The sequence below is a fragment of the Mesorhizobium sp. M0189 genome, from assembly GCF_040322135.1.
In the GTDB taxonomy this organism is placed as follows: Bacteria; Pseudomonadota; Alphaproteobacteria; order Rhizobiales; family Rhizobiaceae; genus Mesorhizobium.
Genome location: NZ_JAMYSW010000003.1, coordinates 279104 through 333182, shown reverse-complemented (window position 1 = coordinate 333182; position 54079 = coordinate 279104). Strand labels below are relative to the sequence as shown.

Sequence of the window (54079 nt, the reverse complement as noted above, 5' to 3'; positions counted from 1 at the left end):
GCGGGCGTGAAGGCGAAATCCTCATCCTTGAAGCTCTTCTGCACCAGATAGGAGACATCGCCGCGCAGATACCATCCCGAGCCAACCTCGACCGGTACATAGTCGGGCGCCTGGTCGACATAGACCGGCGGATCGTAATCGGCGCCAAGCGCCGGCGTGAGCGGCATCAGGACGACTGCTGCAAGCGCCAGCACTACAGGCGATTTGAATGTCATGGTCCCCGGCTCCCGACTTGGCGCATTCGCGATCGCGCGCGCCGTTTCAGAGAGCATTGTTAACCATAGTGGTTAAGTGCGGGTTAAGGATAACAAGGCGTTAGCAATTGATTTGATCCGTTTTCGCTCCTCGAGCTGGACGGTATTACAGAGCAACGCAGCATCTTTAGGCAGCCAAACGAAACCGCCCGGCAGAAGCCGGGCGGTCGAAAAATTCCTCGATTTCGAAGTGACTACTTGGTGTAGACGGGCTCGGGTTCCGGAACATAAGGTTCCGGTTCAACGCAGTCCGATCTGCCGAACTGATAGCGCAGGCCGCCGCGCACCTCATGAACATTGATGCCGTCGTCATAGCCGGGGCCGACGCCGCTGCCGAAGTCGAACATCTTCCCACCGTTTATATGGCTGTAGCGGTAGCCGACGTCGAGCTTGACGCGATCGGTCAAACAGTAGGATGCGCCAACCATGGCAGCATAGGCAAAACGCCAGCCCTTGCCGCCGCGGTGGAAGAATTCACCGTCTTCATCGCTGTTGTGGAGTGTATCCCACTTAACCCAGGCACCGCCGATGCCGGCACCGACATAGGGCGTGATACCGTGCCATGTGCCGATATCGACATAGGCGTTGGCGAGCAGCAGCAGCGCCGTATAGGACGAGGTATCGACGGAAGTACAGGGATCTCCATCGAGGCAGATGCCGCTGGTCGAGCCGCGGAAGGTGGATTTGCTCATCCAGTCCGCGGTCAAGTCGGTGCGGAAGTGCCGGTCGATTTGATAGCCGACGCCGGCACCGGCCGAGAAGGCACTCTTCAGCTTGCCGCTGTCAAAAGTGCCGGTTCCGGGAGGCGGTCCATAGGTGATGTAGTCGCCGCCACGAAACTTCGACCAGTGATAGTCGATATCGCCGCGGATATACCAGCCGCCATACTCGGCCGGCGGCTCGTAGGCGATCGGTGGCGGCGCCTCCTCGACCACCGGCGGCTCGACGAAATCGGCGGCGAATGCCGGCCCGACGCCGGCAAACAGCGCGGCCAGGAGAGCCATTCTTGCTGTGTTGAACATGCTTATCACCCCTGAGAACCCTCGAACGGCGAACGCGCCCGAAATATGATTGACCTCAGTTGTGGATAATGAATCGGAAAGGTTAAAAGGCGTTTAACCGTATCGATTAACCACGAATCTCTAAAATCCGAGGATTCTGGCGGCCGTTGCTGTTGCAGGACTGACAGGCGATCCAACAAAAAGCCCGCCGGCAAGGCGGGCTTTTTGAACTGATATTGGAGGGGGATCAGGCGGCGCTGCGCGTTTCCGAAATGACCTCGACGATGTCGTTGACCACGGACTCGACAAGCTGCGGGTCGTCGCCCTCCGCCATGACACGGATGAGCGGCTCCGTGCCGGATGGCCGGATGACCAAGCGCCCGGCCTTGCCGAGGCGATGGCGCGCATCTTCGATCGCTGCCTTGACCGGCGCCTCCTCCAGCGGCTTGCCGCCGGAAATATGCACGTTCTTCAACAGCTGCGGCACCGGCTCGAACTTCTTCGACAATTCGCTGACCGGCCGGTTCTGCCGCTTGATGCAGGCGAGCACCTGGAGCGCCGAGACGAGGCCGTCGCCGGTGGTCGAGAAATCGGACAGCACGATGTGGCCCGACTGTTCGCCGCCGACATTGAGCCCATGGGCACGCATGTGCTCGACGACATAGCGGTCGCCGACCTTGGTGCGATGCAACTGCAGGTTCATGTCGCCGAGGAAGCGTTCGAGGCCGAGATTGGACATCACCGTCGAGACGACCCCGCCGCCGGCCAGCCGCCCGCTCTGGTGCCAGGATTCGGCGATCAGCGCCATGATCTGGTCGCCATCGACGATCGCGCCGTTCTCGTCGACAATGACGACGCGGTCGGCATCGCCGTCGAGCGCTATGCCGATATCGGCGCGCACCTCGTGCACCTTCTTTTGCAGGCCGGCCGGATGGGTCGAGCCGCATTCCTTGTTGATGTTGAAGCCGTTGGGCTCGACATTGATGGCAACGACCTCGGCGCCGAGTTCCCATAGCGCGTCGGGCGCCACCTTGTAGGCGGCGCCATTGGCGCAATCGACGACGATGCGCAGGCCCGACAGCGACATCGAGCGCGGCAGCGTGCGCTTGGCGAATTCAATATAGCGGTCATGCACGCCGTCGACGCGTTTGGCGCGGCCGAGCCCATCAGAATCGGCAAGCGCCAGTTCGATATCCTTGTCGAGCATCCCCTCGATACGCTCCTCGATCTCATCGGACAGCTTGTAGCCATCGGGGCCGAACAGCTTGATGCCATTGTCGTAATAGGGGTTGTGCGAGGCAGAGATCATCACCCCTATATCAGCGCGCAGCGAGCGCACCAGCATTGCAACCGCTGGCGTCGGGATCGGGCCGAGCAGGAAGACATCCATGCCGGCGGCGCACAGGCCCGACACCATCGCGTTCTCGATCATGTAGCCGGAAAGCCTGGTATCCTTGCCGAGCACGACGCGGTGGCGGTGGCTGCCGCGCTGGAACGAGAGGCCGGCGGCCATGCCGACCCTCATGGCGACCTCCGCCGTCATTGGAAACTTGTTGGCGCGCCCACGAATACCGTCCGTACCGAAATAATGTCCTGCCATGCTAGCCAGCTTCCCGATGGTTCTTTCCGAGCATCTCATGCCATAAAATCGGCCGAGCTCTGTCATCACATTGTATGATTATGGACGACCAATCCTTAGAAAATTGTTGTCTTGTGTGTTTTGCGTCACGCTAATGTGTTGATTTTCAAGTTTCGAGCCCTTGTTGCGGCAGCAGCATCAGAAACGTCAACCTCAAACCTCATCTGGATCCTTTGGTTTGTGACAGTGTGGCCTTGAACCCGAATCCGCATCGCGCTGCTTCAGACAGAGATAGGCTCAGGTCCGTCGCACCCGCCGATTTGACTGGCTGTCATGCGACGCAGTGTACTCGCTGGGAACGAGCCATATGCGCGCTCTCCGTGCAATGCACCCGGACGAACTTGGCTGGGAAACAGTCCCGGCAACGAATTCATCACCTTAAAGAAAAGAATGCACTTCTAAATTGTCTCTACGCTACTTAGCATCTGGCGCAACCAGCCGTTGAGCGCTATTGCTGCACTGGGACATATCATGAACCGCCATAGGGAGAAAACGCATGCTCATCCATCGACTTGCCACTTTGACGGGCCTTGCCGTCGCGACCTTATTCCTGGCGGCGCCTGCCAATGCGCTGACCATGGCCGAGTGCAGCACCAAGTATAACGCGGCCAAGGATGCGGGAACGCTTGGCGGGCAGAACTGGAACCAGTTCCGCAAGGCCCAATGCGGCACCGATGCCACCGCCGCTACGACCGATCCCGCCCCAGCCAAAGCCACGGCCAAGGCCGCCGACACCACCAAGGCAGCCGCCGGCGACGATGCGGCGCCTGGGCTGACGGCGAAGGAGTGCAGCACCAAGTACCAAGCGGCAAAAGCCGCCGGCACGCTGAACGGCATGAAGTGGAACGATTTCCGCAAGACCCAGTGCGCCGCCGACGCGACGGCAGCCGCACAACCCGCCGCCACGACCAAGGCTGCGGCAGCCACCGCCGACGACGCTGCGCCGGGCCTGACGGCCAAGGAATGCAGCACCAAATACCAGGCCGCCAAGGCTGCCGGCACGCTCAACGGCATGAAATGGAACGATTTCCGCAAGAGTGAATGCGCCGCCGGCGCAACTGCAGCGGCACAACCTGCCGCGGCACCTGCCAAGGCGACGACAGCTGCCGCGACCGATACCGGCAAAGGCCTCAGCATGGCTGATTGCAGCGCCAAATATCAGGCCGCCAAGTCCGGCAATACTTTGAACGGCATGAAGTGGAACGACTTCCGCAAGAGCCAATGCGGCGCCGGCGCAGCCGACGACGACGACACCCTGCCGGCTCCCGATGCGAAGTACACCGGCGATCCGCAAGCGCCGACCATCACCGCCCCCCAGGGCGTGAAATTCCCGACGGCGATCTCCAAGAAATACGCTACCGAGACCCCGGCCAAGGGCCGCATGCACACCTGCCTCGACCTGTATTACGCCAACAAGGACGCCAACACGCTGGGCGGCCTCAGGTGGATCCAGAAGGGCGGCGGCTTCTACAGCCTCTGCAACGCCAAGCTGAAGAGCTGACCAGCGCCATCATCCGACGACATGAGCCCGCGAGCCGCAAGGTTCGCGGGCTTTTTTGTTGCTGCATGCTGCCGCGCGTTCCGAAGAGGCGGCATCCGCGCGCAGTCGGCCGCCGCTCTAGCGATCTCCCCCCTCGTGGGGGAGATGTCCGGCAGGACCCGGCAGGACAGAGAGGGGCGCTGTCCCGCCGACATCGATGGTCGGCAGCACGCGCCACGTTTGGTCGAAGGAGCCTGAAACAAAAAACCCGCCTCGGCGGGCGGGTCGTTGGAGCCAATTGGCACCATACGCAAATTAGTAGCATAGCTGCCGGCACAAAGCAAGAACAAAATGTGGCGCCGTCGGCAAAAAACTGCGAATTTCCTTCACCGGCGCGCCTTGTCGATCTTCCCGAAGTCGTCAACGAGGACGATAGAAGGCCGCGTTCCTTCGCGCCCCTCTCTGTCCTGCCGGACATCTCCCCCGCGAGGGGGGAGATTGGCCGTCATCGTCACTTTCGGCAATTTCCAGCGATGCAGGAAGGGTCGCATTCCCCAAAGAAAAACGCCGCGGTCAGAGCCGCGGCGTTTCGAAGTCGATCTCTCCTGGGCCGGAGCCTAGCTTGACGGCTGGGGTTCCATACCGCCTTCGGGCTCGGGGCCCTTCTTGCGGCGGCCGGACTTCGGCACGGCCGAGCCGCGGCTCGGCGGTGTGTCGTCGCCGAGGTCGCGTGCGGGCTTATTGCCGGCGATCAGCTGCTTGATCTCCTCGCCGGACAGCGTCTCGTATTCGAGCAGGCCTTGCGCCAGCGCGATCCATTCCTTCTTCTTCTTGGTCAGGATGGACCTTGCCGTCGAATAGGCCTCGTCGATCAGCCGGCGCACTTCGGCGTCGATGATCTGCGCCGTCTCTTCCGAGATATTCTGCGTGCGCGCCACCGAATGGCCGAGGAACACCTCCTCCTGGTTGTCGCCATAGGCGACATGGCCGAGCTTGTCGGAGAAGCCCCAGCGCGTCACCATGGCGCGCGCCAGCTTGGTCGCCTGCTCGATATCGGAAGAGGCGCCTGAGGTGATGTTCTCCTTGCCGAACTTGAACTCCTCGGCGACACGGCCGCCCATCATGATGGCGAGGCGCGAGATCATGTATTTGTAGCTCATCGAATAGCGGTCGCCTTCCGGCAGCTGCATGACCATGCCGAGTGCCCGGCCGCGCGGGATGATGGTCGCCTTGTGCAGCGGATCGGCCGACGGCACATTGAGCGCCAGGATGGCGTGGCCGGCCTCGTGATAGGCTGTCAGCTCCTTCTCAGCCTGCGTCATCGCCGACGAGCGGCGCTCGGCGCCCATCATGATCTTGTCCTTGGCGTCCTCGAATTCGGCCATGGTGACGAGGCGTTTGTTGCGCCGCGCCGCCATCAGGGCGGACTCGTTGACCAGGTTCATCAGGTCGGCGCCGGAAAAGCCCGGCGTGCCGCGTGCGATCACCTTGAGGTCGACATTGGGCGCCAGCGGCACGTTGCGCACATGCACCTTCAGGATCTTCTCGCGGCCGACGATGTCGGGATTCGGCACCACCACCTGGCGATCGAAGCGGCCCGGCCTGAGCAGCGCCGGATCGAGCACGTCGGGCCGGTTGGTGGCGGCGATCAGGATGATGCTTTCGTTGGATTCGAAGCCATCCATCTCGACCAGCAGCTGGTTCAGCGTCTGCTCGCGCTCGTCATTGCCGCCGCCGAGGCCGGCACCGCGATGGCGGCCGACGGCGTCGATTTCGTCGATGAAGATGATGCAAGGGGCGTTCTTCTTGGCCTGGTCGAACATGTCGCGGACGCGGCTTGCGCCGACGCCGACGAACATCTCGACGAAGTCCGAGCCGGAAATGGTGAAGAACGGCACGTTGGCTTCACCGGCGACCGAGCGGGCGAGCAGCGTCTTGCCGGTTCCGGGAGGACCGACGAGCAGCACGCCGCGCGGGATCTTGCCGCCGAGCCGCTGGAATTTCTGCGGGTCGCGCAGGAACTCGACGATCTCTTCCAGATCTTCCTTGGCTTCGTCGACGCCGGCGACGTCCTGGAAGGTGACGCGGCCATGCGCTTCGGTCAACAGCTTCGCCTTCGACTTGCCGAAGCCCATGGCGCGGCCGGAACCGGACTGCATCTGGCGCATGAAGAATATCCAGACGCCGAGGATGAGGATCATCGGCAGCCAGGAGATCAGGGTGCCGAACAGCGAATTGGAGCCGTCGGATTCAGGACGCGCATTAATGGTGACGTTCTTGTCCTGCAACCGCGAAACCAGCGACGGGTCCCCAGGCGAATAGGTCTGGAAGCCGTTGGAGCTGTCCGTGTAGTTGCCGGAGATACGGGCGCCGGCGATGGTCACCGACTTGATCCGTCCCGCCGCGACCTCCTGTAGGAACTGCGAATAGGGGACATCGCTCGAGGCTCCACGCGTCTGCGGCGTCTGGAAAAGATTGAAGAGAGCGATGAGCAGGACCGCTATGATCGCCCAGAGCGCGAGGTTGCGATAATTTGGATTCATCAATTGTCCCGTTGGCGCCCGCTGGGCGGACGCACGTCGTGAGAGGAAACTTGGCCCTAACATAGGGAGAGCGTCTCCCCTTGCCAAGCATAACAGCAGGTCTCGGTTAAGCTTTCGCCCGTGGTAGGCCGGCACTGTGGCCGCCGAATGGCGCGGCTGGAACCGGCGCCGCGCCAAGCAACGCGGCGACGGCATCGGCCGGCGCCAGATCGAAGGACGGCAGGAAACGGGCGAAGGGCGCGACTGCCGGATATGCGGCGACCGCCGCCGGCATCGGGCTTTCCTCAGGCAAACCCGGGCCTTGCCCAGGCAGACCAAGGCACTCGCCATCCCGCCATAGCGCTGGTTCGGCGGCCAAGGCGGCACGCACAAGGCTTGCCGGCGTGCCATGCCCGGCAATTGCCCGCTTTGCGGCAAGAGCCACCCCGAGCGGGGCAACCAACAGCGGCGCGATCAACAATGCACCTGAACTGTCGCTCAATGTGATCCGTCTGCGGCCGTCCCAAAGGGCATTGTCGGAAACCGCAACAGCGGGCGGCAGATCGCGCAACTCACGATGCAGAAAGATGCCGGTACGCCGGGCATCGACCACGCTCCGCGACAATGTGGCACAAAGCGGCCCGGCCCGGAGCCGGCCGAAAAGGGCTTCGCCGCGGGCCTGGTCGGGAAGGAAGGCGGTACCGCCGGTCGCCGCCAGCAGGATGCGCAGCGCATAAATAGCCGCCCGGCGGTCGGCGACCGTCGCAAAATCCTGATCGAGGCGGACGAGGCCGGCGGCCGGCCTGGAGGCCAAGCCGCGGATCAGCATGGCCGCGCGCTGTCCTAACTGCTCACGCTCGACCGCCGCCTTTCTGGCCAGCGCCATCGTTTCAGCCATGCGAAGCGCATCGTCGCCTTCAACAAGTGCTGCGCGGACGCGCGGGCGCTCGAAAGCAGTGTCGGCATTGGTCGGGTCCTCGACCCAAGCGACCTGTTCGCGCCGGAGGAATTCGCGCAGCGCCGCACGCCGCACGCCGAGCAGCGGCCGCACGATCCAGTACCGCCAGTCGTAGAGGGTTGCCGGCGCCATGCCGGCAAGGCCCCGCGGCCTCTCCTCACTTGGCACCTCGTCACGCGCTTGCCTCATCAGCACGGTCTCGGCCTGGTCGTCGGCGGTGTGGCCGGTCAGGATCAGCCCGACGCCTGCCGCTTCGGCGGCCTCGGCGAGCAGCCGGTATCGGGCTTCGCGCGCGGCGGCGGGCAGGCCGGTCGCTGGTTTGTGCCCCGACCAGACGACGATGCGATGGGCAATGCCGCGCGCCGCGCACAGCCTGGCCACGGCTTGCGCTTCCGCTGCCGCTTGCGGCCGCAATTGGTGATCGATCGTCACCGCCAGCAATTTCGTTGCCGGTGCGGTACGGTCGAGATGGGCTTTGAGGAGGAGGAGAAGGGCGGTCGAGTCGCTGCCGCCGGACACGGCCACAACAGCGCCGTTGGAAAAGTCGATCCGCGAAAAATCCGAAAGATCAGGCTCGGTGTCGAGCGTCATGCATGTCGCCCAAAAGTGGGCCCGGTTTTGGGGCAACGACGTGCAACAGAAAAACTAGCACGCCGCGAGTGCCCTTTCCTGCTTGACCCGCTCCTTGAGCGCGCCGGAAATATCGGGGTAGCGCTTGCCGATCTCGCTGAAGGTGGCACAGGCCACGTCGCGCTGCTTCAGCCCGACCAGTGAGACGCCGAGCTTCAGCAGCATGTCTGGCGCTTTCTTGGCCTTGGGATAGTCCTTGCTGGCTGCGAGGAAAGTCTCGGCCGCATCGCGGTATTTCTGCTGGCCGAGCAGCGATTCACCGAGCCAGTAATGCGCGTCCGCCGCTTTGGCGTCCCGGGGAAACCGAGCGATATGGTCGCGGAAGCCCTGTTCGGCGGTGCTGTAGTCGCCCGACAGGATGAACTGGTAAGAGTTGCGGTAAAGCTCCTCCGGGTCGTTGGTCGAGGGGAGTGCCGCGACCACCGTATCGTCGGATTTGCCGGCCTTGTTGCCGGCTGCGTTGGCGCCGTTGGCTGGGGCCGTATTCTGCTCCGGCGCGTTCGCCTGCGCATTGCCATCGGCTTCGACGACATTGCCGTTTTTGTCGACGGTGATGGTGCCGAACGTCTTGGGCGGCGCGCCGGGGATCAGCTTGCCGGGATCGCCGTTGGGCGATTCGACGATGACGTCCTCGACGCTCTTGTCGCCGGCTGGCGGCGTGTCGGCAGCGGCCGGAGCCTGCGTTGCAGGCGCCTCCGCCACGTTACTGTCGCCGTTGGGGTTGTCGCTGTTGGGCGCCGCCTCGGACTTCTTCTGCTCGGCCGGCTGCTGCGCGCCTTGCGGACCGCCTTCCAACTGCTGGAAGCGGAATTCGTTGTCTTCCTGCTGCTTGCGGATCTGCTCCTGCATCTGCAGGACCTGGAAGTTGAGTTCCTCGATCTTGCCGTTCATCTGCCGGAGCTGTTCCTCCAGCGCCGGAGTGCCGGTGCCATCCTGTTGCGCGAGTTGAACCTGATCCGGCTTTTTCTTTTCACCGAAAATGCCGGGCAGTTTGATCGTCGGCAGATGGAAGGAAAAGCCGCTTTCCGATGACTGCTCGGTGCCGCTTGCCCCGTCAGCAAGTGCCGCGATACTTGATACGAGCAGCAGCGCAAGCGTGCCGCTCAAGACCGATCTGAAATGCATGTGCCTCTCGCCGTGAAACCGTTGTTGCGCGCCTCTCACTCGAAGTAGACCAGCCAACTGGGACTAGCCAGACGCTCTCGGCTCTTAACAGGACGTGAGACTTCGGCCAAATTTTGTTTGGAGCGGGCAGATATGAAAAAGGCGGCCCTTTGGCCGCCTTTCGCACCAAGTGTTGCATTTATGCCGATCAGGAGCCGGCGCCGCCCAGGGTGGTTACGGCGCGGCGGTTCTGCGACCAGCAGGAGATGTCGTCGCAAACCGCGACCGGACGCTCCTTGCCATAGGAAATGGTCTTCAGGCGCTGCGCCGAAACGCCCTTGGCGACCAGGAAGTCGCGGGTGGCGGCAGCACGGCGGGCGCCGAGCGCCAGATTGTATTCGCGCGTGCCGCGCTCGTCGGCATGGCCTTCGATGACGATGGCATACTGCTTGTACTGGTTCAGCCACTGTGCCTGGCGCGACAGTGTCGTCTGCGCATCAGCGCGGATCGAGGATGAATCGGTGTCGAAGAAGATGCGGTCGCCGATGTTGACGGTGAAGTCCTGGGCCGACCCGGGCGTTGCCGCGCCGGCGCCGTTGAGGCCGAGATCGGCGGCGCTGTTCGGCGTCTTCTTCGAGGCGCAACCGGTAATCGCGAGCATCGCGACCAGCGCGATCATGACCGGGTTTGTGGTAAGTGCTGCGATACGGCCCATGCCGCCTCTCCTTCGCAATTCGAGTGATTTCATTGATCGTCCAGTAACCACGTTTGGGTTAACCGGCGCTCAAGAAACACGGTTAAAATTTGGTTTCGGCTGCCGTCCACAACCGTTCTGCCGAGGGCTACTCAAGGGCGACAATGAGCGCGGACCGTAGGCGGAAATGCGGCCAAAACATGAAAAAGAGGGAATTGAAGAATTGAAGAGTTGAGGAATTGAGGAAAGAGATCACCTCAGCTTCTCTCTGAGATTGACCAGCATTCCGTAGATGCGGGCATAGGATTGCAACCAGTCGTCGCGTTGCACCTGTGTGATATACTCGAGGTCGAACGCATACGAAATCCACGTCTCCACTTCACTGCATGACCCTATGGCCATCGAAATGACGCGTGCGAATTCGGGCTTGGAGCGGGTCTGTTTGGCAAAACCCTCAGCCAAATTGGCGCAGATCGCCTTGCTGGAACGACGTAGTTGATCGGCGAGCGCGTATTGCTCCATTTTCGGAAAAGCAAGCGTGGCTCTGTGTACCCCAAGGGAAACCGCATAGGCGCGCTTATAGACTTCCAAATCCCTCGCGTGCTCGATGTAGGCCCCTGGCTTCTCCATTCTTCAGTTCTTCAACTCGTCAGTTCGTCAATTCCTCAGTTCCTCTATTCGAGCAGCGGCGACCAGGCCGGATCCGAGGCGAAGTTCGCTGTCGGGATCGACTGTTCATTGCGGCCGGTGAGGTCGACCGACACAAGTTTTGGTCCGCCATTGGAATCGCGGAAGAACATCAGCACCCGGCCGTTGGGTGCCCAGGTCGGCCCTTCCTGCTGAAAGCCGGTGGACAGGATGCGCTCACCCGAACCGTCGGTGCGCATGACGCCGATCTGGAATTCGCCGCCGGTCTGCTTGGTGAAGGCGATGAGATCGCCGCGCGGCGACCACACCGGCGTCGAATAGACGCCGTCGCCGAACGAGATGCGGGTCTGGCCCGAGCCGTCGGCGCCCATCACATAGATCTGCGCCCGGCCGCCGCGGTCCGAGGTGAACACCACCTTGCTGCCGTCGGGCGAGTAGGACGGTGAGGTATCGATGGCGGTCGAATTGGTAAGCCTGGTCGTCGAGCGGCTTCTCAGGTCCATGGCGAAGATGTTGGAATTTCCGTCGTCGCGCAGAAGGCTCATGATTACTTTCTGGCCGTCCGGCGAAAAGCGCGGCGCAAACGTCATGCCGGGGAAATTGCCGACCAGCTCGCGCTGCCCCGTCTCGATCTGCAGCAGGTACACCCGCGGCTGACCGCTCTCGTAGGACATATAGGTGATTTCCTGCCGGTTGGGCGAGAAGCGCGGCGTCAGCACAATCGACTTGCCGTTCGAGAGATAGCGGACGTTGGCGCCGTCCTGGTCCATGATCGCAAGCCGCTTCTTGCGCGCATTCTTGGCACCGGACTCGTCGATGAAGACGACGCGCGTGTCGAAATAGCCCTTCTCGCCGGTCAGCCGCTCATAGATGGCGTCGGCGATGATGTGGGCGACGCGCCTTGTATTGGCGTCGTTGGCGAAGAACTGTTCGCCCGACATCTGCTGCCCGGCGAAGGTGTCCCACAGCCGGTACTGGGCGCGGACACGGCCGTCAGCCTCCTTGCCGACACTGCCGGTAACCAGCGCCTGCGCATTGATCACCTTCCAGTCTTCGAAGCGCGGCGTCGCATCAGGGTTCGAGATCTTTTCGATGAAGGCGCTTTTGTCGATCGGCGCGAACAGGCCGGAGCGTTTCAGGTCGGCACTGACGATGTCGGAAATCTCGGCGCCGAGCGCATCGCCGCCCTGGAAATCGGTGATGGCGATCGGCAACGGCTCGACATTGCCCTTGTTGACGTTGAGCTCAACGAGCGCCCGCGCCGGCAGGGTGGCAGCAACGGTCATGCCCAGCGCCATCGCTGCGATCGCCAGGAGCGGCTTGAGAATGGATTTCATGTCTTCTCGCTTCTCTTCAAGGATTCTATGGGGGCGCCGGCCTAGAGGCCCAGCATCTCCCTCGGATCGAAAGTGACCTGGATGTCGGACCAGATGTCCTGCTTGCCTGCGGGAACCTGCAAGCCAGCCATGTCGCATTTCTGAACCGCGCGAACGGCACTTTCGTCAAACGGGCGGTTTCCGCTCGACTTTTCGACAGTAGGCCGGCCATCCAGCTTGCCCGACGCGTCAAGATTGAAGCGGACCACGGCGACGAGATCCTCCGCGCCTTCCACTCCGACTGGCAGGGTCCAGCATCCTTGAAGCTGATTTTCCAGGGTTCCCATCTCCGATTTGGAGAGCTTCTGGCCCTGATCCTTGTCGCCGCCGAGCGAAGACTGTTGGGTCGAGCGCTTGGCGCCGCCACCGGCCGGCTTCCGCTTGTCGAGCAGAGCCGAAATCTCGTCGGCGTTGAATTGCTTGTCGTCCGATTTCGGCTTGGATGAGGCTTCCTTGACCGGCTTGTCGGCATCCTTGCGCTCCGGCGCCTTGGCGCTTTCGGCCTGGACCGGCTGCGGCTTCGGCCGAGCCTCAGGCGCGGGGGCCGAGTCGGGAAGCTGCGCCTCCTCGGTTGGCGGTTCCTTGGCAATCGCCTCGGCGACGGCGTCCGGCTTGACCTCGGGCTGTGGATCGATCGCGGCGGTCTTGTCCTGCGGCGGCGTGGGCGTCGGCTCCTTGGCCGGCGTCGGCTTGGGCTCGGTCTGCTTGACCGGTTCTGGCTTGACCTCTTCCTTCGGCTGCGGCACCGGCGCTACCTCCGTAGCGGGAATTGGCTTCGGCTCTTCCTTCGGCTTCGGCACGTCCTCGGGCTTGGGCTTTTCGACCGGCGTCGGCGCGGGTGGCGGGGCCGCCGTCATGTCGACTGGCTGGGGCTTGGGCTCAGGTGTCGGCGGCTTGTCGGTGTCGACGCTGTTATCGCCGACTTTCTGGGCGTCGGGAACGATGTCGGGACGCTGCGTCGGCACCGGCGCCGGCTTGTCGTGCATCACAGCCTTCTTGTCGCCTTGCAGGATCTGTGCCGTCGCTTCCATCGGCACGATCTCGACCGACACCGATTCCGCATCAGACGCGGGCATCGCGGGCGGCGAGGACAACGTGAACAGGCCGAAGGCCAGCGCCACCGTATGCAAGATCACCGATGTGGTGAGGCCGGTCCGCATGTTCTTGTCTACTGATCCTGTTCCTGCAGTGACAGGAGACTCATGTTCTTGTAGCCAGCGGCTTGGACATAGCCCATGACCTTCAGAGCCGCTCCATAATTGGTTGCCTTGTCGGCGCGAACGAAAATGCGCTCGTCATAGCCGGTCTTCGAAATCGCCTGCAGCTTTGCCACCAGTTCCTCGATCGGGATCTCGGTTTCCTGAATGAAAATCTGGCCGGCGGCATTGATTGATAGGGTAATCGGTTGCGTGTCGGCCGCAATCGGCTTGGCCTGAGTTTCCGGCAGATCGACCGGAACGCCGACCGTCAGCAACGGCGCCGCGACCATGAAGATGATCAGCAGCACCAGCATCACGTCGACCATCGGCGTGACGTTGATCTCCGATATCAGGGCGTGATGGCGGCCGCGCCGCCTGTGGCCGCGCCCGCCGCGTCCTCCGCCACCTGCGCTTACGGACATTCCCATGATCGTTCCTCAGGCCTTCTGCGCGACTTTTTCATCGATTTGGCGCGAGAGTATGGCGGAGAACTCATCCGCGAACCCTTCCATGCGGACCGCGATCTTGCTCGCGTCCGACGACAGCTTGTTGTAGGCGATGACGGCGGGGATGGCGGCGAGCAGGCCGATGGCCGTCGCCAGCAGCGCCTCAGCGATACCGGGCGCGACCACCGACAGGCTGGTGTTCTTCGAGGCGGCGATCGCCTGGAACGAAGTCATGATGCCGATAACCGTGCCGAACAGGCCGATGAAGGGCGCCGCCGAGCCGGTGGTGGCGAGAAAGCCGAGCCGCCCTTCCAGCTTTTCCATCTCCCGGGTCAGCGCCAGATCCATCGCCTTGTCGATGCGGGTCTGCAGGCCGAGCGGCGATTTCGCGCCCTTCTCGAAGCTCTTCTTCCATTCGCGCATGGCGGCGACGAAGATCGCGCTCATGCCGGTCGTCTTGCGGTCGGCGAGCGTGCGGTAAAGTTCTTCCAGCGACTGTCCCGACCAGAACACCTGTTCGAAGCGATTGAGCGCCAGCCGCATGCGGGCATAGGCGACGAGCTTGTCGACGATGATCGCCCAGGTCCAGATCGAGGCGCAGAGCAGCCCGATCATGACCAGCTTGACCACCCAACCGGCCTGCATGAACAAGGCCCAAATCGATAAATGCGCGCCCGGTTCGGCGAGAGCGATGTTTTCCATGTTACGTCCTTAAAGATTTTCCGGGCGTGGCTGGCGGCTGGCCCATGGGCATCCCTTGTGGTCCGTTCGCGTTAAGCTGGCGGAATAACCCCAAATGCACCATTGGCGGCCTTTTCGGGGCAAATATTGGTGAAAGGAAGGCGCTTGGATTCTCCCAATCTTAACCAATCCCTTCATGGACCGTTATGGTTAAGGATGGGTTAGGACGTACAGCGCGGCGCATTGCCGCGCCCCGACGAGCCGCCGGCGGTCCTGGCCCCCTAACCGAGAGCTCCGGGATCGTCCGCCTCTGAACCCTTATTTGCGCGTTCTGGGCATGAAGGCTGCGATCCACTCCTTGGGAAAGCGCCGCGGCCGTCCGTTGTCGCCGACGATCGCCGCTTCGACCCGCGCCTCGACCAGCACTTCGCTGCCGCGCTTCAACTGTTGCGCCATGACGATCCGCGCACCGGAAATCTCGTCGGTGCGCGTATCGATGGTCAGGATGTCGTCCATGCGCGCCGAACCGCGGAAATCGATTTCCATGCGCCGCACCACCCAGACTATTTTCTCGCCATGTTCGCCCTCGGCAAGCTCGGTGTGGTGGACGCCGGCCAAGCGCAGATAATCGGAACGGCCGCGCTCGAAGAACTCGAGATAGCGCGCGTGGTAGACGACGCCGGAAAAATCGGTGTCTGCATAATAGACCCGCGCCATCAATCGATGGCCGAATTCCGTCAGCGCGCCGGAAAGCCCGGCGGACAATGCCGATTCACGGTGATCGTCCATTGCTGTCCTTTTGGCCCGACGGGCCCTGTTTTAAGCAACACCTGTTTTGCGCATAGACCGGCGATGATCAAGACCTGGAGGGCGGGGCCGGGAACTGCCAGCACCGAAGCCATAAGCAGCGGAACTTACGGCTCTTCCTGGAACAGGCTGATCTGCTGCTGCGCCAGGTCCTTCGGCGCGTCGAGGCCGAGATGCCGCCAGGCATTGGCCGCCAGCACGCGGCCGCGCGGCGTGCGCATGATAAAGCCTTGCTGGATCAGAAAGGGTTCGATGATGTCCTCGATGGCATCGCGCGGCTCGGAAAGCCCAGCGGCGATGGTTTCAATGCCGACTGGCCCGCCGCCGAAATTCCGGGCGATCATCGACAAATAGCGGCGGTCGAGCGCGTCGAGGCCGAGCCCGTCGACCTCCAGCCGCGTCAGCGCCTCGTCGGCGATCCTGCGGTCGACATGGCCGTCGCCGGCAACGCTGGCGAAGTCGCGCACCCGGCGCAACAGCCGGCCCGCGATGCGCGGCGTGCCGCGCGCCCGCCGGGCGATCTCCAAAGCACCGTCGTCACCGAGCGGCATGGCAAGGATGCGGGCGCCGCGCCGCACGATCTGCTCGAGTTCCTCGACGGAATAGAAATTGAGCCTGACCGGGATGCCAAAGCGGTCGCGCAGCGGGTTGGTCAACAGGCCGAGCCGGGTGGTGGCGGCGACGAGGGTGAAGCGGGCCAGGTCGATCTTGACCGAGCGCGCCGCCGGCCCCTCGCCGATGATCAGGTCGAGCTGGAAATCCTCCATCGCCGGATAGAGGATTTCCTCGACCGCCGGGTTGAGCCGGTGGATCTCGTCGATGAACAGCACGTCGCGGTCTTCGAGGTTGGTGAGCAGCGCCGCGAGATCGCCGGCCTTGGCGATGACCGGACCGGAGGTCGAGCGGAAATTGACGCCGAGCTCGCGCGCCATGATCTGCGCCAGCGTCGTCTTGCCGAGGCCGGGCGGGCCGACGAACAGCACATGATCGAGCGCTTCGCTGCGGCCCTTGGCGGCCTCGATGAAGACTTTGAGATTGGCCCGCACCGCCGCCTGGCCGACGAAGTCGCCGAGCGTCTGCGGCCGCAAGGTCTGCTCGGCATCCTCGCCGCGTTTGTCGGGAGCAATGAGGCGTGGCGAAAGGCTCATGCGAGCAGTTCCATACCGGGAATGGCCTTGGCAGCGCGCTGATCGAAGGTGACCGTGTGCGTGCAACCTAATTTTCGATTGTGCTCCGCAATCAACGCGTCGGCAAAGTCGACCTGCACTGAATTCGATCGTTCGAGCGCGATGACGATGGCATCGAAGTCTTCGAACTCCAGCGTCTTGATCTTGAGCAGCCTCTGGATCGCGGCCAGCACCTGTTCCTTGGGCTGCCTGTAGCGCGAAGCCAACGACCAGCTGAATTCGACCAGCACGATCAAGCTCACGAAGCCGGGCATTTCCAGACTGAGGCCGCGGCCGAACGCAAGCGCCTTCGCCCGCTGCTCCGGATCATCGTTGAGCACCATGCGAAGCAGAACGTTGGTATCGATGCCGATCGACGTCAAGCGGCACCCTCTTGTCCGTCATTTGGTCTATCCCCGACAACATGCCGGCCGACCGCATCCCGCACAGCGGCGTCGATTTCCTCCAGCGTAGCGGGACCGCCAGGCGGATCTCCCAAGAACCCGGCGAGGTCGGCAAATCCGAGGTTGCGCGGCGTTCCGATCAGGTAACCATCCATGACTGTCCAGGCGATCGTGTCGCCTGTCTTGAGCGACAAGGCGTCGCGGACGTCCTTTGGGATCGTAAGCTGTCCCTTGGAGGTCAGACTGGCATATGCGCCCATATTCTTACTCCTGGAGAAAATTCTTACCGATCACATAGTAGTCGGAATTTCACTTTCCAGCAACGTCTCACCGTGCCAACTCCTTCAGCCCGAAGCGGATCAGCTTCGATGCGTCCGCTTCCTCGCCTGCCGTCTTCAGCGCCGCCGCCACCGCATTGGCGGCGGTGTCGCGCGAATAGCCGAGATTGACCAGCGCCGAGACGGCGTCTGTAATCGGCGCCGAAGCAACGCCCTCGCCGAGCTCCTGCCTCAGGCCGATGGTGCCGGAGGCAGTGCCCGCATAGGCCGGCGCCTTGTTCTTCAACTCGGTGACGATGCGCTCCGCCACCTTCTTGCCGACACCCGGCGCGCGGCTGACCATGGCGATATCGCGCAACGCAATCGCATTGGCGAGGTCGGCCGGCGCCAGCGTCGACAGGATTGCCAGCGCCACCTTGGCGCCGACGCCCTGCACATTGTTCATCAACAACCGGAACCATTCGCGCTCCAGCACCGACTGGAACCCATAGAGCCGCAGCATATCCTCGCGCACATAGGTCTCGATGAACAATATCACCGCCTCGCCGGGCGGCGGCAATGCGGCAAGCGTGCGCGCCGAGCAATAGGCGACATAGCCGACGCCATGCACGTCGACGATGCAGAAATCCTCGTCGATCTCGTCCAACGTGCCTTTCAGCTTGCCGATCATTTGAGCGTGCCGATCATGCCGGGTGGGTTTCCGGAGAGATGATATCGAGGTCCGGGAAATAGCTGCGATAGCGCGCGGCATCGCGCGTCAGCAGGCGATGCCCAGCGACAACCGCATGGGCTCCAATAAAGAAATCCGGCAGCGCTCGTTCGCGGAGGCCGCCGGCGCGGCGATAGCGGGAGTGCGTGACACCAGCGAGGAAGGCCGCTTCCCACGGCAGGAGTTCACGCTCGATCTTGAGCATGTCGGCTGCTTGGCGAAGGGCCTGCTCCGTTGCAATCAGCGGCGCGAGTTCGGACCAGACGATTGCGTTGATGACAAGCGCGCCGTCGCGCCGGCATGCGGTGATCGCCGACGCCGACCATTTCCTCTCCTGTCCGGCAGGACCCCAAACGTCGATCAGGACATTTGTGTCAATCAATGTCGAGGTCTTCACGCGGGCCCCTCAGCCATTCCACATATTCGTCCGCCGTCATGCCCCCCAGATCCAGCGTACCAGCCATACGGCCGAGCATCTGGCTGAATCTGCGCGAGGCTTCCTCCTTCGACATGTTTTCGTCGACCGCAATGACACGAGCACCGTCCTCGGTGGGGACGAACTCCACCTCCGAGCCCGGGCCGATACCCAGATGATCCCGTATTTCCTTCGGGATGGTCACTTGGCCCTTGGTGGTAACGCGCATGGTAATACCTCGTTGGTATTACTTATTGTTCACTGGAGAACAAGTCAAGAACAAACTTATTCGGCCAGCATCGCCATCCTGTAGGCGATGCTCTGCCTGTGATGCGCGTGACAGATGGCGATGGCCAGCGCATCGGCGGCGTCGTCGGTGTCGAAAGTCGCCTTCGGCATCAGCACCTTGACCATCATATGGATCTGCTTCTTGTCGCCATGGCCGACACCGATCACGGCCTTCTTGACGGCGTTGGGCGCATATTCGGCAACGGCAAGGCCGGCGCGCGCCGGCACCAGCATGGCGATGCCGCGTGCCTGGCCGAGTTTCAGCGTCGCCGCGGCATCCTTGTTGACGAAGGTCTGCTCGACCGCCGCCTCGTGCGGCATCGTGGCATGCAGGATCTCGGCAAGCCCGTCATGCAATTGGCAAAGACGCACCGCCAGCGCCGCCTTGTCGTCGGACCGTACTGTGCCGGAAGCGACGAAGCGCAGCGAATTGCCAAGGCTTTCGACGATGCCCCAGCCGGTGCGCCTAAGCCCCGGATCGATGCCGATGATGCGAATCGCTTCCCCCATCCGCCAAGTCTACCTTCGGCGGGCAGCGATGCCAGCGAAATGTGAACAAACCAGAAACGGGGCTCGTGATGTCCACAAAGCCTCTGAGATCGTTTCGAAAGTCGCTCCGGCGAGTCATATGGTGGTGGTTTCGAGAACCGGAGCGCAGCGGACATTTGGTCCGTGCCCACGCGTGATCCCGAGGGGATCATGCGCAATCAAAGTGCTGCAGCGTCCTTTGCGCGTCCAAAAGGACGCGGCGCTGCAGGTAAGCGGAGAAAACGCCGCCAGATGGCCGCTGGAGTAGAGTTTCCAAACGGTCTCTCAGCCGCGGGCGAAAGCCGTGTTGAGCAACGTGATCTGGTCGGAGACCGGATTGAGGCGACGGCTCGACTGAGGCACCTCGGCGAGGCCGCCATAGATCTCCTCGTCCATGCGGCGCACCAGCGCCTGCAGGCGCAGCGAGCGGTTGACGAGGTCGACGAAATCCGTCGGCAGCTCGGCCCAGCCGGGCGCCTCGTCATGCGCGGAGGCGGTGTCGAGACGCACCTTGGATTTTTCGGAAGCCACCTGATCGCGGGTCATCTCGCCGGAATTCGCCGCCCGCTGCAAAAGCAGCCACGAGGCGACCTGCATCAGCCTGGTGGTCAGCCGCATCGACTCGGCCGCATAAAGCGTCGCCGCCAGCCTCGACAGCTTCTTGGCCTCGGCGCGGCCCTTGCCGTCGAGATATTCGGCCGCCTGCTCGACCAAGCCCATGCCTTCCTGATAGAGCGGCTTGAAGGATTGGGAGAAAACCCGGCGCTCCGCCAGCTTGATGGTGTTCGCGCTCGCCTTCGAAGGCTCGTTCATCGCTGCGCCCCTGCACTTGCCTGACAGCCGGCCGATTCGGCTCTTGGCCGCCATATCCGGCAGCCTAAACGACTGAAGCTTGAAAATGCGCTTCGCTGCCGGCGAAGGCAAGCACATGTTTAACAAACGGTTAACGGCCGCATTTGGCCCAAGGGGCTCCATGCCGGCGAACAAAAAAAGAGCCGCGGATAAGGCGGCTCTCAGGAGTTTAACAGGGAGGCGTCAAACAAAGTGGCTCCAACCACTCGGTAAGAATCCAGATCACTGGATGGACATAGTAAACGCCTGTAAAGCTTAACAAAGCCTTAACGCAGGGCATATTTTTCGATCAAGCGCCCAGCATCTGTGCCGTAACAGCACAGATGGCCGGCTAAGCCGCCGCTCTCACCACCGGCTGGAAAGTGGGGGCGACGCGCTTGCGCCACGGTTCCTCCAGATCGTGACCGACATACCGAAACAGATCCGCTCGCCGCGCGACATCGTTCCGAAACAGGCGCCGCGCTAAACGCCCGCTCATCGCAACGAGGCGGAGCAAAATTGCGCTCCGGCAATCATGAAAATTTCTCGAACAATGGACTGGTACTCGGCCGTTAAATTTCTGCACATCGTCTCGGCGATCCTCTGGGTCGGCGGCGGCTTCACCCTGATGCTGCTTGCGGTACGCGCCGACCGCGCTGGAAACGTCGAAGGCATGTTGCAGGCGATGCGCGCCACTGGCGAGCTCGGTAACCGGTTCTTCGCGCCGATATCGATGCTGACATTGCTCTTCGGCCTCATCATGTGCGGCTTCTGGGTCGGCTTTTCCGATTTGTGGGTGCTGATCGGCCTTGCCGGTTATGCGACGACCTTCTGCATCGGCATGTTCGTCTTCAAGCCGACTGCCGACCGCATGGCAGGCATGATCGCCAAGGATGGCGTGACGCCGGCGGTGCTTGCCCAGGGCCAGCGCGTCCTCAATGCCGCGCGCTTCGACTATTCGGTGATGCTGATGATCATCGCGGACATGGTGCTGAAGCCGACACTGCACGACATCACCATTCTTGGCTGCATGGCGTTCGTGCTGGCAACCGGCGCTGCTCTCGCGCTTGGCAGGACGCGGCCGCTGCTGCCGAGTGCCGCCTGAGGTTTAAGGAATCCGGCGGCGGCCGCCTGGGGCCGCCGTCTTACAGAAGGCCGGCGATGCCGTCCCACAGAAGCTTGACCGCGACGACCGCCACGGTCGCATAGGTGAAGGGATAGAACAGCTCCGGCCGCATCCGCCGCACCAGCCAGGCGCCGGCGATTGTCGACAGCGGCGCCAGCGGCATCAGCACCGCCGACGCGGTCAAATTGGTGGTGTCGAACTGGCCGAGCGCGAAATAGGGGATGAGCTTCAGTGCATTGGTGACGGCGAAGAAGATCGCCGCGGTGCCGGACAGCACCTTCGGATCCAGCCTGATCGGCAACGCATAGACCTGAAAAGGCGGGCCGCCGACATGGGCGACGAAGCTGGTGAACCCGGCAACGGTACCCCAGAAGCCGGCGGCAACGCGGTTGGGCTCCGCCGCGTGGCCGGCACCGTGGCGGAGTTGCAAATAGAGCCAGCGCAGCACGAAGATCAGGGCGACCGCGCCGACGATCAGCCGGACCATCTCTTCGGTTACAAGTGCCGCCGTCAGCCAGCCAAGGGCAATGCCGATCACGGCACCCGGCATCATGTCGGCCAGCATCTTGCGGTCGAAGATACCCCACCATGTCCACACCGAGACAATGTCCATCAGGCACAGAATTGGCAGAAGAATTGCGGCAGCCTGAACCGGCGGCATGGTCAGCGCCATCAATGGCACGCCGACAAAGCCGACGGCGCCGCCGAAGCCGCCTTTCGACAGGCCGACGAGGATGACGGCCGGCATGGCCGCGGCATAGAACCAGGGATCGATGAGCAGGCCTGACATGGGGAAAGGAGGCCGGAGGGAAAGTTGAACTCTGGAATAGACCAGAAATGGCCAGACCGCGACCGCAAATACGTGGGCCACGCCACCGGAGCCCGTCACATATTTGGCATGTCGAGCGGCGGCGGGCGTCTCCGGATCGGCTGCGCCTTGATGATGGCGGTGCTGGTTTCGGCCTTGTCGGCGATGCGGTCGAGAATCCCGTCGAGCTCGCCGATCGAGCGGACGAACAGCCGGGCGACGAAGCAGTCATCGCCCGTCACCTTGTCGCATTCGCCGAATTCCGGGATTTCCTCGATCAGCTTCTGGACGATGTGCAGCTTACCGGGCAACGGCCGGATGCGAACGATCGCCTGCAAGGCGTAGCCGAGCGCCTGCGGATCGATGTCGATGGTGAATGCGCGAATGACGCCGCGATCCTCAAGCCGCCGAAGCCGCTCCGAAACGCTTGGCGACGACAACCCGACCTGCAGCGCCAGTTCCTTCAGCGAGGTCCGTGAATCCCTGACCAGGATATCGAGGAGCTTTCTATCGAGCTCGTCCAGCATTTTACAATTCCAAGAAAAAGCCGATGTTTACCTAATTAAATTAGGTTCGTTCTGCATATCACCAGCTACAAGTCATGGAAAGGCCCATATCTGCCGTGGGATTATAGAATCTCAACGGGTTTCGGGAGCATCCATGGACAACACGGTACGCGGCACGATCGAAATGACTGCGGCGATGGCGATCCTCGGCACGATCGGCTGGTTCGTCGTCCTGTCCGGCCAACCCATCATGGACGTGGTGTTCTGGCGCTGCGCCTTCGGTGCGGTAACGCTGCTGGTTATCTGCACGGCGCTGGGACTGCTGCGCGGCAGGCTGTCGCTTCGCATTGTCGCGATCGCGGCTCTCGGCGGTGCTGCCATCGTTATCAACTGGCTGCTGCTGTTCAGCGCGTTTTCCCGCGCGTCGATCTCGATCGCCACGGCTGTCTACAATACGCAACCCTTCATGCTGGTCGGTTTTGGCGCGCTCTTCTTCTCCGAACGGCTGACGGTGACCAAGCTGACCTGGCTCGGCATCGCCTTCGCCGGCATGCTGCTGATCGTGCAGGCCGCGCCCGATGCAGGCGATCATGGTACGGATTACTTTACCGGCATTGCGATGGCGCTGGCCGCGGCTTTCTTCTGGGCCGTTGCGGCTATCGTCACCAAGAAGCTCAAAGGCACGCCGCCGCACCTGATCGCCCTGATCCAGGTCTGCGTCGGCGTTCTCATGCTGGCACCTTTCGCCAATCTCACCCACCTTCCCGCCGATGCGCGGAGCTGGGTCATGCTGGCGACGCTCGGCATCGTCCATACCGGCCTGATGTACATCCTCATGTACGGCGCCATCCAGAAACTGCCGACGCATCTGCAGGGGTCGCTGTCCTTCATCTATCCAGTCGTCGCCATCCTCGTCGACGTCGTCGCCTTCGGCCACCGGCTGCATCCGGCGCAGATCGCCGGCGCCGCCGCCATCCTGGTCGCCGCCGCCGGCATGAACCTCGGCTGGTCGCTTTGGAAATCGAAAGTGCCTGCGTAGAGCCCGCAAGCGACCAGGCGAGGAGAATTTCGGCCAACGGTAGTCATGCGCCGAGCCCCGATAGATCTAGCCGGCAATCGTGATCCCCCTGCCGCCTGTTCAATCCCCGCACTTTGCTCTATGCCGCAATGCAACCATCTTCGCCCGGCATAGGCGATAACCGGGACCGAACACCAATGAATGACGCAACGCCCCCCAACCGCTGCCGTATCGTGTTGATCGCGCCGCCGAACGTGCCGGCCGAGCGCATCGCCGCAGCCTTCGACGGCGGTGACGTCGCCTCGCTGATCCTGCCGGAAAACGGCATGGACGAGGCCGCCTTCCAGGCCTTTGCCGAGCAGATCGTGCCGGTGGCGCAAGCGGCCGGCATTGCCGTCATCATTGCTGGCGACACCCGCATCGCCGGCCGCGTCCAGGCCGACGGCATCCATGTCGAGGTCGGCAAGGACGAGCTCGCCGAAACGATCGAACACTTCCAGGCCAGGATGATGGTCGGCACCGGCGGCGCCAAGACCCGCGACGACGCGCTGGAACTTGGCGAGGTCAGGCCCGATTATATTTTCTTCGGTCGCTTCGGCTACGACAACAAGCCGGAGCCGCATCCCCGCAACCTGTCGCTCGGGCAATGGTGGGCGGACGTGATCCAGATCCCTTGCATCGTCATGGCCGGATCCGATCTTGCCTCGGTGGAAGCTGTCGCCGCCACCGGTGCCGAATTCGTGGCGCTTTCCAGCGCGGTTTTCGCCGGCGACGTCGATCCGAAGACGGCGGTTGCCACCGCCAACGCGCTGCTCGACGAAACCGCACCGCGCTTCGAGGACTGACGTGCTCTCTCGGACGATCCTTTTCAGCGCTTTTCTCGCAACGGCCGTAACCCAGGCGATAGCGGCGGAACCCGTTCCGCTGCCGCAGCCGAGGCCGGATTCCAGCGAGCCTGCCGACAAGCCGTTTCTCCCACCATTGCCGCAGCCCGCCACCACGGCCCCTTTGCCGTCGGCCGATACCATCAACCCCGACCGCTTCGGCGCAAAACCGTCCGACGCCGCCTACGGCGCCTTTCAGCGCGGCCTCTACAAGACGGCCTACAACCTTGCGATTTCCCGTGCTCAAAACGGCGATCCGGCGGCACAGACGCTGGTGGCCGAGATATTGTCGCGCGGCCTCGGCGTGCCGGTCGACGCGGCAGGGGCGGCGAAGTGGTATGCGCTTGCCGCCGAGCAGGGCATCCCGGAATCGCAATTCCAGTATGCGCTGATGCTGCTCGATGGCCGCTACGTCAAAAAGGACGAGAAGGAGGCCTATGCGCTGATGCAGGCCGCCGCCGAAGCCGGCAACCGCCTGGCGCAGTTTAATTTTGCCCAGATGATGGTCGAACAGGAGCCCGGCGATGCCGGTATTGCCAAAGCCGTATCCTATTACGAGCGCGCCGCCGCGACCGGGCTTGCCGACGCACAATATGCGATGGCACAGGTCTACGCCAATGGCGCCGGCGGCAAGCCGCGCGACGATGTCCGCGCCCGCGGCCTGCTGGCACAGGCTGCGCGGCAGAACTACGACACGGCGCAGATCGATCTCGCCACCTGGATGATCGAGGGGCGCGGCGGCGCCCGCGACCTGAAATCGGGCTTTAACTGGATGAAGCAGGCCGCAGAAGGCGGCAACGTCGCCGCCCAGAACCGTCTCGCCAAGCTCTACATGAACGGCATCGGCACCGATCCGGATCTGATCCTCGCCGGCGCCTGGTATGTTGTCGCCCGCCGCGCTGGGCTCATCGACCAAGAGATGGACGATTTCCTGCAGGGCCTGACCGACGAGCAGACGCAGCAGGCGCTGCAACGGGCCAATCGCCTGCCCTGACTGTGATCTCGCGACTCATTGCACCCGGACTCGCAAGCGCGAGGCTCATTGCGTATGATCGAGCACGACCTTGCCGAAGGGCGAGCCGTGTTCAAGGTACCGAAAGGCTTCGGCGGCCTGGGTCCACGGTACGACCCGGTCGATCACCGGTCTCAATCGGTTGACGACAATGGCGCGGTTCATCGCCTCGAAGGATTCGCGTGAGCCCACCGGTATGCCTCGCGCCCTGACCTGCCGGCGGAAGATGTCGAGCGGGTTGATGGCGCCGTCACTGCCGCCGAGATAGCCGATGACGTTGATCTGGGCGCCGCGCGCCGCTGCCCTCAGCGATTGTGTAAAACTCTGCGGTCCGCCAACCTCGATGATATGGTCGGCGCCGCGCCCATCCGTCAATCCCAACACGGCCGATGCCCAGTCGGGGACGCTGCGATAGTTCACGCCATCATGCGCGCCCAGTTGCTTTGCCCGTGCAAGTTTCTCGTCGCTGCTCGACGTCACGATGACGCGCGCCCCGGCAGCGGCGGCGAATTGCATCGCAAACAAGGAAACGCCGCCGGTGCCGAGACAAAGTACGGTATCGCCGGGCTTGACGCTGCCCTCTGTAAACAGCGCGTGCCATGCCGTCACGCCGGCGCAGGGCAGCGTCGCCGCCTCGAAGTCGCTCAGATTGGCCGGCGCCAGCACCGCCGCCTGTTCATCGAGCCGAGCAAATTCGCTGAGCAGCCCGTCGATCGGGCCGCCACGTTGATAGGAGGGCTCGGCCATCGCGAAACTGCCGCCGACCCAGCGCTGCCAGAACGTGCCGCAGACCCGGTCGCCGATCTGGAACCTGCTGACCTCGGCGCCGACGGCTACGACTTCGCCGACGCCGTCCGACAGCGGCACCAGCGGCAATGCAAACTTCGTGTGATAGCTGCCGCGGACGATCTCGGCATCGCGGTAGTTCAGCGCCGTCGCCTTCACCTTCACAATCATCTCTTGGCGCCCTGGTTCAGGCATCGGCCGCTCGACCATTCTGAGATTCTCGAGGCCGCCCGGGCTCTGCAATTCGATCGCTTTCATCGTGTTCCTTCTCTGCTGGTCCTGCCGGAGGAAAATCGCTTGCCATCCATCGGATTTCAAATTCATAATGTTCAGCATAATTATGCCTCTCTGACATGTTCAGGTGTCTCGTGCTCGAAGAACTGAAAACACTGGCCCTCTTTGCCGAGGAGGGTTCGATTCAGAAGGTGGCTCGACGCCTGCCGTTGACGCAGCCGGCCGTCACCCGCCAGATCCAGCGGCTGGAGGAGATGCTCGGCACGGAATTGCTCGACCGCCGGCTAAAGCCGTCGCGACTGACCCCGGCCGGCGTAGAGGTGCTGGCACGCGGCAAGGACATTCTCGCCGCCGTCGACGCGCTGCGATCATTCGCCAGGGGCAACGAGCCGGAGGGTCTGCTGCGGCTCGGCCTCGCCCATGGACTTTGCGACAAAGCCGTGGCCGCCGCCATCGCTGATGCCGTGGCGCGGTTTCCGAAGGTTTCGCTGCGTCTGAAGAGCGGTTGGAGCCTTGAGCTGGCCGACCAGCACAAGCGCGGACAGCTCGACCTCGCCTTCATCCTGGACGGCGGCAATTCCAAAACTGGCGACGGCGTTGTCGGAACCGAGCCCCTCGCCATCATCGCCGCCGAAAACACCGGCCGGCAAGCCGACGTCAAGACCATGCCCTGGGTTCTCAGTCCTGAACCGTGCGACGCGCGCCGGCGGCTGGCGGCTGCCCTTGCCGAGGGCGGCCACAGGTTGATGGTCGGCGCCGAGATTCAGGACAGCGCGCTGCAGATCGACTGGGTTCGTCGAGGCCAAGGCCTTGGCCTGCTGCCCAAGCGGCTGCTGCAGGAAAAGCTGCCGGAGGGCATTGCCCTGGTCGACGCTCCCGGCCTCGAGCTGTCGCTGCGAATTGTCGTCTTGCGTTCGCCGCACCTGCATCTTTTAACAGAGGTAGCCGACGCCATGAGCGCGGCCGTAACCGCCATCGTCAGGACGGACTGAGGCTGCCGCGCCGCGCTGCCGGGCGAGCTTCGTTCCCGCTTCATCGGAAGGCGCTCCTTGCCTCTGCTAGCGATTTGTGGTCTTGGAGGCGCCAAATTGCCCTTTGCGGCGATCATCTCATTTCCGGATCACCTCACCATGGCCAAGATCAATGGCAACGAAATCCGTCCCGGCAACGTCATCGAGCATGATGGCGGCCTTTGGGTGGCGGTCAGGACCAACACCGTCAAGCCCGGCAAGGGCGGCGCCTACAACCAGGTCGAACTCAAGAACCTGATCAACGGCACCAAGCTCAACGAGCGCTTCCGTTCGGCCGAGACGGTCGAGCAGATCCGGCTCGATCTGAAGGATTTTTCCTTCCTCTACGAGCAGGGCGACGCGCTGGTGTTCATGGACACCGAAAGCTACGAGCAGCTCGAATTGCAAAAGGAGTTCGTCGGCGATCGCGCCGCCTTCCTGCAGGACGGCATGATGGTGACGGTCCAGCTCTATGACGAAAGGCCGATCGGCATTTCGCTGCCCGACCAGGTGACGCTAACCATCACCGAGGCCGACCCGGTGGTGAGGGGCCAGACGGCAGCCTCGTCCTACAAGCCGGCGATACTCGAAAACGGCATCCGTGTGCTGGTGCCGCCGTTCATCGGCTCGGGCGAGCGTATCATCGTCGATACCAACGAAATCACTTACGTACGCCGCGCCGACTAAGGCGTGATCCCGAAAAGTGGCAGACTTTTTGGATAGGATCACGCGTCAAAGCAGATAGGCGCAGCGACAGGAAGAAGAGCAATGGCGCGTTCCGCGATCCTCAATGTCATGGTCCAGGCCGCAATGAAGGCCGGCCGCTCGCTGTCGCGCGACTTCGGCGAAGTGCAGAACCTGCAGGTCTCGATGAAGGGGCCGGGCGACTATGTCAGCCAGGCCGACCGCAAGGCCGAAGACATCGTCTTTGCCGAACTGTCCAAGGCGCGGCCCGGCTACGCCTTCCTGATGGAGGAACGCGGCGTGATCGAGGGCGACGACGGCCAGCACCGCTGGATCGTCGATCCGCTCGACGGCACCACCAATTTCCTGCACGGCATCCCGCTGTTCGCGATCTCGATCGCGCTGGAGCGCCAAGGCCAGATCGTCGCCGGCGTCATCTACAATCCGGCGATGGACGAGCTCTACACCGCCGAGCGTGGCGGCGGCGCCTTCATGAACGATCGACGGTTGCGCGTCGCCGGCCGCACCAAGCTGGTCGATGCGGTGATCGGCTGCGGCGTGCCGCATCTCGGGCGTGGCCAGCACGGCAATTTCCTTGTCGAGTTGCGCAATGTCATGGCCGAGGTCTCGGGCGTGCGCAGCCTCGGCTCCGCCTCGCTCGATCTCGCCTACGTCGCCGCCGGCCGCATGGACGGTTTTTGGGAAATCGGCCTGTCGGCCTGGGATATTGCCGCCGGCATGTTGCTGATCCGCGAGGCGGGCGGCTTCGTCTCCGATTTTGCCGGCGGCCAGGACATGCTGACCGCCGGTTCGGTCGTTGCCGGCAACGAACTCATGCAACGCGCGCTGTTGAAGACGGTGAAGAAGCCGCTCCCAGCGCGCTGATGTAGTCGCGCCGCGCTGAAGCGCCGCAGTCGCAAAACCGCAACCAAAGCTTGAAATACTGTCCCGCGGCCGCCCAGATAAGGCGACGCAGGATCATCGATGACGAACAGCCGGCCCACATCCCAGAGCGAATTATCCCAGCTCGACATCCCCTTCATGGGGCGCTGGCATTACTCGCGCGCCGAGATCATCGCCGACGGTATCGTCCACGCCGTGGGCATCGTGCTGGCGATCGCTGCCGGCTCGACGTTGCTGGCACTGGCCGCCTATCGAACCGGCCCCGGCGAATATGTCGCCGCCGCCTTCTATGTGGTCTCGCTGCTCACCGTGCTGTCGGTTTCGCTGGCCTATAATCTGTGGCCGGTATCGTCGCCGGCGAAATGGATATTGCGGCGCTTCGACCATGCGGCGATCTACCTGCTGATCGCTGCGACCTACACGCCGTTCCTTGCCCAGCTCGGCGGCTCGCCGCTGGCTGTTTCGATGATCGTCCTGGTCTGGATCGCCGCGACGGTCGGCATCGCCATCAAGGTCTTTCTCCCCGGCCGTTTCGACCGGCTGGCAATCGTGTTCTATCTCGCCATCGGCTGGAGCGGCATCGTTCTGGTGGAGCCGCTCCTACGGACGCTGCCGGCGACATCGATCGCCCTCATCGTTGCCGGCGGCATCGTCTATTCCTGTGGCGTGATCTTCTTCGCCTGGAAAGGCCTGCGCTTCCACAATGCGCTGTGGCACGGCTTTGTCGTCACCGGCGCCGGCCTGCATCTGGCCGCCATGGTCGACTGCCTGGTCATCAACCGGCTTTGACCTCCGGTCGCGGACAGTGGCAATATTGCCAAGCGCCATTCAATTTCGTCACAATTCCGTTTAGAGTCGCAAACACAATGTGATCGGCGGCGATGGCATCGGAAACGGGGCACGGATGACTTTACTCAGATCCTTCGGCATGGGCAGGCGCTCCGACGTTCTGATCTACGACCCGCACAAATTGTCGAGCCCGCAGGTCTTTCTGCTGACCATGGTGATCTTTCTGTTCATCGTGGCCTTTATCGCCGCCATCCTGACCCGCCAGATCTCGACCGCCTTCGTCACCAATCCCGGCCTCAACGGCCTGATCATCGGCGTGCTGGCGGTCGGCATCCTGCTGGCCTTCGTCCAGGTCGGCCGGTTGTTCCGCGAGGTGCGCTGGGTCAATTCGTTCCGCGCCGGTTCCGAAACCACCGAACCCGTGCTGCTGGCGCCGATGAAGGCGATGATCGGCCGCTCCTCGACGATTGCCTTCTCGACCAGTTCGATGCGCACCATGCTGGATTCGATCGCCACCCGCCTCGACGAAAGCCGCGACACCTCGCGCTACCTTGTCGGGCTGCTGGTGTTCCTCGGCCTGCTCGGCACCTTCTGGGGCCTGCTCAACACGATCGGCTCGATCCGCGAAACCATCGAGTCGCTCGATCCCGGCACCGGCGACGCAGCGGCCGTGCTCGAATCCCTGAAGCAGGGGCTTTCCGCCCCTTTGGCCGGCATGGGCACCGCTTTCTCGTCGTCTCTGTTCGGCCTGTCCGGCTCGCTGGTGCTCGGCTTCCTCGACCTGCAGGCCGGCCGCGCCCAGACGCGCTTCTATACCGAGCTCGAGAACTGGCTGTCCTCGGTCACCGACCTGTCCTCCGACATCGTCGTTGCCGACGCGGCCAAGAGCGAACCCTCCGATGAAATCCGTCTGTTGTCGGAAAAGCTGCGCACCCTGCAGGAGAATGGCGGCGGCTCCAATCCGCGCGTCGCCACCGCCATGGCCAATCTCGCCGACGGCATTTCTGGCCTGGTCAAGAACATGCGCTCGGAACAGCAGATCATGCGCGACTGGGTCGAGGCCCAGTCCGACGAGCAGAAGGCGATGCGCAACACCCTGGAGAAGATCGCCGACGCCTTGAAGAAACCTGGAGTGCATTGACGTGGCGTTGGCACGAGGCCGGCGCTCCGACCGCCGCATCGATTACTGGCCTGGCTTCGTCGATGCGCTGTCGACGCTGCTGTTGGCGATCATGTTCCTGCTCACGGTTTTCGTGCTGGCGCAGTTCCTGCTCGGCCGCGAGATCTCCGGCAAGGACACGGTGCTCAACCGCCTCAACTCCCAGATCAATGAGTTGACCCAGCTTCTGGCGCTGGAGCGCTCGACGACGCAGGACAAGGAGGACACCCTTGCCAATTTGCAGGCCTCGCTGTCTGCATCGGAGGCGGAAAAGAGCCGGCTCGAACAATTGCTGGCGCAAGGCGCTGGCGCCGGCGACGCCGCCAACCAGCGCGCAACGGCACTTTCCGGCGAGCTCGACAGCCAGCGCCAGATCAGTCAACAGGCACTGAGCCAGGTTGAAATCCTCAACCAGCAGATCGCGGCGCTACGCAGGCAAATCGGAGCACTCGAAGAAGCGCTCAACGTGTCCGAAACGCGCGATCGCGAGTCCAACACCAAGATTGCCGATCTCGGCCGCCGCCTCAACGTCGCGCTGGCGCAACGCGTGCAGGAACTGAACCGCTACCGCTCCGATTTCTTCGGCCGCTTACGTGAAATTCTCGCCGACCGCGAGAACATCCGCATCGTCGGCGACCGCTTCGTCTTCCAGTCGGAAGTGCTTTTCCCGACCGGCTCCGAAGTGATCAACGATGCCGGCAAGGTCGAAATGAAGAAGCTCGCCGATGCCATCATCGAATTGCAGAAGGAGATCCCGCCGGAGATCAACTGGGTGCTGCGCGTCGACGGCCACACCGACAACAAGCCGCTCTCCGGCACCGGCCGCTACCGCGACAATTGGGAATTGTCGACGGCGCGCTCGACGTCGGTGGTCAAGTTCCTGATCGAGAACGGCGTCCCGGCCAACCGGCTGGTCGCCGCCGGCTTCGGCGAATTCCAGCCGCTCGACCCCGCCGATACCGAAGAGGCGCGCAACAAGAACCGCCGCATCGAGCTGAAGCTGACCGAGCGGTGATCTGCAAGCCTTTGGCTCGTTACATGCACCGGATCGAGCCGGCTCAAGTCGGCGGCATCTAGGGCACTGGTGCGGCAGCGGCAAGAGCTGAAAAAATTACCTTTTTTTAATTACACTTTGCCACCACCACCTTTTAGCCTTGGTCATGGGCCGAGAACCGCCGGCGGTGGAACCGCTCATCGCGACCCGACGGAACCTGACGGCCCGCGGCCGGAAGGCGGGCCCCTCCCAACCACCGCCTTCCCCAGTAAAGGAGACGCAACCATGCGCTTCTTCGCTCCCAGGAACCTCAGGACTGCTACGCTCGCCACACTTCTCCTCGCCGTTCCGTTTGCTGGCGCTTACGCCGGCCCGCGTGTGACGGCCTTGATCAATCAGATCCAGAGCGTGGAGACGGGTATCCAGGGCGCCATCCGGGCGAACAAGCTCGAGCCGGGCGAGGCGCGTGACTTGCGCACGCAGGTCGCTCAACTCGATCGGGCCGCCCAGAGGGCCGCGCGCGATGGAACGATGCCGAGCACGCAATATCAGCAGTTGCTGGCGCAGCTCGACGATGTCAGCCAAAAGCTACGCGCTGATACCGGCAGTGCCTTCCTCATCGGCAACGGCGGCGATGGCGGATACTATCCTAACGGCTACGGCCCAAACTATCCAGGCGGCTGAGATCGGCCGCAGCGCCCGGCGCTGTGGCAATTGATTTTGCGTATGATCCTTTTCCAGTTTTCGGTTCAGGGATCATGCGCTAGCCCAACGCCAGCGCAATCAGCGCCAGCATTGCCGGCACTGTCTGGATGAACAGGATTTTACGGCCCACCGTCGCCGCGCCGTAGAGACCGGCGACGGCGACGCAGAGCAGGAAGAAGACTTTGAACTGGAAACCGGCTTCGCCGAGGTAAAGCCCCCAGATCAGCCCGGCTGCGAGAAAACCGTTGTAAAGTCCCTGATTGGCCGCAAGCACTTTCGAGGCACTGGCGAATTCCGGCGTCAGCTTGAATACCATGTGGCCGCGCGGCGTGTCCCACAGCACCGTCTCCAGATAGACGATGCAGAGGTGGATCACGGCCACCAGCCCGACCAGCACATTGGCGATCATATCTCGTCTCCCCCATTGCGGTCTGCCGCCGCCGACGACATTGATCACGCACGCCACGCTTCCGCAAGATGCCGTTCGGCCGTTGCGGCCGGCAGTCAATGCATCGGTCGCAGACGGTCTTCAGGGGTTGCCAACACTTTTGCGTTGGTATCTTTTCCCGCCGTCAAATCAGCGGAACCCACCATGTCCTTTCAAAAACTCGACGACCTCGGCCACAAGCTCGAAGCGCTGGAACATGCCCTCGCCATTCTCGGCGCCGACGAGGCGACCCATATGGCGGTCGGCGGCGGCGAGAAGCGCGCCGAGGCGATGTCGGCGCTTGCCGGCATGCACCACACCCAGGCGACTGCGCCGGAGATTGCCGACTGGATCGCGGCGGCCGAGCAGGAGGCGTTGAACGAAGAGCAGCAGGCCGCGGTCAGGGAATTCCGCCGGCAGTACACCAACCTGACCTGCCTGCCGGTCGAGTTCGTCGAGCGCCAGACGACTGTACGCATGCGCTCCGAGCAGCTCTGGCGCGACCTGCGCGCCAAGAACGACTGGGCCGGCTTCCTGCCGGCACTCGAAGGCGTCGTGGCGCTGGTCCGCGAGGAGGCGACACTTCGCGCCGAGGTGCTCGGGCTCGAGCCTTACGACGCGCTGATGGAGCAATATGACCCGGGCAATCGCACCGCCGACATCACGCCGGTGTTTGCCGAGTTGAAGGCCTTCCTGAAAGGCTTCGTACCGGAGGCACTGGCCGTGCAGGAAGAGCGGCTGGCGAAACATCCGCTAAAGCCGCTTTCCGGCAGCTACCCCTTGGACAAGCAGCGCGAGCTTGGCCTCGCCATGATGGCGGCAGTCGGCTTCGACCTCACCCACGGCTCGCTGTCGGTTTCGCACCATCCCTTCTGCGGCGGCGTGCCGAGCGACGTGCGCATCACCACCCGCTACAAGACCTCGGATTTCCTGTCGGCGTTGATGGGCGTGCTGCACGAGACCGGCCATGCGCTGTACGAGCAGAACCTGCCGAAGGCGTGGGCACACTGGCCGCTCGGCAGAGCGCGCGGCATGGCGGTGCATGAAAGCCAGAGCCTGTTCGTCGAAAAGCAGATCGGCCGCAATCCAGAATTCTGGCGCTGGGCGCTGCCGGTGGTCGAAAGGCACCTCGGCGAGAGCTGGACGATCGACGACATCCTGCCGCATGTGCACCGGGTCGAGCGCGGCCTGATCCGCGTCGATGCCGACGAGGTCACCTATCCGCTGCACATCATCCTGCGCTACGAGCTGGAGCAGGAGCTTGTCTCGGGGCGGCTTGAGGCAGCCGACCTGCCCGAGGCCTGGGATGCCAAGATGCGCGATTATCTCGGCCTGTCGACATCAGACAATCCGGCTGATGGTCCGATGCAGGACGTCCACTGGCCGGGCGCCGCCTTTGGCTATTTCCCTTCCTATACGCTGGGCGCCATGATGGCGGCGCAGCAATGGGCGGCACTGACCAGAGATCATCCTTCAGCCGACGAAGACCTCGCCAAGGGAGATTTCGCCGCGATCAACGACTGGCGCCGCAAAAGGATCTGGTCGCAAGGCTCGCGCTGGTCGACGCCGGAACTGCTCGAACGCGCCACGGGCGAAAAGCTCAATGCCGTGCATTTCACCGATCATCTGAAGAAGCGGTACGGTAACTGAGTCGCTTCGTCTGTTCCTGGTTCTTGCTGCGGTGACTGCAGAAATCCGCGAAACTGGCCTTTACTTTGGCAGGAAAGCCTCTGAAAAAGGAGTTCTTCCAAGTTGGGCGAGCGTAGATGTCTGCCTGTTACAGTTTTCGTAGGATGAAGTCTTTCTGGCCCCGCTTGGTATTTTTCATCTTGTTGATCGGCCTGAGTTCTCCGGCCATGTCCGACGACATGGTTCTCAAGGGCCCCGCGGAAAGCTGGGTAATGCAGGTTGATATTCCGGCTGCCGATCCCACCCGATCGGATCAAATCAAGAATGGCGTTTCATGGCTGCTCTCGGACGACCAGATCAAGCATCGCGCCGGCGGCTATGTCGAGTACTCGCGCACAGTCTATAAAATCGTTGACCGTCCCGGGCTGGATCGGGGCGCGAGTATCGATCTGCAATTCGATCCGTCCCGGCACAAGGTCACGCTCAACCATCTTCACATCATCCGCGACGGCGCCGTTTTGGACCGGCTGGAAGACGTCGAATTCGACATCTTCCGCAGGGAAAGAGATGCCGAGAAAGGCGTCTTCGACGGCTGGCTGACAGCACATGTCAACATCGATGACGTGCGCGCCGGCGACATCGTTGATTACGGATCGACCTATGAGATAACGCCGCTCGTTGGCAAGGATCTCTTCTTCAAGAATTTCTCCACCGAATGGGAAGAGCCGGTAGCGCTTATCCGCACGAGCATCATTTGGCCTTCGGGCCAGCCGCTCGAGACCAAGACAAGGGGGACCCAACTCAAGCCTTCGATCTCGTCGACAGGGCCGGACACGACCTATCTGTGGGAAATTCCAAACCCGAAACCGGTCAATGTCGAGGACAACCTGCCCGTGACATATCCAGGCTGGGGCTCTATCGATGTCGCATCGACCGCGAATTGGCAAAGTGTGGTCGATGCTGTTGCGCCCTATTACAAGCCAGCGACCGTTTTTCCCTCGGCTTTTGCCGCAAAGCTCGACGACATCGCACTGCGGCATCCAGTGCCCGAAGACCGGATGGTCGAGGCAATGCGGTTGGTGCAGGACCAGATCCGCTATGTAAGCCTGTCGATGGGTGCCGGTTCCTACATTCCGCGTGATCCCGCGACCGTCATCCTGAGCGGGTTTGGTGACTGCAAGGACAAGGCACTGCTGCTGGTTTCTTCGCTTGTGCGGCTTGGCATTGCTGCCGAGGTTGCCCTGGCCGATCTCGACGAAGGGCGGGCCCTGGACCAGCATCTGCCGGCGCTTCGCGATTTCGACCATGCCATCGTCAAGGCGAGGATCGGAACAAAGACATATTGGCTGGATGCTACCGACTATCTTCAGGGCGGCAAGGCGCCCAATCTCGCACAGTCGGACTACGGCTTCGCGCTGCCGCTTTCCAGCACCGGCGGATTGGAGAAGATGCCGAGTCCTGTGCTTACCAGCCCATCGATCCAGATCGCCGAGGACTTCGATTTTCCGCGGAAACCGGGCGATCCCCTCGTGCTGACGGTCTTCTCGACATATCAGGACGCCGATGCCGATTGGATGCGCGGCAATTTGGCCAGCCGGTCGCTGAGCGAGGTGTCGGACGCCTACCTGAAATACTACAACAAGCAATATCCGGGCATCCAAACCGTCGCCAAGCCGGAAATCGTGGATCGCCGCGACGACAACATAGTGAGCGTGAAGGAAAGTTATCGCTTGCCGGCAGAGGCGCTGGCGGCCAACGATCTGGCAAAGAATTTCCCGATCCGCGCGGCCGATCTCGGCAACAACTCTCTTCCAACCCCGACAATCGTCGACCGAACCGGGCCCGTCTCCATCGGCCCCCAGTTCTACCGGCGTCACAAGATAACGGTGCGCAACCTCAAGGCGAGGTTTTCCGGCGAGTCGATGAAAAACGTCGTGACGCCCTATCTGTCTCTCAAGGCGTCCTGGTCCAACACGCCCACCGAATTTCAAGTCGAATGGAACTTTCAGAGCCTGGCAACTGAAGTGCCGGCCAAGGCGATTGCCGACTATCTGAAAACCGTCGATGACGTCGCGGACGAAATCCGGTGGCAGTACGATTTTACCTATGAAGAGCCGCCTGCCGATGTGCAGCTCAGCGATCCGGCAAAGGAGCAGCGCCAGACCGTCGCCAGCATGCTTTTGTTGTCGTTGCTTGTCGGCGTTCCCCTGTTCATCGCCTATCGACGCGGCAAACGCCGAGCTTTCGGTAGCTGAAGAATCCCAGCGGTCGCTGGGGGACCTACTCGGCCGCGCCCCTGAAGGCATTCGCCCCGGTTTCGAACTGCAGCTTGGCCAGCCGCGCATAGATGCCGCCCTTGGCGACCAGGCTCTGATGCGTGCCTTCCTCGACGATGCGGCCGCCATCCATGACCAGGATGCGATCGGCCTTCAGCACGGTTGCCAGCCGATGGGCGATGACGATCGTGGTACGCCCCTGCATCAGCCGGTCGAGCGCCGTCTGCACCAGCGTCTCGCTTTCGGCATCGAGTGCCGAGGTCGCCTCGTCGAGCAGAAGGATCGGCGCATCGCGCAAAATGGCGCGGGCGATCGCCACGCGCTGGCGCTGGCCGCCCGACAGCGTCACCCCGCGCTCGCCGACCTGGCTGTCATAGCCCTTTTCGAGTTTCAGGATGAACTCGTCGGCAAGCGCGTCTTTCGCCGCCGCCTCGATCTCGGCCTGGCTGGCGCCAGGCCGGCCAAAGCCGATATTGTCGCGCGCGCTTGCGGCAAAGATGGTGACATCCTGCGGCACGATGGCTATGCGCGCGCGGATCGCGGCCGGATCGGCCTCGCGCAGATCGACTCCGTCGATGACGATCCTGCCGGCTTCCGGATCGTAGAAGCGCAGAAGCAGCGAAAACACGGTGCTCTTGCCGGCGCCGGATGGTCCGACGATCGCCACCGTCTCGCCGGGTTTGACCTGAAAGCTGAGGCCATGGACGGCGGCGCGGTCGGGCCGGGCCGGATAGGAGAAGGAGACATCGTCGAAGCTGATCGCGCCTCTCGCCTTTGCCGGCAGCGGCTTCGGATCGGCGGGCGCCTGGATCGCGGGTTTCTCGGCCAGGATCTCGGTCAGCCGTTCGGCAGCGCCTGCTGCCTGGGACAGTTCGCCCCAGACCTCCGACAAGGCGCCGAGCGCGCCAGCAGCGAACACCGAATAGAGCAGGAATTGGCCAAGCGTACCTGGCGACAGCGTGCCGTCGAGCACGTCGCGCGAACCGAACCACAGCACCGCCACCACCGAGGAAAAGATCATGAAGATGGCGAAGAAGGTGAGAAAGGAGCGGGCAAAGATCGAGGCCCGCGCCGCTTCGAACGCTGCTTCCACGGCGGATGAAAAATACCCGGTGACAAGCTTCTCGTTGGTGAAGGCCTGCAGGGTGCGGACCGCGCCGATCTGCTCGCTGGCATAGGCGGTGGCATTGGCCAGAGTATCCTGCGCCAGCCGTGACTTGCGCCGCACCGAGCGGCCGAAGGCGACCAGCGGCAGCACGATTAACGGAATGGCCGCGATGACCAGGCCGGACAGTTTTGGGCTGGTGAAGACCATCATCGCCACGGCGCCAAGGCCGAGGATGACGTTGCGCAAAGCCACCGAGGCGGTAGCACCCACGGCCGATTTGACCTGTGTCGTGTCGGCGGCGAGCCGCGAGACGATCTCGCCCGACTGGGCCGTGTCGAAGAAGGAGGGCGACAGCGTCGTGACGTGGGCAAAGACATCGCGGCGGATATCGGCAACGACGCGCTCGCCCAGCGTGATGACGAAATAGTAGCGGCTGGCAGACGCCGCCGCCAGCACGGCGGCCATCACCACCAGCATGGCGAAATATTCGGCAATGAAGCTGGAATCGGAAGCGGAAAAGCCGTGATCGATCATCCGCCGCACGGCCAGTGGCAGCGCCAGCGTCGTCGCCGCCGCGACGGCCAGCGAGATGATCGCGCCGATGACCATTTTGCGGTAATGGGTGATGTAGGGAAACAGGCGCTGCAGCGGCCTCAGCGAGCGCCTGCGCTCGTCTGCATCGCCGCTGATGTTCGCCATGACCGTGTCCTTTGGCCTTTTGAGGTTTGCGCCATCAATATGCGCTTGCCGCGGCCTTGTGATTCAATTCCGGCTGATGTATAGGCTCGCCGACCGTTTTAGAAGCCGTGGCTCCTCAATAGCTGCGGCTTCGAGTTTTAAAAAGGGGCGCATCGACGCAGGCTTCAGCCCGTCGGCAGCACCCGGCAAGCTAGGAACAGAACCATGAAGACCGACATCCATCCCGACTACCACACCATCAAGGTCGTCATGACCGACGGCACCGAATACATGACCCGTTCGACCTGGGGCAAGGAAGGCGATACGATGAACCTCGATATCGACCCGACGACCCATCCGGCCTGGACCGGCGGCCAGCAGACCCTGCTCGACCGCGGCGGCCGCCTGTCGAAGTTCAAGAAGCGCTTCGAAGGTTTTGGCCTGTAAGGTCGAAGAACGCTCAAGCCGCATTGGCTGCCTGCAGATAAAAAACCCGCCCTTGTGGCGGGTTTTTTATTCAGCGGATCGTCGCGCGAACGAAATCGCCCTTGATGACGATCGAGGGTTTGGCGCCGGCGGTGTTGGGAAGCGAACTGTCGACGAAGGACGCCAATGCTGTCACCGAATAGCTGATCGGAACCTGCTGGCCGAAGGACAGCGTGGCTTCCAGCGCCTTGCCGGCAATCGCGATGTTTTCGTCCTGCCGGATGCTGCCATAGAAGAGATTGACCTTCAGCGCCTCGCCCTTGAGATCGATGCTCGAAGCATGCCCGTCGAGTGAAACATCGGCGGCCTTGCCGGCGATGGCGATAGTAGAGAAATTCCCCGCCATGTTGGCTTGCAGCGCCGCTTGGTCGATCGACACGGAACTCTCGGGTTGGATGTTGGCGTTGATCTCGACCACGCAGTCCGAAGGATCCAGCCACGAGGAGGGAGCAACATCGATGCGTAGCGTCGAGGCCACCAGCTTCATGTCGCTGGCGGAACGGCAGTCACTGGCGAACCAACTCGAATACCAGCTCGCAAACCAGCCTTCACGGCGGCCGCTGATCGTCGCGTGGTAGGGTGCCGCGGACGAAGTGGTGAGCTTGACGGAACTGGCTTCGCCGGTGATGACGACGGCGCTCACCCCGACGAGATCGAGCGTCTTGGAGGCCTCACCGGTCGCCGGCGATGCCAGGGCAACGCCGGCAAAAGGCAGCAAGACGAGAATTGCGGATTTCATCATTGTCTCCGATCATGTTGGGCGGTCGCGACTGGACCGTGGCGTTGTCGAGATGATCTGAAACGTCGATTTCCGCGACCTTGATCGCGATCCGGGACGACCGCGAACGCAATCCGGGTCATTGTCGGCCGCTGCCCGCTTTGGAACCACGCTTGCGATCATGATCTTCATTCCCCTGCCATTCGTCGTTGCCCTGTTGCTGGTCATCCTGCTCGTGCAGATGGTCCGCCGAAACGAGGCCGATCTGCGTGAAAACATCGCCTTCATGCTGCTGATCGCCGCCTATGCCTTGCAGTCGGTGCTGATCGGCATTCGCTGGGGTTATGATGTCAGGGCAATCATGCCGTTCCAGTCGGTCCTGGCGACACTGATCGCACCCCTTGCCTGGATAGCCTTCAGCGGTTTGACAAAGGAACCGTCCGCGCATCGCCTGGCATCACTCTGGCCGCATTTGCTGCCGGCCTGCCTGGTTGTCCTGCTCCTGATCTTCTGGCGCGAGCCGGTCGGGCCGGTGATCATCCTCGTTTTCCTGTCCTATGGCGCCGCCCTTCTTTGGCTAGCGCTGGCCGGTCCGGATGTTCTTGTCGAATCGCGTCTCGACGGCGTCTTGCGGTCCTACCGATCGCTGTTGGTGACGGCGCTGGCGATCCTTGCATCGCCGGTCACCGACATCATCATCAGCTTCGACCTCGAATGGACAGGTGGCACTCATTCCGGCGCGGTGATTGCCGCCGCCAACGTCCTAGCGCTGATGCTGCTCGGCAGCGCGGCCGCTGTTGCCAGCGAAACCGCTGCTTCCGACGAAGAGGAAGAGGATGTGTCGCACGCCCAAACCACGCCACGGGTGACCAGCGAAGATTCCGCGGTCGCGGCGGCGGTCGACGCGCTGATGACATCGAAATATCTCTACAAGGATGTCGATCTCAACCTCGGGCGCATCGCCAGGCGGCTCGGCCTCCCCGCACGGCAAGTGTCATCGGCGGTCAATCGCGTCCACGGATCGAGCGTATCCCAATACGTCAACGGCAGGAGGATCGATGAGGCCCGCCGCTTGCTCGCGGCGACCGACGAACCGATCACCCGCATCATGCTCGACGCCGGTTTCCTCAGCAAATCGAACTTCAACCGTGAGTTCCTGCGCATCACCGGCCTGAGCCCGAAGGCATGGCGGCGGAAGTATCGGCCGCCGAAGGGCACGATGCCGGCCATCTCCTTGCCAGGCAAGGGAAAATGAATGCGCGCGGCGCCGGTCAGGCGCCGAGCAACTCTCGCAGAGCCATCCGCTTGTAGGCCGCAACCAGCCTGTCACCCTCTTGCCGGTCGACCGAAATCGCAAGCCGCATTGCGGCCTCGCCCATCTGCCAGATGAGAAATGCCGTCGTTTCCAGCGCTTCCGGATCGGCGGACGGCCGCAACCGCTTCAGCACCGTGGTGAGGAATTCGGCGTTGGCCCGGCTGTCGGCAAGCTCAAGCTCGCGCAATGCTTTGTCGGCCTGTGTCCCCGACCAGATGTCGCGCATCACCGGCTCGGCCAGGAATAACCGGTAGTAGATATCCACCAGCTCCGAAAACGCCTGGCGCAAGCCGTCGGCGTCACTGACGTCGGCAAGTGCCGCCGCGATGCAGGCCTGGCTTTCGGCGGTGTAGCGTTCGGCCAGCGCCCAAATGATTGCCCGCTTGTCCGGGAAGAACTGGTAGAGCGAGCCGATCGACACGCCAGCCCTCTCGGCCACCTCGCCCATGCGCATCGCATCGCTGCCTTGCTCGGCGATCAGCGCCGACGCTGCGGCCAGCATGCGCTCGACCCGCTCGCGGCTACGCTGCTGGCTCGGCGTTCGGCGCGGCGATGCGATCTGGCCATCCTGTGAATCCGATACGGCAGAGCCTTCCATCACTGTCTCCAGGCGAACAATCAACAAATTGGCTTGACTCGCAAAATACGAGGGTTTATCACGTTTGGCAAATGTGAGGATTGCTCACATTTGCAAACTGAGGAAAATCGACATGAACCCTACTGTAACGAAACCAACTTTGATCCTCGGCGGCACCGGCAAGACCGGCCGCCGTCTCGCCGAGCGGCTGACGGCGCGGGGCCTGCCGGTAAAGATCGGCTCGCGCTCGGGTACGCCGCCCTTCGACTGGGAAAATAGCACGACCTGGGAACCCGCACTTGATGGTGTGGGCGCCGTCTACATCAGCTACTATCCTGATCTTGCGGTGCCCGGCGCGGCCGACACGGTCGGCGCCTTCTCTCGTCTTGCCGTGGAGTGTGGTGTGCGTCGGCTGGTACTGCTGTCGGGGCGCGGCGAAACGGAAGCACAGCGCGCCGAAGAGATGCTCAAAGCTTCAGGCGCCGATTGGACGATCCTGCGCTGCGCCTGGTTTTCCCAGAACTTCAGTGAAGGCTTCCTCGTCGAATCTTTGCAGGAGGGCGAGGTGGCGTTGCCGGTCGGCAGTGTGGGCGAACCATTTGTGGATGCCGACGATATCGCGGAGGCCGCCTTTACCGTGCTAACCCAGCAAGGACATGTCGGAGAGCTCTATGAGCTGACCGGGCCGCGGCTGCTGAGCTTTGCCGACGCGGTCGCCGAGATCGGCAGGGCCGCCGGCCGCGACATTCGTTTCAAGCGGGTTTCCCATGCCGAGTTCACCACCGCCATCGCCGAGCACGAGTTGCCGGCCGAGTTCGCCTGGCTGCTCAACGAGCTGTTCACCGAAGTGCTCGACGGCCGCAACGAAACGCTGACCGACGGCGTCCAGCGCGTGCTCGGCCGCGCCCCAAAAGACTTTTCCACCTACGCAACCGAAACCGCCGCCACGGGCATCTGGAGGAACTGACATGATCATGAAACTGCTTCCCACCCTCACCTTCGTCGCTGCCATTGGCTCAGGCGTTGTCGGCGGCGTTTTCTTCGCCTTCTCCAACTTTATCATGCCGGCGCTCGCCCGCTTGCCTGCCGGAGGCGGCATCGCCGCCATGAATTCGATCAACATCACCGTGATTACGCCGGCATTCATGACCGCGCTATTCGGCACCGGGCTGGTCTGTCTTGTGCTTGCCGCCGGCGCTCTTATCGGCTGGAGCCAGCCGGGCGCGTTCTGGCTTCTCGCCGGCGCCCTGATCTATCTCGTCGGCAACCCGATCGTGACGATGATGTTCAACGTGCCGCTCAACAACGCCCTGGCCGCCGTCGATCCGGCAAGCGCCAACGGCGCCGCGCTATGGGCCACTTATCTCAAGGACTGGGTGATGTGGAACCATGTCCGCACCATCACCGCCATCGTGGCGCTGGGCTGTTTTATCTTCGCGTGGCGGTGAATGCCGGGGCAAGAAGACCCTCAGGCAGGGTCCTTCGACTTATGACCCTTGCGATCGGCATGGCCGAGATCGCGATCCGGATCGATGACGTCGCGAACCAGTTGCTTGAGTTTTGCGGCGTCGGGAAAACCGCCGTCACGTTTGCGGTCCCAGACCAGCGTGTCATTGCAGGAAATGGTGAAGATGCCGCCGGTGCCGGGCACCAGCGCCACTTCGCCGAGATCGGTGCCGAACGTGGACAGCAGCTCCTGCGCCATCCAGCCGGCCCTGAGCAGCCACAGGCACTGCGTGCAATAGGTGATGCGGACTGTAGGCAGCGCGTGTTGGGTCATGCCGCGCTGAGCTTCGCCAAGGTCTCCTCGTCGACCTCGAAATTGGCGTAGACGCTCTGCACGTCGTCGTCATCTTCAAGCGTCGCGACCAGCTTCATCAGCGATTGTGCCCGCTCCTCGTCGACCGCGATATTGGTCTGCGGCTTCCAGATCGGCTTCACCGATTCAGCCTCGCCGAGCGCGCCTTCCAGCGCCTTCGACACCTCGCCGAGATTCTCGAAGGCGCAGTAGATCGTGTGGCCTTCCTCGTCCGACTGGACGTCGTCGGCGCCGGCCTCGATCGCCGCGTCCATCACCTTTTCGGCGCTGCCGGCCGATGCCGGATAGTAGATCTCGCCGATGCGGTCCCACATGAACGACACCGAGCCGGTCTCGCCCATCGCCCCGCCGGCCTTGGTGAAGGCAGCGCGCACATTCGACGCCGAGCGGTTGCGGTTATCGGTCAGCGCCTCGACGATCAGCGCGACGCCGCCCGGCCCATAACCCTCGTAGCGCACGGCCTCGTAGGTCTCGGCATCGCCCATCGACGCCTTGTTGATGGCGCGCTGGATGTTGTCCTTCGGCATCGACACCGCCTTGGCGTTCTGCACCGCAAGGCGCAGGCGAGGGTTCATCGATGGATCGGGCGTGCCGCTCTTGGCGGCGACGGTGATTTCGCGCGCCAGCTTGGAAAACATTTTCGATCGCACCGCATCCTGACGGCCCTTGCGGTGCATGATGTTCTTGAATTGTGAATGGCCAGCCATGGCACTCCTGTCGTCTTCTCGGCTAGAGCATCCGCGGCCTGGTGAACCACCCGGCGCCTTGCAAAATGCTCGAATTCAAAATCTCAGAACGTCCTGCTGCGTCCGGACGGACGTACGGCGCTCTATGTCGGAATGGCCGGCTTATAGATAAATCGGCTCAATTCGTCCAGCCGCGCCGTGGCAGACGACACGCAAGGGCTTGAGACCCGAAAAAGGCAGGCTTCGGCGGCCGTTCACCCCTCCAGATCGGACTTCAGCCGGTCGAGAATGCTGATCGCGTGCGTGGCATACTGGCTGATCCAGCGGTCGTGGATGTGCTTGATCGGCAGCGCGTTGAGATGGTTCCAACGCTCGCGGCCCTCGCGCCGCGCCACGACCAGGTCGGCCTCCTCCAGCACTTTCAGATGCAGCATGATCGTGCAGCGGTCCATGTCGGGGAAGGCATCGCACAACATGCCGGTGGTCTGCGGCGCATCCTTCAGCCGGTCCAGCAACTCACGCCGGCGCGGATGCGCCAGCGCCTTGAAAACATTGTCGTCCTGCGAATGGCTTGACATGTTATGTTTCTATAACATATCGTTGAACCCTTCAAGGAAGGAGCTGTGGATATGTCTCTTGGATTCAGGGTTTCCGGCCGCATTGGCAAGCCGGTCGCCGAAGTCTTCGACGCGGTCGTCAATCCGAAGAAGCTTAGCGGCTATTTCACTACGATCGGCGGCGCCAGCGCGCCGCTGGTGGCTGGTGCCGGTGTTGTCTGGTGGGGCAAGGTCCCCGTCGAGGTCGACGAAGTGATCAAGGACAGCCGCATCGTGCTGCACTGGGACGCCTCCGATGCCGACGGCAAGCCAGCCTACAAGACCCGCATCGAGATGAATTTCGAACCGCTCGATGATGGCGGCACCTTTGTCACCATCGCCGAGACCGGCTGGCGCGAGGACGCGGTCGGCCTGAAGAAGTCCTATCTCAATTGCGAGGGCTGGTCGCAGATGCTGGCCTGCATGAAGGCCTATGTCGAATACGGCATCAATCTGCGCGACGGCTATTACCGCAGCGAGATGAAGGGCGAGCCGGCCAACGAGAACAACATCTGAAAAACCACCAAGATGACGGAGGCCTGCGATGAAGCAAGTGACGCCATTTCTGATGTTCGAGGGCAAGGCCGAAGAGGCAATGACCTTCTATTGCGAGACGATCCCCGACAGCAGCGTCCTTGACGTCACACGTTACGGCTCCGGCGAAGACGGCCCGGAAGGGACGGTCAAGCTGGCGCGCGTGTCCATAAGCGGTCTGGAAGTGATGGTCTACAACAGCCCCGTGCACCATGCCTTCACATTCACGCCGTCGGTCTCGATGTATGTGGATTGCTCCACGGAGGCAGAGCTGAACGGCATTGTCGAGGCCCTGGCCAAGCACGGCAAATTTCTGATGCCGCTGGACAATTATGGTTTCAGCCGCCGGTTTGCATGGCTCAACGACAGGTTCGGAGTCTCCTGGCAAATCAATTTGGCATAGCGGGTTCTGGACCGAACCGGCCAATCGAACCTGAACACGGGAATGGAGCCAGCAAATGACCGCGAAGATCAGCGGCGGCATCAACATCGCCATGAAAGTGCCGCCACATCAATACCAGGCAACGATCGCCTTCTATCGCGACGTCATCGGCCTGAAGCCATTCACGGCCAAGGCGCCCGCTATCGGCTTTGAACTCGGTCCCAGTCGCCTGTGGATCGACGAGGCGCCGATGCTTAGTCAGGCCGAGGTCTGGCTGGAACTGTTCACCGATGATTTTCCAGGCGCGGCGGACCATCTCGCCAGGGCCGGCGTCGTGCGCTGCGACGCCATCGAGGCACTGGGTGAAGGCTTTCGCGGCGGCTGGATCACCAACCCGGCCAACATCATTCACCTCGTGCGCGAACCCGATGCTTGGTGAACCGGGGCGGCGCCGTGGAAAGGAGGACGCTATGGAAATCCGTGAAACACCGACCGCCGAAGCCGGCATGCTGATAAGGCGGCCGGTCGCCGACGCGTTCGAAGCTATCGTTGATCCGGCGATCACGACAAAATTCTGGTTCACCCACGGCAGCGACAGGCTGGACAGCGGCAAGGAAATCCATTGGGAATGGCGCATGTATGGCGTCTCGACGACGGTAACGGTCAGCGAGATCGTGCCGAACGAGAAGATCGTCATGCAATGGAGCGATCCGCCGACCACGGTGGTGTGGACCTTTACCGAGATGCCGGGCGGCACGACCTTTCTCGAGGTCCGCAATTTCGGCTTTGCCGGCAGCCCCGATGAGCAGGTCAAGCAGGCGATCGACTCGACCGGCGGTTTTGCGCTGGTGCTCGCCGGCGCCAAGGCGTGGCTCGAGCAAGGCCTGACGCTTGGCCTGACCGGCGACCGCCATCCGAAGGGTTTGCCGGGGCATTAGGTCAACCGCGGTGGGCCATCCTCAGTGCCCGCCGCCCTTTGCCTTCTTCCGCCGCCGGGCCAGCATGTTGAGCCCTTCGACCAGTGCCGAAAAACCCATGGCAGCGTAGATGTAGCCCTTCGGAACGTGGTAACCCATGCCGTCGGCGATCAGCGTCATGCCGATCATCAGCAGGAAGCCGAGCGCCAGCATGACGATGCTGGGGTTCCTGGCGATGAAATCGGCCAGCGGCCCGGCCGCCAGCATCATCACGCTCACCGCCACGATCACCGCGATGTACATGATCGCGATTTCGTCGGTCATGCCGACCGCGGTGATGATTGAGTCGATCGAGAAGACGAGGTCGAGCAGCAATATCTGGAAGATGGCGCCGGCCAGCGAAAGCTGCAGCGTTTCGCCCATCATCGTGTCCTGGTGATCATCGAGATCGACCGTGTGGTGGATCTCCTTGGTCGCCTTCCAGACGAGGAACAGGCCGCCGGCAATCAGGATCAGGTCGCGCCATGAAAAGCCGTGGCCGAAGGCGGTGAATATCGGCATCGTCAACTGGACGATGATCGAGATGGTGGCCAGCAGGATCAGCCGCATCACCAGCGCGGCGGAGATGCCGAGCCGCCGGGCGCGGGCTCGCTGCGCTACCGGCAATTTGTTGGTCAAAATCGAGATGAAGATCAGATTGTCGATGCCGAGCACGACCTCCAGCACGATCAGCGTCAGCAGCGCGACCCATGCCGTCGGGTCGGAGACAAAGGCGAAATGCGGCGCCAGGAATTCGACTAGCTGCATGGAGGTCGTCCCCTCTACGATCTAGAGCAGTTTCGCCGGCAATTGGGTATTGCAAGCGTCCATATCAATGTCACGACCAGAAGGAAGGAGCCGTTTCCTCCAGCCGCGGGCCGCGGCGAAACGGCGCGATCCGTTCAGTCAGGCCGCTACGGTCGGAAATGTCGACGCCGACGCCGCACAATGTCGCCGGTCCGGTCGACGCCTCGAAACGGCCTTTCGGCACCTTGGACAAAAACCGGTTGAGCGGCTCCTCCTTGTCCATGCCGAGCGAGGAATCGTAATCGCCGCACATGCCGGCATCGGAAATATAACCGGTGCCGCCATTGAGGATCTGGTGATCGCCGGTCGGCTGATGCGTGTGGGTGCCGACAACAAGGCTGGCACGGCCGTCGACGAAATGGGCGAAGCACATTTTTTCCGAGGTCGCCTCGGCATGGAAATCGATGACGATCGCATCGGCCTGCTCGCCAAGCGGACAAGCGGCAAGTTCGCGCTCGCCGGCCTGGAATGGATCGTCGAGCTCGGGATGCATGAACACCCGGCCCATGATGTTGGCGACCAGCACGCGCGCGCCGTTCCTGGCGATGTAGACGCCCGAGCCGCGCCCCGGCGTGCCTTTCGGGAAATTGGACGGACGCAGGAAGCGTTCCTCGCGCGGCGCGAAAATCAGCGCATCGCGCTGGTCCCAGACATGGTTGCCGGTGGTGACGACATCGGCGCCGGCCGAGATCGTCTCGCGAAAAATCTCCTCGGTGATGCCGAAGCCGCCGGCGGCGTTCTCGCCATTGACGATGACGAAGTCGAGTTTGAAATCCGAGATCAGGCCGGGCAGTTGTTCCCACACCGCCGTACGTCCTGTCTTGCCGACCATGTCGCCGAGGAAGAGAAGTCTCATATAAGCGTGATCCCGAACCGAAGGTCAGCGAAGCAAAAAGCTGCATGACTTTCGGAAAAGACCATGCGTCCAGGAACTTATCTACAATTTCGGCGCGAACAGGCGCAACCCGCTCTCGGTGAGTATTTCCGGAATGATCACGTCATGCGGCTCGTCCGGCACCAGGGCCACCTCCTGGCAGTCGAAGGCAATGCCGATCAGCCGCGGCTGCTGTCCGTTGTCGGCCAGCCGCGCGATCGCCCGGTCGTAATAGCCGGCGCCGTAACCGATGCGGTGGCCGCGCGCATCGAAGGCGGCAAGCGGCACCAGCATCACCTGCGGATCGAGTACCTCGGCTTCCTCATGCGGCCCGACGGTGCCGAAGCCCATGTCGATCATTGGCGCGCCGCGCACCAGTTCGCGAAAAACGATGGTGGTCTTGTCGAGAATGGCCGGCAGGCAGAGCCTCGCGCCCTTCTCGCGCAAGGCAAACATCAGCGGCCGGACGTCGACTTCCGAGCGCATCGGCCAGAAGCCTGAGACGATCTGGCCCGGCTCGACGGTGATCCGGTCGCGCGCCGTCTCGGCCATTTCGAGTGCTGCCTCTACCCGCCAGAACGGATCGAGCGCGTCGCGGCGCCCGAGGGCTTCGTTGCGGAGATTTTTTTTCAGGTCTTTTCGGAAGGTCATGGAGCCAGGATAGAAAAAGTCGGATCTGGACGGGGTTTTGGGAGCGACGTTTCCTACCGCATGGCCCACTGAAATGTGAGTGACGATCCACACAACCGGTGGAGAGAGCGATCCCGGGAACCTACAAAGTAGGTGGGCGCCGTATGAGAAAACCCACGGGTCTTCCCAGGGACAGCTCCCTAGGGATCATTAAGGCCCCGGGGAAAATGTTCTCCTGCCGGGAAGCGCAGACCGTCCCCGCCAATATAGGCAGACGGCAGGCCCAGCGCCAGAGAGACGACACGCTTCGAGTCTTAAATCGACGCAGAACCCCTCAACGAGGTCAGCGCCGGCAAGATCCCCGCTTCGCCAGCAGCGCCTTGCACAGCGAAGGCCGCGTCCTTAGGGTCGCGCGATGAACCCGGGAGCAAAAATGCGTTTCGAAGGCACGGCAGCCTATGTTGCCGACAAGGATCTGATGGTGGCGGTCAACGCGGCGATCGCGCTGGAGCGGCCGTTGCTGGTCAAGGGCGAGCCCGGCACCGGCAAGACCGAACTTGCCCGCCAGGTGGCGGCAGCGCTCGGTCTGGATCTGATCGAATGGCACGTCAAATCGACCACGCGGGCGCAGCAGGGTCTCTATGAATACGATGCCGTCTCGCGGCTGCGCGACAGCCAGCTCGGCGACGAGCGCTTCAACGACATTCGCAATTACATCAAGCGCGGCAAATTATGGAATGCCTTTGCCGCCGGCAAGAAAGTCGTGCTTCTGATCGACGAGATCGACAAGGCCGATATCGAGTTCCCCAACGATCTGTTGCAGGAATTGGATAGGATGGAGTTCTTCGTCTACGAGACCGGCGAGACCATCCGCGCCACCGTCCGGCCGATCGTCATCATCACCTCCAACAACGAGAAGGAATTGCCGGACGCCTTCCTGCGCCGCTGCTTCTTCCACTACATCCGCTTCCCCGACGTCAACACTTTGCACAAAATCGTCGACGTGCATTATCCCGGCATCAAGCAGAAACTGGTGCGAGCGGCATTGACCCAGTTCTATGAGATCCGCGATGTGCCCGGCCTGAAGAAGAAGCCGTCGACCTCCGAGGCACTCGACTGGATCCGCCTGCTGGTCGCCGACGACATCGCGCCCGAGGACCTGCGCGCCGACCCGAAGAATGCGTTGCCGAAACTGCATGGCGCGTTGCTGAAGAACGAACAGGACGTGCATCTGTTCGAGCGCCTGGCCTTCATGGCGAGACGGCAGGGGTGAGGGGCTGGTCAGTCGGAAGCCGACGAAAGCCCTCGGACAGCGGTTTCCCGTCGCTGGACCGTTGCCCTTGGTCAGGGACGGAGGCAGCTTCGGGTTGCCGAGTTCAGAGGGAAATGAAATGACCGAGATCACCGTCCGCCCATTGGCGCAATCCGACCATGCCGATTGGCGGCGTCTGTGGACCGCCTATCTCACCTTCTACGAAACCAAGTTGCCGGAAGCGGTTTACGCCGTCACCTGGAAGCGGCTGTTCACGGCGGGCGAGTTCGAGCCGAAAGGCTTCATCGCCACCCTCGACGGCAAGGCCGTCGGCCTGACGCACTATCTCTACCATCGCTCCTGCTGGTCGGAGATAAACAACTGCTATCTGCAGGACCTGTTTGCCGACCCCGATGTGCGCGGCAAGGGCGTCGGCGCCGCCCTGATCGAAGCGGTCAGGCAGGAAGCCGGCAAGATCGGCGTCAAGAACGTCTACTGGATGACGCACGAGACCAACACCACCGCACGCAAGCTCTACGACCATGTGGCGCGCAGGACCGGCTTCATCGAGTATGATCTGCTGTAGACCGTGAGATGTTCATCCCCTTCTTCCTCGAACTGAAGGCAGCGCGGGTTCCGGTCTCGCTCCGCGAATATCTGTCGCTGCTGGAGGGGCTGGAGGCCGGGCTGGTCGACTATGATGTTGAGGGCTTTTACTATCTCGCCCGCGCCGCTCTGGTGAAGGACGAGCGCCACATCGACCGCTTCGACCAGGTCTTTTCGCACATCTTCAAAGGTGTCGAGGCGCGGGCTGGCGAAAACCCGGTCGATGTCGCAAACATCCCGGAGGAATGGCTGCGGAGGCTCGCCGAAAAGCACCTGACCGATGAGGAGAAGAAGCTGGTCGAGGCGCTGGGCGGCTTCGAAAAGCTGATGGCGAGGCTGAAGAAGCGGCTGGAGGAGCAAAAGGGCCGACATCAGGGCGGTTCGAAATGGATCGGCACCGGCGGCACCTCGCCCTTCGGCGCCTATGGCTACAATCCCGAAGGCGTGCGCATCGGCCAGCACGAAAGCCGCAACCGCCGCGCGGTAAAAGTCTGGGACAAACGCGAGTTCAGGAACTTCGACGATGCCGTCGAGCTCGGCACCCGCAACATCAAGGTCGCGCTGAAGCGCTTGCGCCGCTGGGTGCGCGAAGGCGCCGAAGAGGAATTCGACCTGCCAGGGACCATCCACGCCACCGCCGAGCACGGATATCTCGACGTTAAGACACAACCCGAACGTCGCAATGCGGTCAAGCTGCTGATGTTCTTCGATGTCGGCGGCTCGATGGACGACCACATCAGGAGCGTCGAGGAGCTATTTTCGGCTGCCCGCGCCGAATTCCGCCAGCTCGAATATTTCTATTTCCACAACTGCCTCTACGAGGGCGTGTGGAAGGACAATCGCCGCCGCCATGCCGAGGTGATTCCGACCTTCGATCTCCTGCATAAATATGGCCCCGACTACAAGGTGATCGTCGTCGGCGACGCCTCGATGAGCCCCTACGAGATCGCCCATCCCGGCGGCTCGGTCGAGCACTGGAACAAGGAGGCCGGCGCCGTCTGGCTTGGGCGGTTGCTGCAGCAATGGCCAAATGCCATATGGCTCAACCCGGAAGCCGAGAAGAACTGGGGTTTTACCCATTCGATTGCCATGATCCGCGATATTTTTGACGGCCGCATGTTTCCACTGACGCTCGCCGGCCTCGAAGCCGCGACGAAGCAACTTTCAAGGAAGCACTGAATGGATCCACGCAAAACAGGAAGGTCGACCTGTTTCCTTTGCCTGCAATGCGGTGTCCAGTTCGCGGCGACAGCGACGCCGCCGCGACATTGCCCGATCTGCGAGGACGAGCGGCAATATGTGCGTTGGGAGGGCCAGGCCTGGACCACGCCGGAAGAGCTCGCCGCCGGCCATCGGCTCGCGATGAGAGACGACGCCGGCGTGCTCGCCTTCGGCATCGAGCCGCGCTTCGCCATCGGCCAGCGGGCATTGCTGGCGCAAACGCCGCACGGCAATGTGCTGTGGGACTGCATTTCGATGGTCAGCGACGAGGCGGTGGCCGAGATCAACCGCCGGGGCGGCCTCGCCGCGATCGCCATTTCCCACTGCCATTATTATTCGGCAATGGTCGAGTGGAGCGAGGCGTTTGGCGGCGTGCCGATTTATCTGCACGCCGATGATTGTCAGTGGATCATGCGGCCGCATCCGGCGATCATCAGCTGGCAAGGCGAGACGCGCGCCATAAACCCGTCGCTGACGCTCATCCGCTGCGGCGGCCACTTTGCCGGTGGCCAGGTGCTGCACTGGAAGCGCGACGGCGGCAATGCCATCCTGGCCGGCGACATCGTGCAGGTGACGCCGACTCGCCGCCATCTCAGCTTCATGTACAGCTACCCGAACTACATCCCGCTCAACGCTTCGAAAGTGCTCGGCATCAAGGCCGCGCTGGAGCCTTTCGCGTTCGACCATATCTATGGCGCGTGGTGGAACCAGAACGTCATCGGAGATGCAAAGGCGGCATTTTCAGCATCGGTTGCGCGCTATCTCGCCGCCATCGCCTGAGGAATTCTTCGCGACAGGATAGAAATACGGGCAAACGCGGTAACAAATCCCTATTTCAGGCGAAGTTGGGAAGGCAACCCAAATAGCGACCTAAGCTAAGAGGAAAAAATGGACAGCCACACCTACCCCGTTACCCGCACCGACGCCGAATGGCGCGCCCGGCTGACGCCTGAGCAATATGCGGTGATGCGCAACCACGGCACCGAGCGGCCGGGAAGCTGCGCCCTGCTGCACGAGAAGCGCGCCGGCACCTTCTCCTGCGTCGGCTGCGACCAACCCTTGTTTGAATCCAAGCTGAAATTCGAGAGCGGCACAGGCTGGCCGAGCTTCAACGATCCGGTGCCGGGCTCGGTCGAGACCACCGTCGACCGCAGCTACGGCATGGTCCGCGCCGAATGCCATTGCGCCCGCTGCGGCAGCCATCTCGGCCACGTCTTCGAGGACGGCCCGCCGCCGACCGGCCTGCGCTATTGCATCAACGGCGTGGCGCTCAAATTCGAGCCGGCCGCCTGATCGTCAGGCCACGACCACCAGGATCAGCCACAACGTGGCGCCAAGCGTCATCAGCGAGGCCTTGGCGCCACTTGATTTTCCGGCAGTTCGCCAAACGGCAAAAGTCAGGAAGATGTTGTAGGGCACCGGCGCGAAATGCACCGCCAGAACCAGCGCGAGCGGCAACTTCAGCCCGAGCAGAATGAGCGCCGCCACCGATGACGCGACGTTGATCGCTGTGCCGACAACGACCAGGTCGCGCCAGAACAGCCGATCGAGCGGCACGCCGCCGAGCCAGCGTGAGCGGAAGAAGGCGGCAACGCGCGACATGATCGTCATCGATCGACCGGCTCCTCGCTCTGCTCACCAGCGCAACCCTTCCACAAGGATTGCGTCTGGAAACCCTGCTTTATTCCTGACCCAGAACTTCGGCAATCGCGCGCTCGAAACGCGAGGCTTCCGTCACCAGCCAGTCGGTCATCGCCGGCCAATTGTCTTCGGCAAAACAATTCACCCGCCACATCGAATTGATGCCGAGGCCGTCGCAACTTTGT

General features: G+C 62.5%; 63 protein-coding genes and 1 other RNA gene (2 of these 64 cut by a window edge). 27 read left to right on the top strand and 37 right to left on the bottom strand.

All coding sequences use genetic code 11. The features are described 5' to 3' along the window. The 3 genes from NKJ09_RS07370 to glmM form a co-directional block, all read right to left on the bottom strand. Positions 1-215, bottom strand: the start of a protein-coding gene (locus NKJ09_RS07370; protein ID WP_352494165.1) for an outer membrane beta-barrel protein. The gene continues 535 nt to the left of window position 1, outside the view; the window shows 215 of its 750 coding nt (coding positions 1-215); its start codon is at positions 213-215; its stop codon lies off the left edge, out of view. Between the two features lie 233 nt (positions 216-448). Beyond that, complete coding sequence (locus NKJ09_RS07365) at positions 449-1276, bottom strand: outer membrane protein (protein WP_352494164.1); 828 nt, start codon at positions 1274-1276, stop codon at positions 449-451. Positions 1277-1502: 226 nt separating this feature from the next. Next, positions 1503-2855 carry a phosphoglucosamine mutase gene (gene glmM / locus NKJ09_RS07360; protein WP_352494163.1) on the bottom strand — a complete coding sequence of 451 codons (1353 nt, stop codon included), beginning with the start codon at positions 2853-2855 and terminating at the stop codon, positions 1503-1505. Between the two features lie 874 nt (positions 2856-3729). Here glmM and NKJ09_RS07355 point away from each other — a divergent pair. Further along, the gene (locus tag NKJ09_RS07355) at positions 3730-4395 is read left to right on the top strand and encodes a hypothetical protein (protein WP_502896311.1); all 666 of its coding nucleotides are present in this window, start codon (positions 3730-3732) and stop codon (positions 4393-4395) included. A 596-nt stretch (positions 4396-4991) separates the two neighbouring features. Here NKJ09_RS07355 and ftsH read toward each other — a convergent pair. From ftsH to rcdA, 18 genes are all read right to left on the bottom strand, one after another. Beyond that, positions 4992-6917, bottom strand: a complete 1926-nt coding sequence (gene ftsH, locus NKJ09_RS07350; protein ID WP_023677989.1) for an ATP-dependent zinc metalloprotease FtsH — start codon at positions 6915-6917, stop codon at positions 4992-4994. Between the two features lie 106 nt (positions 6918-7023). Continuing rightward, the gene (gene tilS, locus NKJ09_RS07345; protein WP_352494162.1) at positions 7024-8445 is read right to left on the bottom strand and encodes a tRNA lysidine(34) synthetase TilS; all 1422 of its coding nucleotides are present in this window, start codon (positions 8443-8445) and stop codon (positions 7024-7026) included. 54 nt (positions 8446-8499) lie between these two features. Further along, positions 8500-9609, bottom strand: coding sequence for a tol-pal system protein YbgF (gene ybgF / locus NKJ09_RS07340; RefSeq protein WP_023719604.1), 1110 nt, complete (start codon positions 9607-9609; stop codon positions 8500-8502). Positions 9610-9796: 187 nt separating this feature from the next. After that, on the bottom strand, positions 9797-10303 hold the full coding sequence (pal, locus tag NKJ09_RS07335; RefSeq protein WP_023677992.1) for a peptidoglycan-associated lipoprotein Pal: 507 nt from the start codon (positions 10301-10303) through the stop codon (positions 9797-9799). A gap of 231 nt (positions 10304-10534) precedes the next feature. Continuing rightward, a complete protein-coding gene (locus tag NKJ09_RS07330) occupies positions 10535-10912 on the bottom strand; it encodes a four helix bundle protein (protein ID WP_352762541.1) in 378 nt (125 codons plus the stop codon). 44 nt (positions 10913-10956) lie between these two features. After that, a complete protein-coding gene (gene tolB / locus NKJ09_RS07325) occupies positions 10957-12228 on the bottom strand; it encodes a Tol-Pal system beta propeller repeat protein TolB (RefSeq protein ID WP_502897679.1) in 1272 nt (423 codons plus the stop codon). Between the two features lie 80 nt (positions 12229-12308). Next, positions 12309-13466, bottom strand: coding sequence for a cell envelope integrity protein TolA (tolA, locus tag NKJ09_RS07320; protein WP_352494161.1), 1158 nt, complete (start codon positions 13464-13466; stop codon positions 12309-12311). Between the two features lie 8 nt (positions 13467-13474). Then, complete coding sequence (locus tag NKJ09_RS07315) at positions 13475-13933, bottom strand: ExbD/TolR family protein (protein ID WP_352494160.1); 459 nt, start codon at positions 13931-13933, stop codon at positions 13475-13477. 9 nt (positions 13934-13942) lie between these two features. Beyond that, the gene (gene tolQ, locus NKJ09_RS07310) at positions 13943-14653 is read right to left on the bottom strand and encodes a protein TolQ (RefSeq protein ID WP_254816465.1); all 711 of its coding nucleotides are present in this window, start codon (positions 14651-14653) and stop codon (positions 13943-13945) included. 297 nt (positions 14654-14950) lie between these two features. Then, positions 14951-15421: a tol-pal system-associated acyl-CoA thioesterase gene (gene ybgC / locus NKJ09_RS07305; RefSeq protein WP_352494159.1), complete on the bottom strand. Its 471-nt coding sequence runs from the start codon at positions 15419-15421 to the stop codon at positions 14951-14953. A 125-nt stretch (positions 15422-15546) separates the two neighbouring features. Further along, the gene (ruvB, locus tag NKJ09_RS07300) at positions 15547-16587 is read right to left on the bottom strand and encodes a Holliday junction branch migration DNA helicase RuvB (protein ID WP_352494158.1); all 1041 of its coding nucleotides are present in this window, start codon (positions 16585-16587) and stop codon (positions 15547-15549) included. Beyond that, on the bottom strand, positions 16584-16988 hold the full coding sequence (locus tag NKJ09_RS07295) for a type II toxin-antitoxin system VapC family toxin (protein WP_352494157.1): 405 nt from the start codon (positions 16986-16988) through the stop codon (positions 16584-16586). The genes ruvB and NKJ09_RS07295 overlap by 4 nt, the downstream gene beginning before the upstream one ends. Next, positions 16985-17269, bottom strand: a complete 285-nt coding sequence (locus NKJ09_RS07290; RefSeq protein WP_352494156.1) for an AbrB/MazE/SpoVT family DNA-binding domain-containing protein — start codon at positions 17267-17269, stop codon at positions 16985-16987. The genes NKJ09_RS07295 and NKJ09_RS07290 overlap by 4 nt, the downstream gene beginning before the upstream one ends. 67 nt (positions 17270-17336) lie before the next feature. Next, complete coding sequence (gene ruvA, locus NKJ09_RS07285) at positions 17337-17957, bottom strand: Holliday junction branch migration protein RuvA (protein WP_352494155.1); 621 nt, start codon at positions 17955-17957, stop codon at positions 17337-17339. A 13-nt stretch (positions 17958-17970) separates the two neighbouring features. Beyond that, positions 17971-18393: a type II toxin-antitoxin system VapC family toxin gene (locus NKJ09_RS07280; protein ID WP_352494154.1), complete on the bottom strand. Its 423-nt coding sequence runs from the start codon at positions 18391-18393 to the stop codon at positions 17971-17973. Next, positions 18371-18640: an AbrB/MazE/SpoVT family DNA-binding domain-containing protein gene (locus NKJ09_RS07275; RefSeq protein ID WP_023719615.1), complete on the bottom strand. Its 270-nt coding sequence runs from the start codon at positions 18638-18640 to the stop codon at positions 18371-18373. Before NKJ09_RS07275 ends, NKJ09_RS07280 begins: the two co-directional genes overlap by 23 nt. Positions 18641-18696: 56 nt before the next feature. Next, on the bottom strand, positions 18697-19209 hold the full coding sequence (gene ruvC / locus NKJ09_RS07270; protein WP_352480921.1) for a crossover junction endodeoxyribonuclease RuvC: 513 nt from the start codon (positions 19207-19209) through the stop codon (positions 18697-18699). 303 nt (positions 19210-19512) lie between these two features. Next, positions 19513-20040, bottom strand: a complete 528-nt coding sequence (rcdA, locus tag NKJ09_RS07265; RefSeq protein ID WP_023719617.1) for a protease adaptor protein RcdA — start codon at positions 20038-20040, stop codon at positions 19513-19515. 571 nt (positions 20041-20611) lie between these two features. Between rcdA and NKJ09_RS07260 the strand changes: the two genes are divergently transcribed. After that, positions 20612-21163: a DUF2269 family protein gene (locus NKJ09_RS07260; RefSeq protein ID WP_352494153.1), complete on the top strand. Its 552-nt coding sequence runs from the start codon at positions 20612-20614 to the stop codon at positions 21161-21163. Positions 21164-21203: 40 nt separating this feature from the next. Here the strand turns inward: NKJ09_RS07260 and NKJ09_RS07255 are convergent, their stop codons facing one another. Beyond that, complete coding sequence (locus NKJ09_RS07255; protein WP_023719619.1) at positions 21204-21974, bottom strand: sulfite exporter TauE/SafE family protein; 771 nt, start codon at positions 21972-21974, stop codon at positions 21204-21206. A 95-nt stretch (positions 21975-22069) separates the two neighbouring features. Beyond that, a complete protein-coding gene (locus NKJ09_RS07250) occupies positions 22070-22519 on the bottom strand; it encodes an Lrp/AsnC family transcriptional regulator (protein WP_023719620.1) in 450 nt (149 codons plus the stop codon). 133 nt (positions 22520-22652) lie between these two features. On the opposite strand from NKJ09_RS07250, the gene NKJ09_RS07245 reads away from it, so the two are divergent. The 3 genes from NKJ09_RS07245 (at position 22653) to NKJ09_RS07235 (ending at position 25394) form a co-directional block, all read left to right on the top strand. Next, complete coding sequence (locus NKJ09_RS07245) at positions 22653-23537, top strand: DMT family transporter (RefSeq protein ID WP_023719621.1); 885 nt, start codon at positions 22653-22655, stop codon at positions 23535-23537. Between the two features lie 176 nt (positions 23538-23713). Next, positions 23714-24361 carry a thiamine phosphate synthase gene (locus tag NKJ09_RS07240; protein ID WP_023719622.1) on the top strand — a complete coding sequence of 216 codons (648 nt, stop codon included), beginning with the start codon at positions 23714-23716 and terminating at the stop codon, positions 24359-24361. Between the two features lies 1 nt (position 24362). Next, entirely contained in the window at positions 24363-25394 is a 1032-nt protein-coding gene (locus NKJ09_RS07235) for a tetratricopeptide repeat protein (RefSeq protein WP_352494152.1), read from the top strand. 45 nt (positions 25395-25439) lie between these two features. On the opposite strand, the gene NKJ09_RS07230 is transcribed toward NKJ09_RS07235, so the two are convergent. Next, complete coding sequence (locus NKJ09_RS07230; protein WP_352494151.1) at positions 25440-26456, bottom strand: zinc-dependent alcohol dehydrogenase family protein; 1017 nt, start codon at positions 26454-26456, stop codon at positions 25440-25442. Between the two features lie 95 nt (positions 26457-26551). On the opposite strand from NKJ09_RS07230, the gene NKJ09_RS07225 reads away from it, so the two are divergent. The 7 genes from NKJ09_RS07225 (at position 26552) to NKJ09_RS07195 (ending at position 32655) form a co-directional block, all read left to right on the top strand. Further along, entirely contained in the window at positions 26552-27424 is an 873-nt protein-coding gene (locus NKJ09_RS07225; RefSeq protein ID WP_352480922.1) for a LysR family transcriptional regulator, read from the top strand. Between the two features lie 138 nt (positions 27425-27562). Further along, positions 27563-28129: an elongation factor P gene (gene efp, locus NKJ09_RS07220; RefSeq protein WP_023678016.1), complete on the top strand. Its 567-nt coding sequence runs from the start codon at positions 27563-27565 to the stop codon at positions 28127-28129. An 81-nt stretch (positions 28130-28210) separates the two neighbouring features. Beyond that, positions 28211-29011 (top strand): inositol monophosphatase family protein, encoded by an 801-nt coding sequence (locus tag NKJ09_RS07215; protein ID WP_023719626.1) that lies wholly within the window; start codon positions 28211-28213, stop codon positions 29009-29011. 99 nt (positions 29012-29110) lie between these two features. Then, positions 29111-29818 (top strand): PAQR family membrane homeostasis protein TrhA, encoded by a 708-nt coding sequence (gene trhA / locus NKJ09_RS07210; protein ID WP_023719627.1) that lies wholly within the window; start codon positions 29111-29113, stop codon positions 29816-29818. Positions 29819-29933: 115 nt separating this feature from the next. Beyond that, a complete protein-coding gene (locus tag NKJ09_RS07205; RefSeq protein WP_023719628.1) occupies positions 29934-30959 on the top strand; it encodes a MotA/TolQ/ExbB proton channel family protein in 1026 nt (341 codons plus the stop codon). Between the two features lies 1 nt (position 30960). Then, positions 30961-31992 (top strand): peptidoglycan -binding protein, encoded by a 1032-nt coding sequence (locus NKJ09_RS07200; protein ID WP_352480924.1) that lies wholly within the window; start codon positions 30961-30963, stop codon positions 31990-31992. Positions 31993-32256: 264 nt separating this feature from the next. Beyond that, positions 32257-32655 carry a hypothetical protein gene (locus NKJ09_RS07195; RefSeq protein ID WP_352480925.1) on the top strand — a complete coding sequence of 133 codons (399 nt, stop codon included), beginning with the start codon at positions 32257-32259 and terminating at the stop codon, positions 32653-32655. A 79-nt stretch (positions 32656-32734) separates the two neighbouring features. Here the strand turns inward: NKJ09_RS07195 and NKJ09_RS07190 are convergent, their stop codons facing one another. Beyond that, complete coding sequence (locus NKJ09_RS07190; protein ID WP_352480926.1) at positions 32735-33085, bottom strand: DUF1304 domain-containing protein; 351 nt, start codon at positions 33083-33085, stop codon at positions 32735-32737. 183 nt (positions 33086-33268) lie between these two features. On the opposite strand from NKJ09_RS07190, the gene NKJ09_RS07185 reads away from it, so the two are divergent. Further along, on the top strand, positions 33269-34753 hold the full coding sequence (locus tag NKJ09_RS07185) for a carboxypeptidase M32 (RefSeq protein WP_352480927.1): 1485 nt from the start codon (positions 33269-33271) through the stop codon (positions 34751-34753). A gap of 206 nt (positions 34754-34959) precedes the next feature. Beyond that, entirely contained in the window at positions 34960-36987 is a 2028-nt protein-coding gene (locus tag NKJ09_RS07180; RefSeq protein ID WP_352494150.1) for a DUF3857 domain-containing protein, read from the top strand. A gap of 25 nt (positions 36988-37012) precedes the next feature. Here NKJ09_RS07180 and NKJ09_RS07175 read toward each other — a convergent pair whose 3' ends face one another. Next, complete coding sequence (locus NKJ09_RS07175; RefSeq protein WP_352480929.1) at positions 37013-38815, bottom strand: ABC transporter transmembrane domain-containing protein; 1803 nt, start codon at positions 38813-38815, stop codon at positions 37013-37015. A gap of 204 nt (positions 38816-39019) precedes the next feature. Here NKJ09_RS07175 and rpmE point away from each other — a divergent pair, with 204 nt between their 5' ends. After that, positions 39020-39241 (top strand): 50S ribosomal protein L31, encoded by a 222-nt coding sequence (rpmE, locus tag NKJ09_RS07170; protein ID WP_006327661.1) that lies wholly within the window; start codon positions 39020-39022, stop codon positions 39239-39241. Between the two features lie 70 nt (positions 39242-39311). Here rpmE and NKJ09_RS07165 read toward each other — a convergent pair whose 3' ends face one another. Then, on the bottom strand, positions 39312-40019 hold the full coding sequence (locus tag NKJ09_RS07165) for a hypothetical protein (protein WP_352480930.1): 708 nt from the start codon (positions 40017-40019) through the stop codon (positions 39312-39314). Between the two features lie 160 nt (positions 40020-40179). On the opposite strand from NKJ09_RS07165, the gene NKJ09_RS07160 reads away from it, so the two are divergent. Beyond that, entirely contained in the window at positions 40180-41253 is a 1074-nt protein-coding gene (locus NKJ09_RS07160; RefSeq protein ID WP_352480931.1) for a helix-turn-helix domain-containing protein, read from the top strand. Between the two features lie 16 nt (positions 41254-41269). Here NKJ09_RS07160 and NKJ09_RS07155 read toward each other — a convergent pair whose 3' ends face one another. Beyond that, positions 41270-41911 (bottom strand): TetR/AcrR family transcriptional regulator, encoded by a 642-nt coding sequence (locus tag NKJ09_RS07155; RefSeq protein ID WP_352480932.1) that lies wholly within the window; start codon positions 41909-41911, stop codon positions 41270-41272. A 112-nt stretch (positions 41912-42023) separates the two neighbouring features. Here NKJ09_RS07155 and NKJ09_RS07150 point away from each other — a divergent pair, with 112 nt between their 5' ends. After that, a complete protein-coding gene (locus NKJ09_RS07150; protein WP_352480933.1) occupies positions 42024-42857 on the top strand; it encodes a Rossmann-fold NAD(P)-binding domain-containing protein in 834 nt (277 codons plus the stop codon). A 1-nt stretch (position 42858) separates the two neighbouring features. Next, on the top strand, positions 42859-43338 hold the full coding sequence (locus NKJ09_RS07145) for an anthrone oxygenase family protein (RefSeq protein ID WP_352494149.1): 480 nt from the start codon (positions 42859-42861) through the stop codon (positions 43336-43338). Between the two features lie 20 nt (positions 43339-43358). Here the strand turns inward: NKJ09_RS07145 and NKJ09_RS07140 are convergent, their stop codons facing one another. The 3 genes from NKJ09_RS07140 to NKJ09_RS07130 form a co-directional block, all read right to left on the bottom strand. Next, on the bottom strand, positions 43359-43670 hold the full coding sequence (locus NKJ09_RS07140; protein ID WP_352480935.1) for an Rdx family protein: 312 nt from the start codon (positions 43668-43670) through the stop codon (positions 43359-43361). After that, entirely contained in the window at positions 43667-44416 is a 750-nt protein-coding gene (locus tag NKJ09_RS07135) for a YebC/PmpR family DNA-binding transcriptional regulator (protein ID WP_352480936.1), read from the bottom strand. The genes NKJ09_RS07140 and NKJ09_RS07135 overlap by 4 nt, the downstream gene beginning before the upstream one ends. A gap of 233 nt (positions 44417-44649) precedes the next feature. Further along, positions 44650-44973, bottom strand: a complete 324-nt coding sequence (locus NKJ09_RS07130) for an ArsR/SmtB family transcription factor (protein WP_352480937.1) — start codon at positions 44971-44973, stop codon at positions 44650-44652. A gap of 51 nt (positions 44974-45024) precedes the next feature. Between NKJ09_RS07130 and NKJ09_RS07125 the strand changes: the two genes are divergently transcribed. From NKJ09_RS07125 to NKJ09_RS07110, 4 genes are read left to right on the top strand one after another with little or no spacing between them, the layout of a single operon-like run. Continuing rightward, on the top strand, positions 45025-45507 hold the full coding sequence (locus NKJ09_RS07125) for an SRPBCC domain-containing protein (RefSeq protein ID WP_023719640.1): 483 nt from the start codon (positions 45025-45027) through the stop codon (positions 45505-45507). 28 nt (positions 45508-45535) lie between these two features. Next, the gene (locus NKJ09_RS07120) at positions 45536-45928 is read left to right on the top strand and encodes a VOC family protein (RefSeq protein ID WP_023719641.1); all 393 of its coding nucleotides are present in this window, start codon (positions 45536-45538) and stop codon (positions 45926-45928) included. A gap of 55 nt (positions 45929-45983) precedes the next feature. Continuing rightward, complete coding sequence (locus tag NKJ09_RS07115; protein ID WP_023719642.1) at positions 45984-46346, top strand: VOC family protein; 363 nt, start codon at positions 45984-45986, stop codon at positions 46344-46346. A gap of 31 nt (positions 46347-46377) precedes the next feature. Then, positions 46378-46845, top strand: a complete 468-nt coding sequence (locus NKJ09_RS07110; RefSeq protein WP_023719643.1) for an SRPBCC family protein — start codon at positions 46378-46380, stop codon at positions 46843-46845. 21 nt (positions 46846-46866) lie between these two features. Here NKJ09_RS07110 and NKJ09_RS07105 read toward each other — a convergent pair whose 3' ends face one another. From NKJ09_RS07105 to ssrS, 4 genes are all read right to left on the bottom strand, one after another. Beyond that, complete coding sequence (locus NKJ09_RS07105; RefSeq protein ID WP_352494148.1) at positions 46867-47631, bottom strand: TerC family protein; 765 nt, start codon at positions 47629-47631, stop codon at positions 46867-46869. A gap of 70 nt (positions 47632-47701) precedes the next feature. Beyond that, positions 47702-48526 carry a TIGR00282 family metallophosphoesterase gene (locus NKJ09_RS07100; protein ID WP_023678036.1) on the bottom strand — a complete coding sequence of 275 codons (825 nt, stop codon included), beginning with the start codon at positions 48524-48526 and terminating at the stop codon, positions 47702-47704. 81 nt (positions 48527-48607) lie between these two features. Next, entirely contained in the window at positions 48608-49195 is a 588-nt protein-coding gene (locus tag NKJ09_RS07095; RefSeq protein WP_023719645.1) for a 5-formyltetrahydrofolate cyclo-ligase, read from the bottom strand. A gap of 80 nt (positions 49196-49275) precedes the next feature. Further along, a non-coding RNA gene (gene ssrS / locus NKJ09_RS07090) (6S RNA) lies at positions 49276-49431 on the bottom strand. Positions 49432-49607: 176 nt separating this feature from the next. Between ssrS and NKJ09_RS07085 the strand changes: the two genes are divergently transcribed. The 5 genes from NKJ09_RS07085 (at position 49608) to msrB (ending at position 53546) form a co-directional block, all read left to right on the top strand. Further along, positions 49608-50447 carry an AAA family ATPase gene (locus tag NKJ09_RS07085; RefSeq protein WP_352494147.1) on the top strand — a complete coding sequence of 280 codons (840 nt, stop codon included), beginning with the start codon at positions 49608-49610 and terminating at the stop codon, positions 50445-50447. Positions 50448-50565: 118 nt separating this feature from the next. Further along, complete coding sequence (locus tag NKJ09_RS07080; protein ID WP_023719647.1) at positions 50566-51012, top strand: GNAT family N-acetyltransferase; 447 nt, start codon at positions 50566-50568, stop codon at positions 51010-51012. Between the two features lie 8 nt (positions 51013-51020). Next, positions 51021-52211 carry a vWA domain-containing protein gene (locus NKJ09_RS07075; RefSeq protein WP_023719648.1) on the top strand — a complete coding sequence of 397 codons (1191 nt, stop codon included), beginning with the start codon at positions 51021-51023 and terminating at the stop codon, positions 52209-52211. Beyond that, positions 52212-53033 (top strand): MBL fold metallo-hydrolase, encoded by an 822-nt coding sequence (locus tag NKJ09_RS07070; protein ID WP_352480939.1) that lies wholly within the window; start codon positions 52212-52214, stop codon positions 53031-53033. 108 nt (positions 53034-53141) lie between these two features. Continuing rightward, a complete protein-coding gene (msrB, locus tag NKJ09_RS07065; protein WP_352494146.1) occupies positions 53142-53546 on the top strand; it encodes a peptide-methionine (R)-S-oxide reductase MsrB in 405 nt (134 codons plus the stop codon). A gap of 3 nt (positions 53547-53549) precedes the next feature. On the opposite strand, the gene NKJ09_RS07060 is transcribed toward msrB, so the two are convergent. Both NKJ09_RS07060 and NKJ09_RS07055 read right to left on the bottom strand, forming a co-directional pair. Further along, a complete protein-coding gene (locus NKJ09_RS07060; protein WP_352480941.1) occupies positions 53550-53864 on the bottom strand; it encodes a hypothetical protein in 315 nt (104 codons plus the stop codon). A 70-nt stretch (positions 53865-53934) separates the two neighbouring features. Beyond that, a protein-coding gene (locus NKJ09_RS07055) for a hypothetical protein (protein ID WP_023719652.1) crosses the window boundary here: on the bottom strand, positions 53935-54079 show its end. 296 nt of this gene lie beyond the right edge of the window; 145 of the gene's 441 nt are visible here — the last part of the coding sequence; its start codon lies off the right edge, out of view; the stop codon is at positions 53935-53937.

Coding starts and splice junctions, on each gene's coding strand:
- NKJ09_RS07105 (WP_352494148.1), bottom strand. CDS start 47,631: ATGCAGCTAGTCGAATTCCTGGCGCCGCATTTCGCCTTTGTCTCCGAC.
- NKJ09_RS07155 (WP_352480932.1), bottom strand. CDS start 41,911: ATGGAAGGCTCTGCCGTATCGGATTCACAGGATGGCCAGATCGCATCG.
- ftsH (WP_023677989.1), bottom strand. CDS start 6,917: ATGAATCCAAATTATCGCAACCTCGCGCTCTGGGCGATCATAGCGGTC.
- NKJ09_RS07250 (WP_023719620.1), bottom strand. CDS start 22,519: ATGCTGGACGAGCTCGATAGAAAGCTCCTCGATATCCTGGTCAGGGAT.
- NKJ09_RS07085 (WP_352494147.1), top strand. CDS start 49,608: ATGCGTTTCGAAGGCACGGCAGCCTATGTTGCCGACAAGGATCTGATG.
- trhA (WP_023719627.1), top strand. CDS start 29,111: ATGACGAACAGCCGGCCCACATCCCAGAGCGAATTATCCCAGCTCGAC.
- NKJ09_RS07075 (WP_023719648.1), top strand. CDS start 51,021: ATGTTCATCCCCTTCTTCCTCGAACTGAAGGCAGCGCGGGTTCCGGTC.
- NKJ09_RS07195 (WP_352480925.1), top strand. CDS start 32,257: ATGCGCTTCTTCGCTCCCAGGAACCTCAGGACTGCTACGCTCGCCACA.
- NKJ09_RS07135 (WP_352480936.1), bottom strand. CDS start 44,416: ATGGCTGGCCATTCACAATTCAAGAACATCATGCACCGCAAGGGCCGT.
- NKJ09_RS07070 (WP_352480939.1), top strand. CDS start 52,212: ATGGATCCACGCAAAACAGGAAGGTCGACCTGTTTCCTTTGCCTGCAA.
- NKJ09_RS07175 (WP_352480929.1), bottom strand. CDS start 38,815: ATGGCGAACATCAGCGGCGATGCAGACGAGCGCAGGCGCTCGCTGAGG.
- NKJ09_RS07215 (WP_023719626.1), top strand. CDS start 28,211: ATGGCGCGTTCCGCGATCCTCAATGTCATGGTCCAGGCCGCAATGAAG.
- NKJ09_RS07365 (WP_352494164.1), bottom strand. CDS start 1,276: ATGTTCAACACAGCAAGAATGGCTCTCCTGGCCGCGCTGTTTGCCGGC.
- NKJ09_RS07255 (WP_023719619.1), bottom strand. CDS start 21,974: ATGTCAGGCCTGCTCATCGATCCCTGGTTCTATGCCGCGGCCATGCCG.
- NKJ09_RS07080 (WP_023719647.1), top strand. CDS start 50,566: ATGACCGAGATCACCGTCCGCCCATTGGCGCAATCCGACCATGCCGAT.
- NKJ09_RS07205 (WP_023719628.1), top strand. CDS start 29,934: ATGACTTTACTCAGATCCTTCGGCATGGGCAGGCGCTCCGACGTTCTG.
- NKJ09_RS07120 (WP_023719641.1), top strand. CDS start 45,536: ATGAAGCAAGTGACGCCATTTCTGATGTTCGAGGGCAAGGCCGAAGAG.
- tolQ (WP_254816465.1), bottom strand. CDS start 14,653: ATGGAAAACATCGCTCTCGCCGAACCGGGCGCGCATTTATCGATTTGG.
- NKJ09_RS07230 (WP_352494151.1), bottom strand. CDS start 26,456: ATGAAAGCGATCGAATTGCAGAGCCCGGGCGGCCTCGAGAATCTCAGA.
- NKJ09_RS07355 (WP_502896311.1), top strand. CDS start 3,730: ATGAAGTGGAACGATTTCCGCAAGACCCAGTGCGCCGCCGACGCGACG.
- NKJ09_RS07150 (WP_352480933.1), top strand. CDS start 42,024: ATGAACCCTACTGTAACGAAACCAACTTTGATCCTCGGCGGCACCGGC.
- NKJ09_RS07290 (WP_352494156.1), bottom strand. CDS start 17,269: ATGGGCGCATATGCCAGTCTGACCTCCAAGGGACAGCTTACGATCCCA.
- NKJ09_RS07095 (WP_023719645.1), bottom strand. CDS start 49,195: ATGACCTTCCGAAAAGACCTGAAAAAAAATCTCCGCAACGAAGCCCTC.
- NKJ09_RS07225 (WP_352480922.1), top strand. CDS start 26,552: ATGTTCAGGTGTCTCGTGCTCGAAGAACTGAAAACACTGGCCCTCTTT.
- tilS (WP_352494162.1), bottom strand. CDS start 8,445: ATGACGCTCGACACCGAGCCTGATCTTTCGGATTTTTCGCGGATCGAC.
- NKJ09_RS07260 (WP_352494153.1), top strand. CDS start 20,612: ATGGACTGGTACTCGGCCGTTAAATTTCTGCACATCGTCTCGGCGATC.
- msrB (WP_352494146.1), top strand. CDS start 53,142: ATGGACAGCCACACCTACCCCGTTACCCGCACCGACGCCGAATGGCGC.
- NKJ09_RS07180 (WP_352494150.1), top strand. CDS start 34,960: ATGTCCGACGACATGGTTCTCAAGGGCCCCGCGGAAAGCTGGGTAATG.
- tolA (WP_352494161.1), bottom strand. CDS start 13,466: ATGCGGACCGGCCTCACCACATCGGTGATCTTGCATACGGTGGCGCTG.
- ruvA (WP_352494155.1), bottom strand. CDS start 17,957: ATGATCGGCAAGCTGAAAGGCACGTTGGACGAGATCGACGAGGATTTC.
- NKJ09_RS07160 (WP_352480931.1), top strand. CDS start 40,180: ATGATCTTCATTCCCCTGCCATTCGTCGTTGCCCTGTTGCTGGTCATC.
- NKJ09_RS07130 (WP_352480937.1), bottom strand. CDS start 44,973: ATGTCAAGCCATTCGCAGGACGACAATGTTTTCAAGGCGCTGGCGCAT.
- NKJ09_RS07110 (WP_023719643.1), top strand. CDS start 46,378: ATGGAAATCCGTGAAACACCGACCGCCGAAGCCGGCATGCTGATAAGG.
- pal (WP_023677992.1), bottom strand. CDS start 10,303: ATGGGCCGTATCGCAGCACTTACCACAAACCCGGTCATGATCGCGCTG.
- NKJ09_RS07125 (WP_023719640.1), top strand. CDS start 45,025: ATGTCTCTTGGATTCAGGGTTTCCGGCCGCATTGGCAAGCCGGTCGCC.
- rpmE (WP_006327661.1), top strand. CDS start 39,020: ATGAAGACCGACATCCATCCCGACTACCACACCATCAAGGTCGTCATG.
- rcdA (WP_023719617.1), bottom strand. CDS start 20,040: ATGAACGAGCCTTCGAAGGCGAGCGCGAACACCATCAAGCTGGCGGAG.
- NKJ09_RS07140 (WP_352480935.1), bottom strand. CDS start 43,670: ATGACCCAACACGCGCTGCCTACAGTCCGCATCACCTATTGCACGCAG.
- glmM (WP_352494163.1), bottom strand. CDS start 2,855: ATGGCAGGACATTATTTCGGTACGGACGGTATTCGTGGGCGCGCCAAC.
- NKJ09_RS07145 (WP_352494149.1), top strand. CDS start 42,859: ATGATCATGAAACTGCTTCCCACCCTCACCTTCGTCGCTGCCATTGGC.
- NKJ09_RS07100 (WP_023678036.1), bottom strand. CDS start 48,526: ATGAGACTTCTCTTCCTCGGCGACATGGTCGGCAAGACAGGACGTACG.
- NKJ09_RS07115 (WP_023719642.1), top strand. CDS start 45,984: ATGACCGCGAAGATCAGCGGCGGCATCAACATCGCCATGAAAGTGCCG.
- ybgC (WP_352494159.1), bottom strand. CDS start 15,421: ATGGACGATCACCGTGAATCGGCATTGTCCGCCGGGCTTTCCGGCGCG.
- NKJ09_RS07185 (WP_352480927.1), top strand. CDS start 33,269: ATGTCCTTTCAAAAACTCGACGACCTCGGCCACAAGCTCGAAGCGCTG.
- NKJ09_RS07060 (WP_352480941.1), bottom strand. CDS start 53,864: ATGACGATCATGTCGCGCGTTGCCGCCTTCTTCCGCTCACGCTGGCTC.
- NKJ09_RS07315 (WP_352494160.1), bottom strand. CDS start 13,933: ATGGGAATGTCCGTAAGCGCAGGTGGCGGAGGACGCGGCGGGCGCGGC.
- NKJ09_RS07240 (WP_023719622.1), top strand. CDS start 23,714: ATGAATGACGCAACGCCCCCCAACCGCTGCCGTATCGTGTTGATCGCG.
- tolB (WP_502897679.1), bottom strand. CDS start 12,228: ATGGCGCTGGGCATGACCGTTGCTGCCACCCTGCCGGCGCGGGCGCTC.
- ruvC (WP_352480921.1), bottom strand. CDS start 19,209: ATGGGGGAAGCGATTCGCATCATCGGCATCGATCCGGGGCTTAGGCGC.
- ruvB (WP_352494158.1), bottom strand. CDS start 16,587: ATGAGCCTTTCGCCACGCCTCATTGCTCCCGACAAACGCGGCGAGGAT.
- ybgF (WP_023719604.1), bottom strand. CDS start 9,609: ATGCATTTCAGATCGGTCTTGAGCGGCACGCTTGCGCTGCTGCTCGTA.
- efp (WP_023678016.1), top strand. CDS start 27,563: ATGGCCAAGATCAATGGCAACGAAATCCGTCCCGGCAACGTCATCGAG.
- NKJ09_RS07330 (WP_352762541.1), bottom strand. CDS start 10,912: ATGGAGAAGCCAGGGGCCTACATCGAGCACGCGAGGGATTTGGAAGTC.
- NKJ09_RS07190 (WP_352480926.1), bottom strand. CDS start 33,085: ATGATCGCCAATGTGCTGGTCGGGCTGGTGGCCGTGATCCACCTCTGC.
- NKJ09_RS07275 (WP_023719615.1), bottom strand. CDS start 18,640: ATGCGCGTTACCACCAAGGGCCAAGTGACCATCCCGAAGGAAATACGG.
- NKJ09_RS07245 (WP_023719621.1), top strand. CDS start 22,653: ATGGACAACACGGTACGCGGCACGATCGAAATGACTGCGGCGATGGCG.
- NKJ09_RS07165 (WP_352480930.1), bottom strand. CDS start 40,019: ATGAAATCCGCAATTCTCGTCTTGCTGCCTTTTGCCGGCGTTGCCCTG.